This window comes from Blautia sp. NSJ-175, from assembly GCF_022867815.1.
GTDB lineage: Bacteria > Bacillota > Clostridia > Lachnospirales > Lachnospiraceae > Blautia > Blautia celeris.
On record NZ_JALIFQ010000001.1, the window covers coordinates 112,689 to 170,359 of the forward strand.

52 protein-coding genes (2 of these 52 cut by a window edge) are annotated in these 57,671 nt (G+C 45.4%); 47 read left to right on the forward strand and 5 right to left on the reverse strand.

Annotated features, from left to right (window positions below; genetic code table 11):
- Window positions 1–1,141 carry the 3' portion of an ABC transporter permease gene (locus MUB35_RS00585; protein ID WP_244805676.1) on the forward strand. It extends 71 nt beyond the left edge of the window, so the window shows 1,141 of its 1,212 coding nt (coding positions 72–1,212); its start codon lies off the left edge, out of view; it ends in the stop codon at window positions 1,139–1,141.
- A 53-nt stretch (window positions 1,142–1,194) separates the two neighbouring features.
- Here MUB35_RS00585 and MUB35_RS00590 read toward each other — a convergent pair whose 3' ends face one another.
- The 3 genes from MUB35_RS00590 to MUB35_RS00600 form a co-directional block, all read right to left on the reverse strand.
- Complete coding sequence (locus MUB35_RS00590; RefSeq protein WP_148391721.1) at window positions 1,195–2,304, reverse strand: SLC13 family permease; 1,110 nt, start codon at window positions 2,302–2,304, stop codon at window positions 1,195–1,197.
- An 8-nt stretch (window positions 2,305–2,312) separates the two neighbouring features.
- Complete coding sequence (locus tag MUB35_RS00595; protein ID WP_033142095.1) at window positions 2,313–2,564, reverse strand: TIGR03905 family TSCPD domain-containing protein; 252 nt, start codon at window positions 2,562–2,564, stop codon at window positions 2,313–2,315.
- A gap of 184 nt (window positions 2,565–2,748) precedes the next feature.
- The gene (locus MUB35_RS00600; protein WP_186970967.1) at window positions 2,749–3,849 is read right to left on the reverse strand and encodes a hybrid sensor histidine kinase/response regulator; all 1,101 of its coding nucleotides are present in this window, start codon (window positions 3,847–3,849) and stop codon (window positions 2,749–2,751) included.
- A 63-nt stretch (window positions 3,850–3,912) separates the two neighbouring features.
- On the opposite strand from MUB35_RS00600, the gene MUB35_RS00605 reads away from it, so the two are divergent.
- The 38 genes from MUB35_RS00605 to MUB35_RS00790 all read left to right on the forward strand — a co-directional run bounded on the left by MUB35_RS00605 (window position 3,913) and on the right by MUB35_RS00790 (window position 43,920).
- The gene (locus MUB35_RS00605; protein ID WP_186970966.1) at window positions 3,913–6,582 is read left to right on the forward strand and encodes an ATP-binding protein; all 2,670 of its coding nucleotides are present in this window, start codon (window positions 3,913–3,915) and stop codon (window positions 6,580–6,582) included.
- Window positions 6,551–7,597: a response regulator transcription factor gene (locus MUB35_RS00610; RefSeq protein ID WP_186970965.1), complete on the forward strand. Its 1,047-nt coding sequence runs from the start codon at window positions 6,551–6,553 to the stop codon at window positions 7,595–7,597. Before MUB35_RS00605 ends, MUB35_RS00610 begins: the two co-directional genes overlap by 32 nt.
- A 150-nt stretch (window positions 7,598–7,747) precedes the next feature.
- Window positions 7,748–9,040, forward strand: a complete 1,293-nt coding sequence (gene urtA / locus MUB35_RS00615) for an urea ABC transporter substrate-binding protein (protein ID WP_186970964.1) — start codon at window positions 7,748–7,750, stop codon at window positions 9,038–9,040.
- A 31-nt stretch (window positions 9,041–9,071) separates the two neighbouring features.
- On the forward strand, window positions 9,072–9,980 hold the full coding sequence (gene urtB / locus MUB35_RS00620; protein WP_186970963.1) for an urea ABC transporter permease subunit UrtB: 909 nt from the start codon (window positions 9,072–9,074) through the stop codon (window positions 9,978–9,980).
- Window positions 9,981–10,011: 31 nt separating this feature from the next.
- Window positions 10,012–11,136 carry an urea ABC transporter permease subunit UrtC gene (urtC, locus tag MUB35_RS00625; protein WP_054350756.1) on the forward strand — a complete coding sequence of 375 codons (1,125 nt, stop codon included), beginning with the start codon at window positions 10,012–10,014 and terminating at the stop codon, window positions 11,134–11,136.
- 18 nt (window positions 11,137–11,154) lie between these two features.
- Window positions 11,155–11,913, forward strand: coding sequence for an urea ABC transporter ATP-binding protein UrtD (gene urtD, locus MUB35_RS00630; RefSeq protein ID WP_186970962.1), 759 nt, complete (start codon window positions 11,155–11,157; stop codon window positions 11,911–11,913).
- Window position 11,914: 1 nt separating this feature from the next.
- Window positions 11,915–12,601 (forward strand): urea ABC transporter ATP-binding subunit UrtE, encoded by a 687-nt coding sequence (gene urtE, locus MUB35_RS00635; protein WP_186970961.1) that lies wholly within the window; start codon window positions 11,915–11,917, stop codon window positions 12,599–12,601.
- Window positions 12,602–12,622: 21 nt separating this feature from the next.
- The gene (locus MUB35_RS00640) at window positions 12,623–12,946 is read left to right on the forward strand and encodes a P-II family nitrogen regulator (protein ID WP_054350484.1); all 324 of its coding nucleotides are present in this window, start codon (window positions 12,623–12,625) and stop codon (window positions 12,944–12,946) included.
- Between the two features lie 22 nt (window positions 12,947–12,968).
- A complete protein-coding gene (locus MUB35_RS00645) occupies window positions 12,969–13,295 on the forward strand; it encodes a P-II family nitrogen regulator (RefSeq protein WP_186970960.1) in 327 nt (108 codons plus the stop codon).
- Window positions 13,296–13,324: 29 nt separating this feature from the next.
- Window positions 13,325–14,374 (forward strand): formamidase, encoded by a 1,050-nt coding sequence (locus MUB35_RS00650; RefSeq protein WP_054350486.1) that lies wholly within the window; start codon window positions 13,325–13,327, stop codon window positions 14,372–14,374.
- Between the two features lie 27 nt (window positions 14,375–14,401).
- Window positions 14,402–14,704, forward strand: a complete 303-nt coding sequence (ureA, locus tag MUB35_RS00655; protein ID WP_186970959.1) for an urease subunit gamma — start codon at window positions 14,402–14,404, stop codon at window positions 14,702–14,704.
- 16 nt (window positions 14,705–14,720) lie between these two features.
- Entirely contained in the window at window positions 14,721–15,095 is a 375-nt protein-coding gene (gene ureB, locus MUB35_RS00660; protein WP_186970958.1) for an urease subunit beta, read from the forward strand.
- The gene (gene ureB / locus MUB35_RS00665; protein WP_186970957.1) at window positions 15,092–16,813 is read left to right on the forward strand and encodes an urease subunit beta; all 1,722 of its coding nucleotides are present in this window, start codon (window positions 15,092–15,094) and stop codon (window positions 16,811–16,813) included. Before ureB (MUB35_RS00660) ends, ureB (MUB35_RS00665) begins: the two co-directional genes overlap by 4 nt.
- 69 nt (window positions 16,814–16,882) lie before the next feature.
- Window positions 16,883–17,365: an urease accessory protein UreE gene (locus tag MUB35_RS00670; protein ID WP_054350487.1), complete on the forward strand. Its 483-nt coding sequence runs from the start codon at window positions 16,883–16,885 to the stop codon at window positions 17,363–17,365.
- The gene (locus MUB35_RS00675; protein ID WP_054350488.1) at window positions 17,362–18,051 is read left to right on the forward strand and encodes an urease accessory protein UreF; all 690 of its coding nucleotides are present in this window, start codon (window positions 17,362–17,364) and stop codon (window positions 18,049–18,051) included. Before MUB35_RS00670 ends, MUB35_RS00675 begins: the two co-directional genes overlap by 4 nt.
- Before the next feature lie 15 nt (window positions 18,052–18,066).
- Window positions 18,067–18,672 (forward strand): urease accessory protein UreG, encoded by a 606-nt coding sequence (gene ureG, locus MUB35_RS00680; RefSeq protein ID WP_186970956.1) that lies wholly within the window; start codon window positions 18,067–18,069, stop codon window positions 18,670–18,672.
- A 2-nt stretch (window positions 18,673–18,674) separates the two neighbouring features.
- Window positions 18,675–19,502, forward strand: a complete 828-nt coding sequence (locus MUB35_RS00685; protein WP_186970955.1) for an urease accessory protein UreD — start codon at window positions 18,675–18,677, stop codon at window positions 19,500–19,502.
- 164 nt (window positions 19,503–19,666) lie between these two features.
- Window positions 19,667–20,488 carry a prepilin-type N-terminal cleavage/methylation domain-containing protein gene (locus tag MUB35_RS00690; RefSeq protein ID WP_186971035.1) on the forward strand — a complete coding sequence of 274 codons (822 nt, stop codon included), beginning with the start codon at window positions 19,667–19,669 and terminating at the stop codon, window positions 20,486–20,488.
- A gap of 169 nt (window positions 20,489–20,657) precedes the next feature.
- Window positions 20,658–21,908 carry an AfsR/SARP family transcriptional regulator gene (locus tag MUB35_RS00695; RefSeq protein WP_243184271.1) on the forward strand — a complete coding sequence of 417 codons (1,251 nt, stop codon included), beginning with the start codon at window positions 20,658–20,660 and terminating at the stop codon, window positions 21,906–21,908.
- A 36-nt stretch (window positions 21,909–21,944) separates the two neighbouring features.
- On the forward strand, window positions 21,945–22,394 hold the full coding sequence (locus MUB35_RS00700) for a hypothetical protein (protein WP_207727849.1): 450 nt from the start codon (window positions 21,945–21,947) through the stop codon (window positions 22,392–22,394).
- Window positions 22,395–22,606: 212 nt separating this feature from the next.
- On the forward strand, window positions 22,607–22,816 hold the full coding sequence (locus MUB35_RS00705) for a hypothetical protein (RefSeq protein ID WP_033142048.1): 210 nt from the start codon (window positions 22,607–22,609) through the stop codon (window positions 22,814–22,816).
- Complete coding sequence (locus MUB35_RS00710; RefSeq protein ID WP_186970953.1) at window positions 22,806–28,880, forward strand: VWA domain-containing protein; 6,075 nt, start codon at window positions 22,806–22,808, stop codon at window positions 28,878–28,880. Before MUB35_RS00705 ends, MUB35_RS00710 begins: the two co-directional genes overlap by 11 nt.
- A 112-nt stretch (window positions 28,881–28,992) precedes the next feature.
- Complete coding sequence (locus MUB35_RS00715) at window positions 28,993–30,507, forward strand: isopeptide-forming domain-containing fimbrial protein (protein ID WP_054350497.1); 1,515 nt, start codon at window positions 28,993–28,995, stop codon at window positions 30,505–30,507.
- Between the two features lie 111 nt (window positions 30,508–30,618).
- On the forward strand, window positions 30,619–31,521 hold the full coding sequence (locus tag MUB35_RS00720) for a class C sortase (RefSeq protein ID WP_054350498.1): 903 nt from the start codon (window positions 30,619–30,621) through the stop codon (window positions 31,519–31,521).
- Window positions 31,522–32,394 carry a class C sortase gene (locus tag MUB35_RS00725; protein ID WP_148393972.1) on the forward strand — a complete coding sequence of 291 codons (873 nt, stop codon included), beginning with the start codon at window positions 31,522–31,524 and terminating at the stop codon, window positions 32,392–32,394. It begins immediately after the preceding gene.
- A gap of 46 nt (window positions 32,395–32,440) precedes the next feature.
- Window positions 32,441–33,421 (forward strand): DUF5979 domain-containing protein, encoded by a 981-nt coding sequence (locus tag MUB35_RS00730; protein WP_244805808.1) that lies wholly within the window; start codon window positions 32,441–32,443, stop codon window positions 33,419–33,421.
- A gap of 14 nt (window positions 33,422–33,435) precedes the next feature.
- Entirely contained in the window at window positions 33,436–33,936 is a 501-nt protein-coding gene (locus MUB35_RS00735; protein WP_033142043.1) for a hypothetical protein, read from the forward strand.
- Window positions 33,936–34,694 (forward strand): hypothetical protein, encoded by a 759-nt coding sequence (locus tag MUB35_RS00740; protein ID WP_033142042.1) that lies wholly within the window; start codon window positions 33,936–33,938, stop codon window positions 34,692–34,694. The genes MUB35_RS00735 and MUB35_RS00740 overlap by 1 nt, the downstream gene beginning before the upstream one ends.
- Before the next feature lie 12 nt (window positions 34,695–34,706).
- The gene (locus MUB35_RS00745) at window positions 34,707–35,498 is read left to right on the forward strand and encodes a sortase B protein-sorting domain-containing protein (RefSeq protein ID WP_033142041.1); all 792 of its coding nucleotides are present in this window, start codon (window positions 34,707–34,709) and stop codon (window positions 35,496–35,498) included.
- A complete protein-coding gene (locus MUB35_RS00750) occupies window positions 35,495–36,541 on the forward strand; it encodes a MucBP domain-containing protein (RefSeq protein ID WP_054350500.1) in 1,047 nt (348 codons plus the stop codon). Before MUB35_RS00745 ends, MUB35_RS00750 begins: the two co-directional genes overlap by 4 nt.
- Before the next feature lie 50 nt (window positions 36,542–36,591).
- On the forward strand, window positions 36,592–37,080 hold the full coding sequence (locus MUB35_RS00755; protein WP_225305247.1) for a signal peptidase I: 489 nt from the start codon (window positions 36,592–36,594) through the stop codon (window positions 37,078–37,080).
- 236 nt (window positions 37,081–37,316) lie between these two features.
- Entirely contained in the window at window positions 37,317–37,490 is a 174-nt protein-coding gene (locus MUB35_RS00760; protein ID WP_181014420.1) for a hypothetical protein, read from the forward strand.
- A gap of 28 nt (window positions 37,491–37,518) precedes the next feature.
- A complete protein-coding gene (locus MUB35_RS00765; RefSeq protein WP_244805677.1) occupies window positions 37,519–37,863 on the forward strand; it encodes a hypothetical protein in 345 nt (114 codons plus the stop codon).
- A gap of 173 nt (window positions 37,864–38,036) precedes the next feature.
- Window positions 38,037–39,767, forward strand: a complete 1,731-nt coding sequence (gene ilvD / locus MUB35_RS00770) for a dihydroxy-acid dehydratase (RefSeq protein ID WP_103731540.1) — start codon at window positions 38,037–38,039, stop codon at window positions 39,765–39,767.
- 56 nt (window positions 39,768–39,823) lie between these two features.
- Entirely contained in the window at window positions 39,824–40,717 is an 894-nt protein-coding gene (locus MUB35_RS00775) for a dihydrodipicolinate synthase family protein (RefSeq protein WP_054350502.1), read from the forward strand.
- A gap of 77 nt (window positions 40,718–40,794) precedes the next feature.
- On the forward strand, window positions 40,795–41,493 hold the full coding sequence (locus MUB35_RS00780; protein WP_054350758.1) for a 5'-methylthioadenosine/adenosylhomocysteine nucleosidase: 699 nt from the start codon (window positions 40,795–40,797) through the stop codon (window positions 41,491–41,493).
- A 121-nt stretch (window positions 41,494–41,614) separates the two neighbouring features.
- The gene (locus MUB35_RS00785) at window positions 41,615–42,445 is read left to right on the forward strand and encodes a hypothetical protein (RefSeq protein ID WP_244805678.1); all 831 of its coding nucleotides are present in this window, start codon (window positions 41,615–41,617) and stop codon (window positions 42,443–42,445) included.
- A gap of 125 nt (window positions 42,446–42,570) precedes the next feature.
- Window positions 42,571–43,920: a glucose-6-phosphate isomerase gene (locus tag MUB35_RS00790; protein ID WP_244805679.1), complete on the forward strand. Its 1,350-nt coding sequence runs from the start codon at window positions 42,571–42,573 to the stop codon at window positions 43,918–43,920.
- Window positions 43,921–43,964: 44 nt separating this feature from the next.
- Here the strand turns inward: MUB35_RS00790 and MUB35_RS00795 are convergent, their stop codons facing one another.
- Window positions 43,965–44,231, reverse strand: coding sequence for a hypothetical protein (locus tag MUB35_RS00795; RefSeq protein ID WP_033142034.1), 267 nt, complete (start codon window positions 44,229–44,231; stop codon window positions 43,965–43,967).
- Window positions 44,232–44,576: 345 nt separating this feature from the next.
- On the opposite strand from MUB35_RS00795, the gene MUB35_RS00800 reads away from it, so the two are divergent.
- The 3 genes from MUB35_RS00800 to MUB35_RS00810 all read left to right on the forward strand — a co-directional run bounded on the left by MUB35_RS00800 (window position 44,577) and on the right by MUB35_RS00810 (window position 48,908).
- Window positions 44,577–45,272, forward strand: a complete 696-nt coding sequence (locus MUB35_RS00800) for a response regulator transcription factor (protein ID WP_033142033.1) — start codon at window positions 44,577–44,579, stop codon at window positions 45,270–45,272.
- Complete coding sequence (locus MUB35_RS00805; RefSeq protein WP_244805680.1) at window positions 45,259–47,598, forward strand: sensor histidine kinase; 2,340 nt, start codon at window positions 45,259–45,261, stop codon at window positions 47,596–47,598. The genes MUB35_RS00800 and MUB35_RS00805 overlap by 14 nt, the downstream gene beginning before the upstream one ends.
- Window positions 47,599–47,795: 197 nt before the next feature.
- Window positions 47,796–48,908: an ABC transporter ATP-binding protein gene (locus tag MUB35_RS00810; RefSeq protein ID WP_033142032.1), complete on the forward strand. Its 1,113-nt coding sequence runs from the start codon at window positions 47,796–47,798 to the stop codon at window positions 48,906–48,908.
- A 47-nt stretch (window positions 48,909–48,955) separates the two neighbouring features.
- Here MUB35_RS00810 and MUB35_RS30970 read toward each other — a convergent pair whose 3' ends face one another.
- Window positions 48,956–49,033 (reverse strand): DUF6783 domain-containing protein, encoded by a 78-nt coding sequence (locus MUB35_RS30970; protein ID WP_353963996.1) that lies wholly within the window; start codon window positions 49,031–49,033, stop codon window positions 48,956–48,958.
- Between the two features lie 114 nt (window positions 49,034–49,147).
- Between MUB35_RS30970 and MUB35_RS00815 the strand changes: the two genes are divergently transcribed.
- The 5 genes from MUB35_RS00815 to MUB35_RS00835 form a co-directional block, all read left to right on the forward strand.
- Window positions 49,148–50,233, forward strand: a complete 1,086-nt coding sequence (locus MUB35_RS00815) for a PucR family transcriptional regulator (protein ID WP_033142031.1) — start codon at window positions 49,148–49,150, stop codon at window positions 50,231–50,233.
- A gap of 1,004 nt (window positions 50,234–51,237) precedes the next feature.
- Window positions 51,238–53,526 carry a hydratase gene (locus tag MUB35_RS00820; RefSeq protein ID WP_186970948.1) on the forward strand — a complete coding sequence of 763 codons (2,289 nt, stop codon included), beginning with the start codon at window positions 51,238–51,240 and terminating at the stop codon, window positions 53,524–53,526.
- A gap of 1,422 nt (window positions 53,527–54,948) precedes the next feature.
- Window positions 54,949–55,623, forward strand: a complete 675-nt coding sequence (locus MUB35_RS00825; protein ID WP_244805681.1) for an RluA family pseudouridine synthase — start codon at window positions 54,949–54,951, stop codon at window positions 55,621–55,623.
- A gap of 63 nt (window positions 55,624–55,686) precedes the next feature.
- Entirely contained in the window at window positions 55,687–56,721 is a 1,035-nt protein-coding gene (locus MUB35_RS00830; RefSeq protein WP_033139170.1) for an AI-2E family transporter, read from the forward strand.
- A gap of 191 nt (window positions 56,722–56,912) precedes the next feature.
- A protein-coding gene (locus MUB35_RS00835) for an ABC transporter substrate-binding protein (RefSeq protein WP_103731857.1) crosses the window boundary here: on the forward strand, window positions 56,913–57,671 show its 5' portion. It continues 483 nt past the right edge of the window; only the first 759 of its 1,242 coding nucleotides appear in the window; its start codon is at window positions 56,913–56,915; its stop codon lies off the right edge, out of view.

Genomic DNA, 57,671 nt, shown 5'->3' on the forward strand with positions numbered 1-57,671 from the left:
ATTTATCGGCCTGTCCATTCTGCTTTCACAGTTTTCTAAGGAGAGCTTTAACAGCGGATTTGAGGAGAACCGTCCGGAATTTACCGTGATAAACAGGGACGGGGAAACCCCATACACGGAAAAAATGATGGATTTTCTGAAGGAACACGGAACCTATGTGCCCCTGGAGGATAGTATGGAGGCCCTCAAGGATGCCAGGTTCAACGACGCAGTCAGTTATATCCTCATTATACCGGAGGGATTCCAGGATGCCCTGCAGAAGGATAAACCCATAAAGCTCCTGGAAAATATGACACAGAATTCCGCGTCAGGCTATCAGATGAGTAGTTATGTCAACCAATATTGGGATTATATAAGAACATGGGAAAAAATAGGGGGGAATCCTGACAAAGAGAAGACAGCAGATAAAGTTCTGGAACTGCTGGGAACCGGCGCTAAGGTGGAAAAACGCCAGTATCTGAAAACGCAGCCCGTATCTGCCGGTTATCAGGCCCAGTATCAGGTGGCGCCGTATATCATACTTGTCATCTGTGTACTCTGCATCACATCTATTTTTCTCAGTTTCCAGCGCTCAGATATCAGGATGAGAAATATGTGCGGGCCTCTGAAACCATTCACACGGCTGTGGCAGATGGGGCTGGGATGTGCCAGCGTGGGAATCGTATTTTGGATACTGCTCACCATAGCCGGGTTTATCATATATTATGACTCGGTGAAGGAAATGGATATCAGAATAACCGCACTGATCCTTCTGAACAGCTTTGTCATGCTTCTGTTAGCCATGGCGATTTCTGTGCTGGCTGCGCTCTTTGTGAGAGATGCCAACACCCAGAACGCTGTTGCCAATATACTGGCGCTGGGCCTGTCATTTCTTGGAGGAGCCTTTGTACCTACCAGCATTATGGGGGAAAGCGTGCTGAAGTTTGCAAAATGCCTGCCTGTGTACTGGTATGAAGAATGTCTGAACGAGATCAGCGGTCTTACCGGCTTCGGTATGGAGAACCTGATGCCTGTGTGGAAATGCATGGGGATATTGATGGGATTTACCGCAGCCATCCTCTGTATCACTTTAGCTGTCAATAAGCAGAAGAGCGGCGCTGAGGAGTCCTTTGGAAGCAACAAGACGGAAATAGAATTATAGCCTCTAAGCGGGCACTTTGAAACAGCCGGAGTTCAGCGATGAAGTCCGGCTGTTTAAAGGATACAGGCAGCCGCCAGAAGAAGGAGCAGCCCGCCCGCATTCAGGGAAAGGAACAGCAGCAGGTAGGATTTTAAATCAGCCTGTTCTGTTTTCAGATAAAATTTCAGGGATATAAGGCTTGCAAGGGAGGCAATGGGAGTTCCCAGGCCTCCCAGATTTGTCCCCAGAAGGAGGGCCTTCCAGTTCTCCGTGAAAGAGGACAACAGTACAGCAGCAGGCACATTGCTGATAACCTGGCTGGAAAGTACAGCAGTCAGCATCCCGTTTTTTTCCATCAATCCGGACAAAAAGGCGCGCACTGCCTCCATCCTTCCCAGATTTCCGGAAAAGATAAAAAAGCAGATAAAAGTGGCAAGCAGAAAATAATCCACACTCCGAAACAGATCCCTGGAGAAAAGCAGCATACATGCAAGCACACACAGGGTCAGAACCTGATAAGACAGAACATGGAAGATGGTCAGCAGACACATAAGGAAAAGTACGGCAAAGACAGCCAGAAGCCGCGGCTGTTCCAGCGGTGAAGACTCCTTAAAATACACCCTTATGGGTTCCCTGCGCACAAAGCAGATGCAGAACAGAAGCAGCACCAGACTGATAGCGACAAAGGGGAGCATGGTAAGGAAAAAGCTGCCCATCCCCAGGTCATATCTGGAACAGAGGTAAAGATTCTGCGGATTACCGGGCGGAGTTGCCATACTTCCCAGATTGGCGGCAATGGTCTGCAGCACAATGACAGGTGAGGTATACCTGTCCTGTTTTATAATATGCAGCACCAGTATGGTGAACGGGACAAAGGTGAGGAGCGCCACATCGTTTGTGATCACCATGGAGCTGAAGAAGGGGAGCAGGACCAGAACCAGTGCAAGTCCCCGCATGTGGTTCTGTGCTCCCAGAAGCTTTTCCGCCATTATACGGAAAATACCGCATTTCTGAAAGCCTGCCGTCACTGCCATGAGACAGAACAGAAGGCAGAGGGTACGAAGGTCTATGTAACCTGCATAAGCTTTATCCGGCTTCACGGCAAGCATGGAGAGCAGGGCAAAAAGGAGAGAGATGCAGAATACAGTCTCTCCCCTGATGAGTTTTTGAAAATAAGATTTCATATTTCAGTTTACGCATTCTGTGCCTTGATGGATTCCAGAGCCAGTGCAAGCTGATCCGGGCAGGAAGTGCCGCGTCCGCCGCAGTCGGTTCCTTTCAGGCGTTCGATGACTTCGTTAACCTTCATTCCCTTTACAAGGCTGGCAATTCCCTTTGTATTGCCATTGCATCCTCCGTTGAATTTTACAGATGCGATGGTGTCTCCGTCCAGCTCGATCTCGATAGAACGTGAACATACGCCTCTTGTCTTATATACAGTCATGATATATTCCTCCATTCGTATTATCTGCGGATAATTATAGCAGATATGGGAGGAAAAGAAAATAGGTGATTTTGGCTTGCATTTTACAAAACACTCTGCTAATATAATATCGATAAAGCACAAAACATCGAAGGAGATGAATCTCCCTGTTTTGTGCTTTTTTTCTGCTCAGAGAAAAGCGGCGTTACGGTTCTCTGTGCGTCCGGCAGCAAAGCAGTTTCCGGGGAAAATGCAGTGTCACAGCTGCCCCGCGGTCTGGTTCGCCGCTTATGGAAACAGAGCCCTCATGTGTCCGCATGATGCGCTCCACGATGGTAAGGCCCACACCGGTTCCCTCAAATTGGGAGGTATCGTGCAGGCGTGAGAAGACCTGAAACAGCTTTCCGGCATTTGCCTGATCAAAGCCCGCGCCATTGTCCTTCACAGTCACCGTAAGTCCGGAGGCATCTTCCGTGCAGGATACTGTTATTTCAGCAGTCTCCCGGCGCCGTGTGAATTTAATGGCATTGCTGAAAATGTTCTGGGCCAGCAGTTTCATAAGCGCAGGATCTGCATTCAGAACAGGTATCTCTTTCACAGAAATGAGAAATTTACGCCCAGGTTCAAGCCCGGTGAGTTCCTCACAAGTGTTGCGGAACAGTTCTGCAAGGTCTACCGGCTGCATATGGGACTCCACTTGTCCTGTGCGGGAGAGCTCTAAAAGACGTTCCGCCATTTTTAGAAGCTGTTCGCATTTTTCATCCAGCAGGCCTGCAATGACAGCGGCCTCACTATTCTCCCGGACGGGGCAGGTATCTGTCAGCATGGCGGCAAGCTGTCTCAGTACCAGGAGCGGAGATTTTAGATCATGGGAGATATTGTGACAGAACTGGTCCAGCTCATGATAGGCATCCTTCAGCCCTTCAGACTGGCTGACGATTCGGATTTGGTTTTTCACCCTTGCCAGCAGTTCCAGAGGCCGGAAGGGCTTGGACACATAATCCTGCCCTCCGGCCAGAAAACCTTCCTGTATACTTTGCTCATCATCGCTGGCTGTGACAAAGACAACGGAAATATCCTCATATTCTTTCTTTGTGCGTATGGCCCTGCACACCTGGAAGCCGTCCATACCTTCCATAGACACGTCCAGAAGTACAATGGAGGGTCTCTGCCTTTTGATGAGGCGCAGGGCATCCCTTCCGTTCAGGGCAACGCGGATAGGATACCCCAGTTCTTTGAGGATGGTTCCGGCATTTTGCAGATGTTCAGGTACGTCATCCACAATCAGAATATTTATAGGGGTCATAAGCAGGACCTTCTTTCTTTTAAAATAATAATATTATAGATTGCAGAAGGAGATGATGCAACTGTGAAGAAAAAATTAGTAAAACAAAAAACACTCAATACGATGATCTTTTTGGTTCTGCTGCTGGTGCTGGTGTTCGTCATCATCAATACTGTTATCCTCAGGCAGTACATGCACAGGGAAGTGAAAGCGGAGAGGAACAAGTCCCGTTGTGAAATGCTGTGCCGTGAGATTCTTGACGCATCCGACAGCATGACCAATGAGATGCGCTGCTTCGTGGTTACCGGAAATGTAAAATACCTGGACAATTACTGGAAAGAGCGATACGTGACAAAATCACACGATGACGCCATAGCCAAACTGGAAAAGACAAATCTCACGGAAAAAGAGAGGGAAATGCTCATAGATATTAAAAGTAATCTGGATCTTCTCATGAATGTGGAGATACGCGCTATCCGTCTTGCAACAGACGCGGGCCATATAGACGCGGCACTTCCGCAGACTGTTAACAGTTATGTGCTGAATATAGAGGACAGCCGTATGGATGAAGAGCAGAAAGCTGATAAGGCAAAAGAAATCCTTTTTAACGGAGACTATACTTTTGAAAAAGAAACTATACGCCAGAGAATAGAAAAATTTCAGGAAGTCATTCAGACACGCCAGGAGAAAGAACTGACTGTTTCAGAACACAGGACCGACATTGTACTTGGTATTCAGGAAATACTGCTTTTTATTATTTCCGCCATCCTGATCCTTATATTTATACTGGTATACCGATACTTTACTCTGCCGGTTGTGCACTATTCCCATCAGCTGGAGACCTACCGCGGCAGCAGTGAAGAAAACCCTGTCCTGCTGAGCCCGGAGGGATCTTCAGAGCTCCGTATGTTTGCCAGAAAATTCAATGAGGTCAGCCGCGGTATGCAGGAGGCATCCAAAGCCAAAAGCGAATTTCTGGCCAGCATGAGCCATGAGATCCGGACACCCCTGAACACCCTGTCGGGTTACCGCTTCCTTCTGGGCCAGACAAAGCTGGATGCAGAGCAGCGGGAATATGTGGAGGCCATGGAGAAGGCGGATATCCTTCTGCAGCAGAATATCGGAAATGTACTGGATTATTCCAGATTATCAGCGGACATGTCCCGCCTGGAGCGGACAGAGTTTGATATCTGGGAACTGCTTGACAGTCTGGAAACCATCTTTAAGTACCGGGCGGAAGAGAAGGGTCTGTATTTGAGGATGACAAAGAGTGAGAACCTGCCCCGGTTTGTAAAAGGAGATATGGGAAAAGTCAGGCAGGTGCTGACAAATCTCATAGGAAATTCGGTTAAGTTCACAGCAAAGGGAGGCATAACGGTGCAGGCTGAAAAATCCTCCTCCGCATCCTTCCGCGCTGAGGGAGAAGCCCTCAAATATTATGATTTCCTCAATGAATCCATGAAAAAAGACGGAAGGCTGTTCTGGCTCACAATCACAGTGGCGGACACCGGAATTGGGATACCGAAAGAAGATTGGGCACGTATTTTCCGGCCTTTTGAACAAAGTGAAAGAAACACCTCCAGAAAATACGGGGGCACAGGACTTGGCCTTTCCATATGCAGAAAGCTGACACAGATCATGGGCGGACAGATTTATCTGACAGAACGCAGTGCAGGGAGCTGCTTTGTAGTGAAGATACCGCTCAGGACCGCCGATACGGACTGCATACCGGAGCACATACTTGATGACGGTACGCTGTTTCCCCAATATCCTCAAAGAAAAGTGCTTCTGGTGGAAGATAATGCCATTAATCAGAAGATGGAGAAAAAAATTCTGGAGCTTTTCGGTCTGCAGGTCCATGCAGCCTCATCAGGCAGTGAAGCCATGAAAAAATGTGCGGAGGAGGAATACGAACTGATTTTTATGGACATTCACATGGAGGATACGGATGGCTATACAGCGGCGGCCAGAATCCGCAGCTTCGGTAAAAATATGATCACACCCGTCATTGCGCTGACTGCTGACGTGGAAAAGGAGAATCTGCGCAGATGCCTCTTGGAAATGGACGGTTATGTGCTGAAACCCATACACGCCGGAAAACTGCCTGCTGTTCTGAAAGAGTTTTTGGGGGCCCCTGCTGCGTTCATCCGTTCAGAACATACTTACCCCAGCAGGGAGGAGGAGATGATGCAGGACATGAGGCGGCAGTTTTTCAAATACCATGAGGCAGATATACGGCAGCTTGTATCCCTGGCAGCAGAAGACAACCGTGAAGCCCTGAAAAAGAAAGCACATATGCTCAAAGGACTGACGGCAGCGCTGCAGATGGAACTTTTGAATAAAAGGATAGTATGTCTGGAACAAATGCTGCATGAAACAGCAGAAAAAGAAGTACTGGAGAGACAGACAGGGGCAATTGCAGAGGAATACAGAAAGGAATACCAAAATTCCGCATCCCAACAGTCTTTGTCTCATTTGGCAGTTCCCCAAAATGCGGAGGAAAATGCGGAGGAATACAGATCAGCTGCATTTGAGCTGTGCAGAATGTTGGAATACGCCGATTTCGCAGCGTTGGAGTTCTGGAAACAAAAGGAAGAGATATTCAGAGGCAATATGGAAAGAGAGACATTTGACCGCCTGCAGAGCAATATGGAGCAGATGAAATTCCAGGCAGCGTTAGGGATACTGAACAGTTGTGAAGAGAGAAAGGAAGGGATAGACAATGCAGAAATATCAGGTGCTTTTTGTGGATGATGACAGAGCTGTCGGTTATATTGTATCCAGGTTCAGAGTATGGGAAAATTCTGATTTCAGTCTGAAAAGCATTGCCAGCAGCAGCGCAGAAGCATTAAAGCTCATGGAAAAAGAATCCTATGACCTTGTCATAACAGACATACGCATGCCGGGCATGGACGGCCTGGAACTTATCCGGACCATAAAGGAGCGATACCGCAGAACCATATGCATTATTTCCAGTACCTACAGCGATTTTGAGTATGCCAGGGAGGGGATGCGTCTTGGCGCCGCAGATTACATCTCCAAGCCCCTTACGGACAAAAAAATGGAGGAGGGCCTTGCGCATGTAAAAAACATTCTTGACGAGGAACGAAGCCGGAGCACAGTGGGCGCGGATCTCTTCATGGCCATGGACCAGGGACTGGAAAACAGGCTGCTGGACTTCATATTAGACGGCAGGGAAATACCTGAAAAACTGTGGAAGAGCGCAGCGGCAGGCATTGAAGCCAGGTATCCCGGACAGCCGGAAAAGCTGGCCTGTGTATTGGAATATTTTCTTCAGCGTATAAAGGAACAGATACAGAAAAAATACCCCTGGCTCCAATATTTTATAGACAGGGAAAACAAACTGGATGCAGACAGCTGCAAAGAGGAGTTTGCTGCATCGCTTCAGGAAATATCAGATTTGGCCGGCCGTTTTCAGCTCTCCGCCCAGGACAGCACCCTGAACCGGATCTGCACTTCTCTGTCCTCCCACATCGGTGAGGCTGATGCACTGGACAAAACAGCAGAGGAGGTGGAACTCAGCAAAGATTATATCCGTGTATTGTTCAGAAATAAAACAGGCATTGGGTTCAGCAAATATATGACTATGATGCGCATGGAATACGCAAAAGAGCTCCTCAGAACCTCAAACCTGAAAATATACGAGATTGCCGAGGCCTGCGGTTATGCTGCGATTGACTACTTTGCAAAGCGCTTCAAAGAGTACACGGGAGCAGCCCCGATTCAGTATAGAAAAGAAATTTTGTAAGGTAAAATACCGGAAATGTCAGGTAGTATTTATCCGATTTTTTCCGTATAGTATGGGTGTAAGGAAAAAAAGAGAGAGAAGCAGTTGACAATGCCGTCATCCCCTGTAAAGGAGATGGCGTTTTTTGTTATTTAGAAAGGAGAAGATCATATGAAAAACAAATATTTGAAAAGTGCAGCATCAATTATGATTGCAGGCTCCATGTTGTTTGGCCTGACAGCCTGCAGCGGAGGCGCCATAGCAGAAGCAGGCAGCAGCGGTGAGACTTCCTCAGGTGAGACCGCCTCCTCCGGTGATACGGTTAAGGTGGGAATCCTTCATTCCCAGAGCGGAACCATGGCTATGGCAGAGAAGCCTATGATAGAGGCTGCACAGATGGCTATTGATGAAATAAATGAGGACGGTGGTGTCCTTGGAAAACAGATAGAATACGTTCTGGAGGACGGTGCATCCGATGCGGCGGTATTCGCAGAGAAAGCCACAAAGCTTCTGACAAAGGATAAAGTAGCCACAATCTTCGGATGCTGGACCAGCGCCAGCCGCAAGGCAGTGCTTCCCGTTGTGGAGAGCAATGACGGCCTTCTCTGGTATCCGGTGCAGTATGAAGGACTGGAATCCTCCCACAATATTATGTACACAGCACCATGCCCCAACCAGCAGGCTATCCCGGCAATGGATTATCTGATGGAGAACTGCAAAGGAGATGACGGAAAACTTAAGGTATTCCTGTTCGGTTCTGACTATGTATATCCCAGAACAACCAATACCATCATCAAAGCTATGCAGAAGGACTACGGCTATGAAGTCGTAGGTGAGGAATATATCCCCCTAGGCTATACAGACTGTTCCACTGTCATAACTAAGATTCAGGAAACAAAACCTGATGTGATCATTAATACCATCAATGGCGACTCTAATGTATCCTTCTTTAAACAGTACAAAGATGCAGGACTTACCCCGGACCAGATCCAGACCATGTCCTTTTCCTGTTATGAAGAAGATATCCGTGGTATGGGCGCTGAATACGCAGAAGGACATCTCTTTGCATGGAATTATTTCCAGTCTGTTGACACAGACGCGTCCAAAGCCTTTACAAAAAAATTCAAAGAGCTGTACGGAGACGACAAAGTCACCGGAGACCCGGTTGTCAATGCCTACGAAGGTGTGTATCTGTGGAAAGCGGCAGTGGAAAAAGCAGGTACATTTGATGTGGAACCTGTGATCGAGGCGTGCGAGAGCGGAGAAATTGAGGCCGAGACTCCGGAAGGTCTGATAACTATTGCAAAAGGAACGACCCACCACTGTCTTCAGAAGGTACTGGTAGGAAAATGTGATGCAGACGGTCAGATTCAGACCCTTTGGGAGACGGAGGACAGGGTTGAGCCAGATCCGTGGTTAAAGAACTACGACTGGGCAGAAGACCTTAATGTAGAAACAGAATAACAATGTCTGTAATCAGAGAGGAGGGAGACAAATGGATTTGTTTTTTATGCAGCTGTTCAATGCTTTGAGTGTGAGCTCAATACTTTTGCTGGCATCTCTGGGCCTTGCCATCACCTTTGGCCTGATGGGCGTCATCAATATGGCTCACGGTGAATTCATCATGATTGGCGCTTATGCAACTTATGTGGTTCAGAATATTTGGAAGCAGATTTTCCCGGAGTCCATGTTTAATTGGTATTTACCGGCGGCCATACTCGTGTCCTTCCTGTTCACGGCGCTGCTGGGAGTTCTGCTGGAGCGCGTTATCATCTGCCGGCTGTACGGCAGGGCGCTGGACAGCCTTCTGGTCACCTGGGGAATCAGCCTTGTGCTGCAGCAGTTGGTACGGTCCATCTTCGGACCGGCCAACGTGAGCGTTTCCTGCCCGTCCTTTCTGGACAGGAACATCCATATTTACGGCATGTTCTCCATGTCCTGCAAACGCCTGTTTATTTTCGGACTGGCAGTTATATGCTGCAGCCTCATTGCATTTCTTATGTACCGAACCAGGCAGGGTCGGAATGTCAGAGCAGCAATGCAGAATCGCCCCATGGCTGCCAGCCTTGGTGTAAATACAGCAGCCTGTGATATGATCACCTTTGCCGTAGGATCCGGATTTGCGGGTGTTGCAGGATGTGCCATCACGTTTCTGGGCAGCATTGGTCCTACTGTAGGCCAGTCCTATATAGTAGACAGCTTTATGACAGTTGTAGTAGGCGGCGTGGGAAGGATTGTGGGATGCATTACAGGCTCTGCTGTTATCGGTGTGGGCGGACCCGTGTTTGAATTCTTTACAAGTGCATCCCTGGGAAAAGTCCTGATCTTTATTGTAGTGATTATAATACTTCAGTTCAGGCCAAAAGGTATCTTTTCTATCAGCAGCAGGGCGCTGGATGAATAAAATGTCAGAAATATTTGGAGGTGACAAAATTATGGAGAATAACAAAACAGCGGGAAAGCCGCGGTTTAAAGTAAAAGGTGACACGGTACTGATCACTTTGATTTGTATATTTCTGGCTTCCGCTCCCTTCTATATGTCAGCGTTCCGTACAAATATGCTGGGCAAATATATGTGTTTTGCCCTCATAGCCCTTGGTATTGGCATGATTTGGGGGCAGACGGGAATCCTGAGCCTTGGGCATGGAGTATATTTTGGACTTGGGGCTTACTGTATGGCAATGCACCTGAAATTGGAGGCATCCGGCGGGGCGCTCCCGGATTTTATGGCATGGAGCGCACTGAAAAAACTGCCGGCTCTCTGGAAACCATTTGCCAGTCCGGTATTTACCATATTCTGTGTGATAGCAGTTCCTATGCTGGTGGCAGCAGTTATCGGCTCCCTTACGTTCCTGAACCGAATCCGGGGCGTGTACTTCTGCATACTGTCCCAGGCCCTTGCCTATGCTCTTGCTACATTTCTCATTGGGAGACAGGAGTATTTCGGAGGTTCCAATGGTTTGACTAACTTTACCACCATTTTCGGCATGACCATTCAGTCACCGGAAGCAAAGCTCATACTTTTTTATACGACTCTTGTGGTATTGATACTGGCTTTCCTGCTGTGCCGTTTTCTGGTCAGCAGGCGTGTGGGCAGAGTGCTTCTGGCAGTTAGGGATGCAGAGAACCGGGCGAGATTCACAGGCTATTCCCCGGCAGTGTACAAAGTTTTTGTCTACTGTCTGTCTGCAGTCCTGGCAGGAGTGGCCGGAGCACTGTATGTGCCGCAGGTGGGAATCATCTCCCCATCCGACATCGGTATCTCCCCGTCCATTGAGATGGTGATCTGGGCAGCTGTAGGAGGCAAGGCGTCTCTTGCGGGGCCTGTTCTGGGGGCCCTGGTCATTAACTTTTTGAAAAGCCTTATATCAGAACAATTTCCGGCTTTCTGGCAGTTTTTCATGGGCGGCATTTTCATTCTGGTGGTACTCTTTCTCCCTAAGGGTCTTATATCTATTAAGGATGTTCCCGGAAGAATCAGGGCCGGAGTGCAGGCCGCGAAAGAAAAAAGCGGCGGCAGTGCGGAAAAGCAGAAAAAACAAAAAGAAGTCACAGTCTGAGACAGGAGGTGCAGTAAGATGGCAAAACCAGTTCTGGAAATTCAGGATGCCAGTATTTCCTTCGGGGATTTCAAGGCGGTCAGGCATGTGTCCACAACTATCTGTGAGAATGAGATTCGTTTTCTTATAGGTCCAAACGGTGCGGGCAAGACGACGCTGCTTGATGCCATATGTGGAAAGAATAAACTTTCCGGCGGCGATATCATTTACCATGACAGAGGGCGCAGCTATGACCTGCCAAAAATCAGGGAAAATAAAATCGTAAATATTGGTGTAGGACGGAAATTTCAGGCTCCCAGTGTGTTCTCAGGAATCACTATTTACGAAAATATGGAGCTGGCGGCAGTGGAGAACCGGGGGCTTTGGGCATCCCTGAGCAGCCGCCTGCTGCCTGAGACCAGGGAGCGGATAGACGAACAGCTCCGATTTATCGGACTGTATGAGCTGAGGAACGAATACCCGTCTGTCCTGTCACACGGACAGAAGCAATGGCTGGAAATCGGAATGCTCTGTGTCTCCCGCCCCCGGCTCATGCTTCTTGATGAACCGGTTGCAGGCATGGGAAGAAGAGAGACGGAGCGGACAGCAGAACTTTTGAAAATCATACAGAAGGACTGTACCATTATCGTAGTGGAGCATGACATGAAGTTCGTGAAAGAAGTGGCTTCCTGGGTGACAGTACTCCATGACGGTGAAATCCTCTGTGAGGGAACTATGGATGAAGTGCAGAACAACCAGCAGGTCATTGATGTGTATCTGGGAAGGGGAGGTGAATAATATGCTGGCATTAGAACAAGTGACTGCCTCCTATGGCGGCAGCCGTGTACTGTTCGGCGTTGACATAAAGGCAAAAAAGGGAGAGATAACCTGCCTGGTGGGAAGAAACGGCGTGGGAAAAACCACCACTGTAAAATCCATCATGGGTCTTGTAAATACACCGTCAGGCAGCATTACCCTGGACGGGAAAAATATTTTTAAAATGCCCACTTACGCAAGGGCAAAAACAGGAATCGGCTATGTGCCCCAGGGAAGAGAGATATTTCCTCAGCTTACAGTCCGGGAGAATATTCTTCTGGGTATGGAGGCCAATAAAAAAGTCCGTGAAATACCGGAACATATTTTTGAAATATTCCCCATTCTGAAGGAATTTCTGGACAGAAAAGGAGGAGACCTTTCCGGCGGCCAGCAGCAGCAGCTTGCCATTGCAAGGGCCATTGTCTCCAACCCCAAGGTGCTGATTCTGGATGAGCCTACAGAGGGAATCCAGCCCTCCGTGATCTGGGAAATCGGCAGGACCATCACCAAACTGAAGGAGTATATGGCGGTCCTGATGGTAGAGCAATATCTGGAGTTCGTACTTGAGGTCTCTGACAAATGCTATGTTATGGAAAAAGGCCGTATCCAGATGAGCGGCAAAACAGAGGATCTGGATAAGAAAAAACTGCAGGAAATGCTTGCAATGTAGGATAGAGGGAGGTTGCGGCAAATGAAAATGATACGTGCAGTCATAAGGCCGGAAAAGACAAGAGAAGTATTGGATGCGCTGGAGGAGCAGGGTTTTGTTTCCATTACAGAGATGGATGTGTATGGAAGAGGAAAGCAAAAGGGAATCACCATAGGTTCCGTAAAATATGATGAGCTGCCTAAAACCATGCTTTTTATGATTATAGAAGATAGGGATGAAAAGCAGGTATGCACCACTATTATGGATGTGGCAAGAACCGGATACGGCAACAATGGGGACGGGCGCATATTTGTCCTGCCTGTTGAGCGTGCCTATACCATCAGCACCAGGCAGGAAGGGCTGTAGCCTGACCGGGAGGAGAGTGTATATGAAAGAGATTATTGTCATCATAAGGCCGGCCATGGCGGAGGCTACCAAAAAAGCACTGGAAGCCGTGGGACTTCCGGCATTTACCGGCAGAAAAGTCTTAGGCAGGGGAAAAGCGGCAGTTAACATAACACAGAGCGATCTTACAGTGGTGAAATCAGACAGAGTGCCAAAACGTATGTTTATCATTGCGGTAAAGGATGAAGACGCGGATAAAGTGATCCAAGCGGTTACTTTAGTCAACAGCACAGGAATGCCGGGAGACGGAAGGATTTTTGTGCTGCCAATAACAGACACTTATAGAATCAGTGCAGGGCAAAAGCTCTGACACAGAATACATTTTAAGGAGGAATCAGTATGGGAAGTATTGGAAGTATGAACAAACCAGGCAATGGATTTTTAGCGGCAGCCGTCCAGTTTCCGGCACCAATCGTCAATTCCAGAGCGGACATTGACCGGCAGGTGCAGGAAATTGTCAGAACACTTCATGCCACAAAAGCCGGCTATCCGGGCTGCGAACTGATTATTTTTCCTGAGTACAGCACCCAGGGACTGAACACATCAAAATGGCTGACTGATGAATTTTTATGCGATATTCCGGGAAAGGAGACTGAGATTTTCGGGCAGGCCTGCAGGGAAGCAGGTGTATACGGTGTCTTCTCTATTATGGAAAGGAATCCTGATCCGGATAAAAATCCTTATAATTCTGCAATCATCATTAACCCGGAAGGAGAAATCTGCCTGCATTACCGCAAACTTTTCCCCTGGAATCCTATAGAACCCTGGTATCCGGGAGATTTGGGAATGCCCGTATGTGACGGCCCGGGAGGTTCCAAACTTTCCGTGTGTATCTGTCACGATGGCATGATTCCTGAACTGGCCCGGGAGGCAGCATACAAGGGATGTAATGTATATATCCGCATTTCCGGTTACAGCACCCAGGTAAATGACCAGTGGATTCTCACAAACCGATCCAATGCATGGCAGAACCTTATGTACACAGTATCTGTCAATCTGGCCGGATATGACGGGGTGTTCTACTATTTTGGTGAGGGACAGATCACCAACTATGACGGTACGGTACTGGTACAGGGGCAGAGAAACCCCTATGAAATCGTTACGGCTGAGATTTTTCCGGAAAAGGCAGATGCAGCCAGAAGGGAATGGGGACTGGAGAATAACATTTACAATCTGGGACACAGAGGCTATGTGGCATACCCGGGCGGACAGCCGGATACCCAGCTCACTTACATCAAGGATTTGGCAGAGGGAAAATACTGCCTGCCGTGGGAGGATGAAGTGGAGATTAAAGACGGCTCTATTTATGGTTATCCCACAACGGGAGGAAGATTTGGCACAGAGCCCTATGATGACCCTCATAAGATACACAGCTATACAGGCAAATGAGAAATGCAGCAAAAGGAGGTTTCTGAAATGCGATTAACACCCAAGGAACAGGAAAAACTAATGCTCCACACAGCCGGAGAGCTTGCCGCCAGCCGGAAAGCGCGCGGTGTAAAGTTAAATTATACAGAGGCGGTTGCCTACATCAGCTCTGAGCTTATGGAATATGCCAGAGACGGCAGAAATGTTGCAGAGTTAATGTCCCTGGGCAGAAACCTCCTCACCAGGGATGACGTTATGGACGGTGTAGAAGATATGATACATGAAGTACAGGTTGAAGCCACATTTCCGGACGGAACAAAACTGGTTACAGTACACAGCCCAATCCGGTAAAGAGGAGGAAAAAAACGTGAAGATAGGAGAAATCATGCCGAAACACAGGGATATTATACTGAACAAAGATAAAACTGTCCTGGAGATATCTGTGACGAATACAGGGGACCGGCCCATCCAGGTGGGTTCACACTATCATTTCTTTGAGGTAAACAGATACCTGGTATTTGACCGTGTAAAGACATACGGATTTCACCTGGACATTCCCTCCGGCACGTCCGTGAGATTTGAACCGGGTGAGACAAAGAGCGTTTTCCTCACCTCCATGGGTGGTTCCGGGCGCGTCTTCGGTCTGAATGATCTTACTTGTGCCCAGGTTACAGAAATCAGTAAAATAGCAGCTATGGATAATGCTGCAAAAAAAGGTTTTCTGAAGGAGGCAGAAAAATGAGCACTATCATATCTGGAAGAAATTACGCAATGATGTACGGTCCCACAACCGGTGACAGAGTCAGACTTGCAGACACCAGCCTGGTCATTGAAGTAGAAAAAGACTATACCCATTACGGGGATGAGATAAAGTTCGGCGGCGGCAAAACGATCCGCGACGGTATGGGGCAGTCCGTGAAGGCAGCCAGAGAAGATGGCTGTCTGGATCTTGTCATTACCAATGCCCTGATCGTGGACTATACAGGAATCGTGAAAGCAGATATCGGTATCCGTGATGGTAAAATAGCAGGAATCGGCAAGGCGGGAAATCCGGATATCATGGACGGCGTTACGCCGGGGATGACTGTGGGGGCGTCCACAGAAGCCCTGGCAGGTGAGGGGATGATTGTTACAGCCGGAGGTATTGACAGCCATATACATTTTATATGTCCCCAGCAGATTTTATGTGCCCTGTATTCCGGTGTGACAACTATGATCGGAGGCGGCACAGGCCCTGCAGATGGAACCAATGCAACCACCTGTACCCCGGGTCCCTGGAATCTGGAAATGATGCTTAAGGCAGCGGAAGAATACCCCATGAATCTGGGATTTTTGGGAAAAGGAAACTGTTCCGATGAAAGGCCTTTGGCAGAGCAGATAAAAGCCGGTGCAATGGGGCTGAAGATCCATGAAGACTGGGGTGCGTCTCCGGCAGTCATAGACCACTGCCTGAACATTGCTGACCTCTATGATGTGCAGACAGCCATTCACACAGACACCCTGAATGAGGGCGGATGCGTGGAAGACACCATACGTGCCATTGCCGGCCGTACCATACATACTTACCATACAGAAGGCGCAGGGGGCGGTCACGCACCTGATATCATTAAGGCGGCTTCCATGCCAAACATTCTGCCGTCCTCCACCAATCCCACAATGCCTTTTACTGTGAACACACTGGATGAACACCTGGATATGCTGATGGTATGCCATCATCTGGATAAGAAAATACCTGAAGATGTGGCATTTGCGGATTCCCGCATCAGACCGGAAACCATTGCGGCAGAAGACGTTCTGCATGACCTGGGAGTATTCAGTATGATGAGTTCTGATTCCCAGGCCATGGGACGCATCGGTGAGGTAATAACCAGAACCTGGCAGACTGCAGGAAAGATGAAGGATGAGCGCGGCCCTCTCCCGGAAGATATGGGAAATGAAAACGACAATTTTCGGGTAAAACGCTACATAGCCAAATACACCATCAATCCGGCTGTAACACATGGTATATCCCAATATACAGGCTCTGTGGAAAAAGGAAAGATGGCAGATCTGGTCATCTGGAATCCTGCTTTTTTCGGAGTAAAACCTGACATGATCATCAAAGGCGGAATGATCATCGCATCAAAAATGGGCGATGCCAATGCATCCATACCGACAACAGAGCCTGTCATGTATCAGCCTATGTTTGCCGCTCACGGAAAAGCCAGATTTTCCTGCTGTGCTACGTTTGTCTCCAAGGCGGCTGTAAAAGAAGGGATAAAGGAAAAATACGGACTGGAGAAACAGATTCTCCCTGTCTCCGGCTGCCGCAGCATCAGCAAAAAAGATATGGTTTTTAATGACAAGACCCCTGTCATAACAGTAGATCCTGAGACATATGAAGTCACTGCAGATAAAGTCCCCCTTACTTCCAAACCTGCAGAAGTGCTTCCCCTGGCTCAAATGTACCATTTATTTTAATCCAAGCAGCAAAGCGGATTCCGAATATCGGCTTTGACTGCCACGAAGTAAAAAGGAGGATGCGAGAAAATGATGTTATGCCAGCAAATTTTAGGAAATATCGGGGATTCCGGTTTCAAGGGCAGGAAAATCGACTATGTGGACATTGAGTGGTACGAAGCCTTCAAAAGAATCCACCGCAAGACAACAAGGGATGGTACGGAGATAGGGATTCGTTTGGATGACAGGATTCTCACAAGAGGCATCCGCCAGGGAGATGTTCTGTGGGAGGAAGGAGAAAATGTAATTGCAGTGAACATTCCGGACTGCGATGTCATTGAAATATGGATAATGCGAAACCATCCGGGAATGACAGCGAAAGTATGTTATGAAATAGGAAACCGCCATGCATCCCTGTTTTACGGCAGGGACAGGAACAGCTTTATCACACCCTACAGTGAATCCATGCTCCGCATGCTGAACCAAATGCATGGCATAAGTGTCACGGTCAGACGGGCGAAACTTGACTTTGACAGAAGAATTTCCGCCGGAGTCAGCGCCCATGTCCATTGAGTGGGGATAAGGATTTCCTGCTGCTTCAGATCAATGATGCTTTATTTCCCATCGGAGGCTACTCTCATTCCTATGGTCTGGAGACATATATTCAAAAGGGGATTGTTTGTGATATGGCTTCAGCTGACGCCTATATCCGGCAGAATATCAGAACAAACCTTTTGTATCATGAACTGCTGCTCATAAGGCTGGCCTGGGAATATGCAGACATGGATGATCTGGAGGCCCTTTTGGGACTGGAGGAAATTGCAGAGGCCAGCCGCAGTCCAAGGGAAATCCGGGAGGCCAGCCGCAAATTAGGATCCCGCTTTTTGAAAACCACTGCAGGACTGGACATTTCCTATAGAAGCAGCATTTTCCAAAGATACACAGAGGCGGCAGAGGAGCGTGTCAGTCATCCCTGTGCATATGGTGTTTTCTGTTCGGCAGCAGGGATAGAAAAAGAGCCTGCCATATATCACTTCCTTTATGCGCAGATATCAGCCATGGTCACAAACTGTGTAAAAACAATACCCTTAAGCCAGAGCGCAGGGCAGCAGCTGCTGAACAGCATGACTGACATATTTACAGAGATTACCGGCAGAGTGGGAGAACTTACAGAGTCTGATCTATGTATATCCGCGCCGGGATTTGCTGTCCGGAGTATGCAGCATGAGTGTCTGTATTCAAGAATTTACATGTCATAGATAGGAGAAAGATATATGTCATACGTGAAAATAGGTGTAGCAGGGCCGGTAGGTTCAGGTAAAACGGCATTGATTGAAGCCTTGACAAGAAAACTTGCATCGGATTACAGTGTTGGGGTGATTACAAATGATATTTATACCAAGGAGGACGCGGAATTTCTCAGCAGAAATTCGGTCCTCTCCCGGGAACGGATTATTGGAGTGGAGACCGGAGGATGTCCTCATACTGCTATTCGGGAGGATGCTTCCATGAATCTGGAAGCAGTGGATGAGATGATGGAGAGGTTTCCGGATATTAACCTGCTGTTCATTGAAAGCGGCGGCGACAATCTCTCTGCAACCTTCAGCCCGGAACTGGCGGATGCCACCATATTTGTCATCGATGTTTCAGAAGGAGATAAAATCCCGAGAAAAGGCGGGCCTGGAATTACACGGTCAGATCTGCTTGTCATCAACAAGACAGATTTGGCCCCCTATGTAGGGGCAAGCCTGGAAGTCATGGAGCGTGACTCTGAAAAAATGCGGGGAGGACGGCCTTTTCTCTTCACAAACATCCGCTCAGGTGAACATGTGGATCAAGTGGCTGCCTGGATCAGAAAAAATGTACTTCTGGAGGAATAAATATGGCAGCAGCATCACTTACAGCAACCGGATTTTATGAGAACAGAAGCGGAGGAAGCTTTGGGCGCAGGTCAGAGTTGTACCTATCCTCCTGCATGCGCGGGGAGAAGGCGGTTCTGGACGAAGTGCATTTTACGGCGCCATTTAAAGTGATGGAGCCATTTGACGGTGAAAAGGGTGAGCTGAAGGTTATGATATTAAGCGCGTCTCCGGGAATTATGGAAGGGGATGTACAGGCACAGCATTTTCATGTGGGCAGGGGAACAAAGCTGGAGGTCTCCTCTCAGGCCTTTGAGAAAATCCATAAGATGAAAGATGGATGTGCCAGACGCCATATTCGTATCTGTCAGGAAGCAGATTCCTTCTTATATTATATGCCCCAGCCGGCAATCCCTTTCAAAAATTCTGCATTTGATAATATTGTTGAGGTGAAGCTGCAGAATAAAACTTCTCAGTTTATTTTTCAGGATATACTCTCCTGTGGGCGGACCGCTTACGGGGAAAGGTTTGATTATCAATATTATCATTCCCTGGTTCAGGTATGGCGGGAAGACAGACTGATCTACAGAGACAACACAAGATATGCGCCTGATATATTATGCATGGAAGAAACAGGCATGTACGAAGGATATACACATCTGGCCAGTTTGCTTCTGTGCGGCCTGCAAAAAGACAATGAGTGGGCAGATAAGGTCAGAACTATATTGGAAACCACAAAAGATGTGGAAGGCGGTGTATCTTTCCTGGCATCAGGTGATGCCACAGTACGTATCCTGGGCAGACAGGCACAGCAGCTTCAGGAATTATGTAAACTTATAGTTGGGGCTTAATAAAATATTAAGAATATGAGAAATGGGCATTTTAGATATAAAGTGCCCATTTTTTACGTTATAGTCATACAGAAATCATTGACAGAGACAAACCTTTAGTAATATGATGGGAATATAAAAAATATTGGCAAATTATGCCCGTAAAAGGAAAGGCTGAAAATAAAATGCTGCAAAAGAAAAAGAAGAATCAGGGATTTACCCTGGTGGAATTAATTGTAGTAATTGTAATTATTTTGATACTTGCCGCAGTGGCAGTGCCTTCCATTACACGTTACGTGCAGAAGTCCAAGATCGCCAAATGTGCGAATCAGAGACATGAACTGGCGACGCAGTTTCAGATTATGGGGACGGATGTACCGGAGCTGGCAGTGTGTACCTTAGAAAAAGACGCAGAGATGATTTTAGGAAAAGATGTTTTAGATTATATGGTTGAGAAAGGATACTGTTCGCAAGACATAACAGTTTGTCCTGTGTATAATGAAAAATATGAGCTTGATATATCTGTAGAGAATGGCCAGCAGCATGTAGAGTTTATATGTCAATGTGTTGATAGCGTTAAGGGATATGTTTCTACGTGCTCTAAGTATTATAATGAACTTACCCATAACGGAAAAGACTACATTATTAGAGATAAACTAATTGAAAAAGTCATGGAAGAAAAAGGGGGATTTATGAAGGTGTCAGGTGTTATTAAGAACAAAACATCTTTTGCCTCCAATAAAGAAGAATTGTATTGGAAACCCTATTTCTTGTCAAAAGATAAAATGATATTGTTTGCCACTGCGGATAATACTGCATCAAACTCACAATGGAAAGCCAATCTGCTTTATATAGATGGAGAGGTATATCAGAGCACAGCAATAGATAAAGGCAAAGCAGCGCCGACAGTAATTGCGGATATATATAATGTAAATAAAAAAGATGAACCACAGTATGCTAGTATGGAAGCTTATCTTAAAGCAAAAGGGTTTGAAAAGGTATCGTAATTGAAATGACAGATTCATATGGAAAATCAACACCATATTTGGGTGATTGAACGGCACTTTTGTCGACGCATAAACCATTGACAAAAGATAGTACAAACTTTAGAATTAAAAATAATGATATGATAGGGCAATAAAACGAGCGGAGGCGTGCAGACAAATGGGAGAGAGTATGAAAGAAGAAAAATTACCGGTGTTAAAAGTGCACATGTTGGGAGGCTTCTCCATGGAATATGGCGGCAAGCCCATATCCTTCCGCAGGAATACAGCAACCAAGTCCATGAAGCTGCTTCAGATACTGCTCCACTGCGGTGATGAAGGAATAGCGAGAAGCAAACTGCTGGAAAACTTATATGGAAGAGAAGAACTGGCTGATGTAGCCAACAATTTAAGAGTGACTTCCCACCGCCTCAAGAAAATGCTGGTGGATGCAGGCCTTCCCGAATATGATTATATCCAGATAAAGTCAGGCATATACCGCTGGTCAGGCCCAATGGAAGTTGAAGTGGATGCCCTGGTATTTTCCAACCTTGTGGATTTAAGTGAAAAGGAAAACAACGAAGATAAAAAAATTCAGCTTTTAAAAGATGCGTGTGAAGTATACCACGGAGAATTCCTTCCGGGCCTGTCCGGTGAGGATTGGGTACTTCTTGAAAGCGTTCAGTATAAAAAGAAATACACACAGGCTTTGGGACAAATATGCGATACCCTCATGAAACAGCGTGAATATGAAACGGTACTGGATTTATGTGAAAAGGCAAGTGAGCTGTATCCTTTCGATGAATGGCAGTCTGTTCAGGTAGACTGTCTCATGGCTCTGAACAGATATAAAGAAGCAATTCAGCTCTATGAAGATACTGCGAAACTGTTTTTTGAAGAGCTGGGAATCAGTCCTTCAGAAAAAATGATGAACCAGTTTAAAGAAATGAGCGCCAAGATGAGCCACAAACCACAGGCACTCAATGAGATCAAGGGCGGCCTGAAAGAAGAAGAGGAAGAGGAAGGGGCATTTTACTGCAACCTGCCGAGTTTCCGGGATGGCTATCGTCTGGTAAGGCGAATCATTGAGCGGAGCGGCCAGTCAGTGTACCTTATGCTGTGCACAGTAACAGACGGAAAAGGACATCCAATGGAAAATAAAGAGAAATTGGCTGCTATGACCGATGAACTGTATGACGCGATCAAACATTGTCTGCGCAGGGGAGATTCCTTTACAAAATATAGTCCCACACAGTTTTTGATTCTGCTGGTAGGCACGAATCAGGAAAACTGTTCTATGATTTTTGACCGCATTTCCCGCTATTTTGCCAGAGAACATAAATCATGGGAACAATATCTGGAATACTATGTATCATCTATAGCTGATGTGGAGAATGATAATTCCAGAATAAGTTTCCGAAGCAACGGGTTCCACTGGGATTAACAGAAAAGACCCGGAAATGACTGGAGAGTGTGGACTATGAACAAAGAAGAGGGTTTAAATATAAATATATCGGCGCCTAACCTGATTAGTGTCTGTGTTGATACCAGTGACCGGGGAGAGTTTTCCGGGCGTCTATACCAGTGCTACAGCGAAGAGCCACGGTGCTTTGAAAATGTGGTGCAGCTGCTGCATCTCATGGATAAGCTCTATGACTGCATCAGCTACCCCCAGGCTTCCACAGAGAGCCGCAGTTTTATAAAAAGGGATAAAGAACCAATACTCAAATTACAGAAGAAAATACCTCAGGAAACCATTCTAAAGCAAAAAGGCAGTGTCGCAACCTTTGCCATATATGTCCAATACAGGCAGAATGCTACGTGGCAGGGTGATGTACTCTGGATGGAAAGAGGGATAAAACAGCATTTTTACAGTGCATTAGAGCTGATCAAACTCATAGACAGTGCACTTGGAGAATATGAAATCTGACACAATTGTGCCGCCGGTAATCCGGCGGTATTTTTTTGCCCTTTTTTCATAAACTTCACAAAATCTTCATAGAACCATTACACAAGAAGAAACATTGAAAAATATTTTGAAAAAAGTAATGGATGTAATGCTTTGCGTAATGCTCCTTTCAGTACAATAAGAACAAAGTTAAGCAAGAGTCGAAAAAATAACCCAAAGGAGGCGAGAATGTTGTGAGTGGCAAAACCATTAAGAAAGATAAAGGAACTTTTATAGTAAAGGTTCATGAATGTCAGAATGCCACATGGCAGGGCAGTGTCCTGTGGGTAGAAGAACAGCAGGAGCAATATTTTCGCAGTGCATTGGAGTTATTGAAACTGATAGACGGAGCAATATCCGGAATAGAAGAAAAAATAGTAGAAGGAGGAAGCCATGAAAAGTAATATAAAGAAAAGAGTATTAGCAGTTGTACTTTGCATGGTCCTGATGCTGAGTACTGGCATATCTACTATGGCAGATGGTGAGGTAGCAGCAGGAACTCCCGCACCGGAGAGCGGAGCCAGTCAGGAGCCTGCAACAGCAAGTGTTGAGGGAGAAGCAGTTGAAGGAGAAACAGTTGAAGGAGAACAGACACCTGCAGAACAATCTACGGAAACACAGGAAGAGACACCCACTGAACCCAGCGCAGCAGAAAGCAAAGACGAACCGGCTGCAGACATAAACAGCGTATCTGGTGTAACAGAGCTGGTCGGCAGTAATGGAATTCAGAATGAAGCATCTGAACAGGAAACAGAAACAGATTTGACAGAACAGGAACCTGAAGTTGAAATCGTATCAGAGGCAACAGAATTAAAACAAGAGTTCACAGATGAAGCAGGAAATGTTACACAGCGTGTAATTGCAAATATACCGGAAGGTGCATTTCAGGCAAACGCTTCTGAAATAACCATGGAAGTTAATTATCTGGACGAAGCTGCAGAAAATCACGTAAAAGAACTGATGACAGCAGCACTTCCGGAGAACGAAATCCTTGGTGATTACATACTTTATGATATTAAGTTTAAAGTAAACGGAGAAGTAACAGAACCTCAGAAAGCAATTGCTATTACATTTGAAGGCAGCGGACTTCATATCGAAGACACAAAGAAAGCAAATGTTTTCTACCTCGATCCGGCTGACCCGGAAGTGCAGGATGATAAGGATGAAATCGTAGAGATCACTCAGAAGAGTGAAATGATTGAAAACCTTCAGAATGCAGGACAGAGCATTGAGAATATTGATGAGTATGATCTGTCTGAGATTTCTGTAAAGGAAGATGGGACAGCAGATCAGATTCTGATGGAGGGAAGGATTTCTACAGTTTATGGTTGTTATGTAGAGAAGACCCCGGTTCAGGTTTTAGAGTATTCAGATGATGATGTAACCATTAATGTAAATGCTTATACAGAAGATGCGATACCGGCTGGTGCTTCTTTAAAAGTTGTTCCGCTTCGTTCCGATAATGAAGAGACTGAGGAAAAGTATAAAGAAGTTGAAGAACAACTTAATAAAAAAGCAGAGAATGAAGAATACGACATCGCAGGATTCTTAGCTTATGATATAAGCTTTATTAATGAGATTGGAGAAGAAGTTGAGCCGAATGGAGATGTAAAGGTTACTATAAATTATAATCAAGAGGCTATTCCTGAAGGGATGGAGGAGGATTCTAATCTTGATGTTACGGTAATGCATCTCGAAGAAAATAATACAGGTGACGTTAAAGCAGTAGTTGATATGGCTGTAGATACAAGTAATGTAGTTACGGTAGAAACTACAGATGATGCAAAAGTGAAGAAAGCAGAATTTGTAACGGACAGTTTCTCAGCATATACCATTACATGGAAAAGAAGCTATTATAAAGCAAAAGTGACAGCACATTATGGCTATATGGACGGTTCTGCTTTTCGAGAGTTTCCTGATAGCTTTATAACAGGGATTAGCTCTGCTTTTGATGATATAAGTAGTACAACTGTAGTTGATTTGAGAGATGAAAGACACTTAGGAAACGTTGAAGGATATAGCTTTAAAGAGATTAGATTAGATAATGCAAACGATGGAACTTTAGCAAATTATTTGAAGAGAGGAGATAATACCTATCAGCTATATTTCTCTAAGGATAATAAGGGATATACGTTTTGGACTAATCTTGAGTATTCAGGTAATGAAAAAGATATCTACTATATTTTTACAGAGAATTCTGACGACGCAGGTGATATTGCAGAGCCAGTACCGTCAGTAGCTAAGAGAGCAAATCAGGTAGATGAGAAGAACAATAATTATAATTTAGAATTAGATGTGTCAAGCTCAATTGGTAGCATAACTGATAAAGCAAAACTCGATGTATTACTTATTATTGATAGGTCAGGTAGTATGGATAATGATGATAAAATGAGTGATGCTAAAGTAGCTGCGGAAAAATTGTTGAGTACTTTGCATGATAACAATAGTTTGAATCTTCAGTATTCGCTAGTCTCTTTTTCCGGAAAAAGTAATGATGGAAGAGAAAGTAATGCTTCAATTGACCAACCCTGGACACAATCTGTTTCAGATATGTATACTGCAATTAGAGCCCTAAAGGCTAATGATGGAACCAATTATCAAGCTGCATTTAGAAAAGCTAAATCACTATTAACGGATAGTAAAGTACGAAAAAGTGCAAGCCAAGTAGTGATTTTCCTGACAGACGGTTTACCAACATCTTATATTGGTGATAGTAGCAGTACTGGAACGGCTACAAACTACTACGATGTTGAGAATGCACGGTCGGAGCTTCAGACATTATCTGGCGTTGAGTATTTTTATGGTATTGGTTTTGGTTCGGCATTTGAGGAGTTGAGCGGAACTGGATATAACGTGTTAAAAGCATTGACAGAAGGCGGAACGGTTAAAATTGGAAAAAATGATATAAGCTGTTCGGGAGCCCCAGCATCTATTGAAAGAAAGATGTTTAGTGCAGGCAAATTAGAGGATTTAAATGATGTGTTTTCATCTATTGCTTCTACAGTTACAAAAATAGCTTGTAAAAATGTAACTGTTACAGATACGTTAAGCCAGTATGTGGAATCCTCCGATACTACAACATATCGGCTGAGGATTACGAGAAAGGCTGATAAAACCGTAGTAGTCGAAACGAATGAAGAGTTGTGGAGTCAATCCACAACTACGCCGGTAATTACTGGAACAGCGGGATACAATAAGACGCAAGATGAATCTAAAGAGAATAATCATATCCCATTGAATTTAGCCGGTTTGACTGGAACAAAACTTGCTACTAATGGAAAGACGATAACTTGTATATTACCATCGGATTACGAATTGAGTCCAGATTATACATATACACTTATCATTAATGACGTTGATGTTTCAGAACAGGCATTCAAAGATTATAAAGACAACAATGGATACAATGCAGTAGGGCAGACAGATACAGGGACTTTTTCTAGACAGGAGGGATTCTTCTCAAACGATAACGATAAAGCAAAAATGACATACACGGTAAATGATGTGCCAAAAGAAGTTATGTTCCCACATCCAGTTGTTCAAATTGTAGGAAATGCCTCACTTGTTTTTGAAAAAGTTGATCAGGATGGAAATCCTCTCGCAGGAGCAACATTCGCATTGTACAATAAACCGGAACAAGAGGGTGAAGAGCTTGGTGAACCAATCAAAAGTGAAATCATATCTGGTGCGGATGGCAAAATTGTAATTGAAGATCTAGAAGATGGCACGTATATTTTAAAAGAAACTGCACCGCCTGATGGTTACCTGGTAACAACAGATACATGGACGGTTCAAGTTAAAAAAGGTGTAGCAATATTATTAAACAAAAGTGGCGATGAAATAACTAAAATCACAAACTGGAGTTATAGCCAAGGACTGAATAAAGATAAGAAAGTACAGCTTAATAATTGGGATGAACGGACTTATGATATTACACTTAGTGCATCTTCTCTCATTACCAGTGTTACTGAAGAAAGCCAACAGCCTATAGATGTAGTTATGGTATTAGATACGTCTGGCAGTATGCGCTGGGATTGTGAGTATGATCAGCTCTATGCTTCCCAGAAGATAAAAGACTTAGATGCAGGAACGTATTATTTGCATGAGAATGGGATATGGTATCAGATATGGAAAAGTGGACAGTACTGGAAAATAAAATACCATAATTATTCTGGTAATGCAGGTACGATACGAAATAATCAAGATGCTGCTGATACGTATTCATACGGGATTACAACTGAAAAGAGATATACAATATATAAAGAAATTGCAAGTCCTACAACCAGAATCGATGCACTCAAGACAGCAGCTTCAGGATTTATTGATCAGTTAGCGGCGAAATCACCGGGTAGCCAAGTTGCAATTGTTCCATTTGCCAGTGGAGTTGGTACTGTAACAGACTTATCAAATGTTGGGTTAAACCAAAGCGAATTAACAGCGGCTATCAACGAATTGGTGGCAGATGGCGCAACACAAACAAGTGATGCGGTGGAAGAAGCGTATAATATCATTAAGAAGGCACAAAACCCCACGTTAGCTACTTCATCAAATCCTAAGTATGTAATTGTTTTGACAGATGGCGCCGCGAACGAGGGATATAAAGATGATGCTGTAGTATATGCAGATAAATTAAAGAATACCCAAGATGGAAACGCAGGAGTGTTCACAATTGGATTTGGTTTAGATTCAGAGACTTCTGAATGGCTTTCCCAATTAGCAAGTAAGGCTGGTTGGAATTATACAGCAAATAATGCCAATGAATTAATTAATGCTTTTGATTTCATTATAGATGCGACAACTACTGGAATAACAATACCAAACGCTGTAATCAGAGACTATATAGATCCTAGATTTGAAGTAGTGGAGAGTAGTCTTCCGGATGGGGCCACGTTAGGAGTAGATGACAATGGAAATCAATACGTGGAATGGAAAACAAGTATTTTACCAAGTTCCGAAGATTCAGACGGTAACAGTGTCCCAGGTTGGAGAGCAACATTTACTGTAAAAGCAAAAGATGATTACATTGGTGGAAATGCAGTTAAAACCAACATGGAGGGTTCTGGAATTATAATTGGAGATAAGACGATTCCATTTATCAATCCTACAGTTAATGTTAAAGCTACACTTGATACTAGTCCATACGAAGTTACCATATATAAAGGTGATACTATACCTGTTTATACAACGCAGACAGGCGATGAAACCATTCAAAGTAAGATGGCTAGTATTGACAAATGGTTTGTAAATGAATATGAAGGTGTATCAGCAGATAAGTTTACATTCAAATGGTATTCGGATAAAGAGTGTACCCAGGAAGTGAACATATCAGAATTAGCGTCACCGGAGAACAGTGTTGTATATTATTTAAAGGTAACTTACAATGCGGGCGATCATACAGAAGAAAGCGATGCCAACACTATAGAACCAGGTGATACTGTATCACATCATGCAGGTGAAATTACAACAGGTGATGCGATAGATGACAACATTGTAGAAGCAACAGATACCTATACTGTAAATGTAATATCCGGTAAGCTTCAGCTTATTAAGAAATTGGAGCAAGATGCAACTAACGACCAAATATTTAGTTTCATTGTTGAGAAAAAGAATGATGATGAAACTTATACTGAAATGGCTACAGTAGAAATCAATGTACCAGAAGGTACAAAAGCAGGTATGGAAGTTAGCCCATCAGAAAATGAACTGAAGAAATTAGAAGGACTTTCACGTGGAGAGTATAGGATTAGAGAGAGTGATACAGATGGATACACGTTGTTGTATGCCTCTATAGGAACTGATACAAACACAGAATGCAGTTTATCTTCAGATGTAAAGGCAGCAACCTTCAAACTAGGATACATTATTAATAAAACAGATGAAAACGTCATTAAGAATAATTATACTTATGATGCAAAAGATGGCGGTGTCCTGGGAGTTGCAATATTTACAAATGGAAAAGTTGATAATTGGCAGATAGTTAAGAAGAGTTCATCAGAAGGTGAAACATCTCTATGGCTGCCTGATGCAGAGTTTACACTTACGGCATCTAATTTAAAAAGTGCAGATGATAAACCACTTGTCTATAATGGAAAATCTAATGTAAATGGTATTATAGAATGGAAGTTAGGCGATAAGCCAGTAGCTTCGGCAGATTTTGAACCAGATACTTATATATTAGAAGAAACGAAGGCCCCAACTGGATATATGGTAAGTGGTGATAAATGGACAATCACAATTAATTATAAAGGCGGAAAGCCGATAATTAAATGTGGTGATGCTGTAATAAGTAGTGATTCAACAATAGCAGCAGGAATTTATACTTATGTATATGAGAATACCCCTATATATCAATTGCCAAGTACAGGGGGAAAAGGAATTTATTGGTATTCGATTGGTGGTATGTTGCTCATGATGGCAGCTGCACTAATCTTATATAAAAACAAAAGCAGGGGGGTGCTGAAGAGTTAAGACATGAAGAAGCTTTTCAGCGGTCCCGGTACCGCGAAAAATATAACGTATAGGAATTAGTATACGAAAAGCAAAATTGGGCAAAGGCCAAAAAAGAAAAGGGGACAGAATTATGAAAAAAATTAGAAAGATTTTTGCAGTGTTATTATCACTGGCAATGGTGCTCGGAATGAGCATGACGACGTTTGCAGCTGATCCAGAAAAACCTACGGAGAGTGACAGCGCTTTAGTCACAATTAATGATGTTGAAGCGGGAGCTACTTTTACAGCTTATCAGATTATTGATGCGAAGTATGATACTAATGGTTTTAATAGTTATGTATGGGCAGAGGGCATTAATGTAAATGATACAATAAAAGAAAACGAGAAAGTGATAGATGCCAAAACACAGATAACAGATTCTATGATTACCGATTTGGCTAAAGATCCAACTGGATTATATAAAATGGACAATTTTAATCCGACAGTTGATAAATTAACAGTTGGTACATGGATGATTTTAGTAACACCTCCAACAGAGAATCCAGATAAAGTATATAATCCAATGATTGTCAGTGTTTATTATTCAGTGTCTGGTTCTGATAATACAATGGAAAATATTCCAGTAAGTGCAAAGGACAATTGGAAATTAAATACCACAGATGCATATGCAAAATCAACGAAAATTACAATTGAAAAAACAATAACAGATCCCACAGAAGAGAAACAGGAAGTTGGTAAGAAAGTTGGCTTTACTGTTAAAGGTACAATTCCTTCCTATAGCAGTGAATATAAATCAGCTAGATATGATATTACTGATACAATAATAAATGGATTGGAATATACTGCAGATGCACCTATTGTAAAAGTAAATGGCGTACCGCTTACAAATGGAACAGAGTATGAGTATAGGCCTGGAAATGGAACGTTTACCATTTCATTTAAAAGTGATTATATTTTAGGTTTAGCAGCAGCAACAGAAGCAGAACGGGCAGTAGAGATTACATATTCAGCTAAAGTGACTGAAGATGCAATTACCGTAGTTGGTGAAAATGAGGTTACTGTAAATTATACAACTAAGCCTGGTGATGATTCTGGCGCAAAGAAAGATACTGAATATACCTTTACTTTTGCATTGGATGGATTACTTAAGAAAGTTGGTGAAGGTGATGAAGTAAATGGCCTTGCTGGTGCTGAATTTACACTTTATAGAAGTTATGAAAATGAGGTGTTAAGTGATGTGTTTGATAGTATGACAACTACTAAGGATGGGAAATTTGATATTGAATTCAAAGGTTTAGATGGTGATTTATCATATTACTTAAAAGAAACAAAGGCACCAACTGGATATACAATAAATGATACAGTATATAAAATTACATTTGGTGAAATTATTAAAGATAAAGATGGTAAGGTTATATCTTATGATGTGACAATACTTGATACTGTAACAAATCAGGAAGTGACCTCCACAATCAGTTATGGTAAGCCAGCAGAGACACCGGCTGTTACAGTTTTAAATACAGGTATTGGTTCCCTCCCATCCACAGGTGGAATCGGTACAACAATCTTCACAATCGGCGGATGCCTCATCATGATCGTAGCAGCAGGCCTGTTCTTCGCAAGCCGCAGAAAATCTGCAAAATAATTAATGATAATCAATTATAATTATCATCAACAATTCTAAGCAACAACTAAATGCCGGGGCGGTCGGCCCGCCCCGGCATTTTAGAAAAATACAACAATAAGGAGAGTCCGGATGAAAAAAAGATCGCACATAATCATTGTTTCCCTTCTGTTTTTAGCCGGTTTGTCCTTGCTGCTGTATCCCCTCGTATCCAATCAATGGAATAACTACAGACAGAGTAAACTGATCAGCAGTTATGAAGAAGTGGTAAATGAAAAAAGCGCAGCAGGTGAAATCGACTACAAAGCCGAGGCAGACCGCGCGACAGCTTATAACAACGCCCTTCTTCCCAGTATCCTCCCAGACTCCTTTGCCGTAGCAGAAGCATCCGAGGAGGAAGATGACGAATATATGTCTTGTCTTAACCTCTCCGGTAATGGTATGATGGGATATGTAGAAATTCCTAAAATCAACGTGAAAATACCTGTATTTCACACCACGGATGATGAGGTGCTTCAGAAAGCAGCTGGCCATCTGGAAGGAAGTTCACTTCCCATTGGAGGTAAGAGTACACATTCTGTAATCTCTGCCCACAGAGGACTGCCAAGTGCAACATTGTTTACCGACCTGGACAAAATGAAAGAGGGGGATCACTTCCTTCTGTATATACTGGATGATATCCTCTGCTATGAAGTGGATAAGGTATCAGTGGTAGAACCCGAGGAGACCGATGGTCTGGCAGTGGAGGAAGGAGAAGATTTAGTTACCCTTCTTACCTGTACCCCTTACGGAGTGAACAGCCAGAGACTTCTTGTACGCGGACACCGTGTTCCTTATGAGGAGACAGAGATGGAAGAGACACCAACTTCCCTTCTGACCGGAGTAAGCATGCACACAAGCTATTTATTCTGGGTGATCGTAGGTCTGGCAGTGACAGCAGCCTTTGTTATATTCCTCTACCTCCGCGAGAAGAAATTAAGGAAAAAGCTTAATTCTGATGAAAAACAGGAGAATGAGGAGCTGACGGACAAATAAATGAAGAGAAAAATTTCAACCATTCTGTTCGGATTATTATTTCTGGCAGGGTTTGGCATCCTGGTTTATCCAACCGTTTCCAACCAATGGAACACATACCGCCAGAGCAAGCTTATAAGCAGCTATGAAGAAGTGATTGGCGATATGACGCCCGAAGATTTTACAAAAGAATGGGACGCCGCAAGAGCCTTTGATGAAAGTCTGACAGAGAATAACCTGTACGGTGATGTATTCGGCGAAGACAAAGAAGAACTGCAGAACACAGAATACTGGAAAGTTCTTAACGTTAACAAGGACGGCGTGATGGGATACCTTTCCATCCCCAAGATCAACATAAAGGTAGCCATCTACCATGGCACCGGAGATGACGTTCTCCAGACAGGAGTAGGGCATCTCAACGGAACCAAATTACCGATCGGAGGCGAGAGTACACACAGTGTACTGGCAGCCCACAGAGGTCTTCCGAGCGCCAGGCTTTTTACAGATATTGACCAGTTAAAACGCGGAGATTTATTTTACATCCACGTGCTGGATGATACATTAGCTTATGAGGTCGACCAGATCCTCACCATGATAGACAAGGACGACAGGGAAACCCTGGACGGCGCAATGGCCATTGAAGAGGGCCAGGACTATGTAACATTGTTTACTTGCACTCCATACGGCGTCAACTCCCACAGACTTTTAGTCCGCGGGCATCGGGTACCGTATACCGGAGAGGAAGAGATAGAGAGCACACCGGTTCAGTCCATGCTGAAAGCAGTACAGAATTATTACATGTTATATCTGATACTTGGATTGTCGGTGACATTACTGGTGATACTTTTAATGAAATTCCTGTTCAAGCCACGGAAAAAAAATAAGAAGTCATAAAGTGGTCAATAGGGAATGAGTTTTCAGAGGAGGGTAAAATGTGAAGATGAAAAAGACAATAAAAAAAGGAAGTGCATTGGCTCTGGCTCTGGCATTGATGCTTTCCGCAACGATTCTGCCTAAGGTTTATGCAGCCTTTGGTATTGATACAGAGAAAAGCTGTTCCCTGACCTTTGAACTGGACGGACAGTATGAAGAGCTGAACAGTCTGACCATTCCCATTCATTTATACAGAGTGGCAGATGTAGAGGAAAACGGTGAATACAAAGTATTGGCCGGATATGAAGATTTGGATCTTGCATCCATAAGCAATAAGACAACAGCCGAAGACTGGGAGAAGCTTGCAGGAAAAGCATCCGAACTGGTAGAAAAGCTTGCAGCCGCCCCGACTGCTGAGGTACAGATGCAGAAACCTGAGGGCAGCGATAAATCCAAAGGCGTTGCCGGAGACCTCTCCACAGGTATGTATCTGGTTGTTGCGGAATCTGTACAGTCACCGGAGTATACATATGATTTTACCCCGTATCTGATCTCCCTGCCGAACAACTATTACAGCGAGACAGAGGATGACACCTGGGTATATGATGTGACCACCGGATTAAAACCGGCACAGACAGAGCGCTATGGGGATTTAGTCATTGAAAAGACCCTTACTGCATATAACGCCACTTTAGGCGGAGCAGATTTCATTTTCCGGGTAGAAGCAGAGAGGGATTATGAAGTGGTATACAGCAACGTGGTATCCGTCTCCTTTGACGCACCGGGAACAAAAAGTGTAAAGATAGAACATATTCCGGCAGGTGCTTCTGTTACGGTAACAGAGGTATACAGCGGAGCAAGTTATGAACTGACTTCCGACGGGACACAGCAGACAGTGATCACTGCAGATGAATCGGTTGGTGTTTCATTTGAAAATACCTATGACCATCGAAACAACGGCGGCAGCAGTGTAGTCAACCGGTTTACTTACAATGAAGGTGACTGGGATTGGGAACAGCAGAAAGATAGTACAGGTGAGCAGGAGTAAAGGAGGATGGAGCGATGAAGAAGAAATTCAATAAGAAAAGCCTTTGTCTGGCAGCAGCAGCTCTTGCCCTCACCGCAGGTATATCCGTGAACAGCGCCATGGCGTACTTCACCACCTATACAACGGCAGCAGGTGATGTGACCATCAGTCTTGGTTCCACCGTGACGATTCCGGAGGAGAAGGTCAGCGACTGGACAAAGCATATTGTGATCAAAAATACAGGAGATTATGAGTGCTATGTCCGTGTGAAAGTATTTGCAGGAGAAAAATATCAGGACGGACTTGTATATCAGGGCAGCCAGAAGTGGTCTCCCGGAGAAGAAGATTACTACTATTACAGTGATATTGTTCCGGCAGGCGGTGAAACGGAGGAACTCCAGGTTAAGATTGATTCCAAAGACAGTGAGGAGGAATTTAATATTATCGTGGCCCAGGAGTGTACCCCGGTATTATATGACGATGAAGGCAAACCCTATGCAGACTGGAATGCAAAACAAGAGGAGGTTGGTGAATAATGAAAAAGAAGAAAAAATCCTTTTCTGTGAAACCAGTTATCCTTCTCTCAGCAGCAGCCCTGTTATTGCTGGGCAGTACAGTCGGAAGTGCACGTGCGGCACTTACCTATTACAGTGAAAACTATTCTGTGCAGATGAGCACATCAAACATTGGTGTAAGCCTCATAGAAAATGGTGACAAAATCAGCTACAGGGACTATAATGAAAACGATGAGTGGAATGAGAGCACAGGAACTCTTTTATCCGATTTGAAGAAAGAGAAGCTGGTACTGGGCAAGACATATGATGAGAAGCTCAGCGTTACGAACAGCGGCTCCATAGACAGCTATGTGAGGGTTATCCTCTATAAGAGCTGGTCAAAAGGCGAAGGAGAAAATGCAGTCAAAGACACAACGCTTTCCCCCGCACTGATTGACCTGAACCTGACTGGCAACGGCTGGACCGAAGACAAAAATGCATCCACAAAAGAACGTACGGTTCTGTACTATAACAGCATTCTTCCGGCAGGAGAAACCACTCCCGAGTTCGCAGACACACTGCGGATTGACCCGGCGCTTGGCAAGAAGGTCACAGAACATGAGACAATTGATGAAAATGGTTACAAGACCATCACCACGGTTTACGATTATGACGGTTACAGTTTCCAGGTGGAAGCCGAAGTGGATGCTGTTCAGACACATAATGCACAGGATGCCATCAAGAGTGCCTGGGGTGTAGACGTAGATGTTGCAGCAAACGGAGATATCAGCTTACGATAGGAGGTACAGAATATGAAAAAGAAAATTTTGTGCCTTATCATGGCAGCAGTCATGACCGTAGGCACCGCGGCAACCGCATATGCAGAAGATTTTAAAAGTGATAAAGACTGGCAGGTTGATTTTGACGGAGACAAGATGAATAGTAATTTCAGTTCTAAGGAAATGGCTGAGGAGATTTATGGAATCCTCCCCGGCGATACCATGGAACTGCAGGTTAAGATAAAGAATTCCGGAGAGGAACAGACCGACTGGTATATGTCCAATGAAGTTCTGAAAAGTCTGGAAGAGGGAAGCAAAGCAGAAGGCGGAGCTTACACATATGTTTTGACCTATTATGATCCATCCGGTGCGGAGGCAGTCCTCTATGACAGCGAAACCGTAGGCGGCGAGGGCACGTCCTATGTTGGCAAAGGTCTGGAACAAGCCACGGATTCCCTGGATGATTTCTTCTATCTGGATAGGCTGGATGCAGGAAAAGCCGGTTCTGTTCACCTGAAGGTTATCTTAGACGGTGAGACACAGGGCAATGGCTATCAGGATACACTGGCTCGTCTGCAGATGAATTTCGCAGTAGAGAAAGTGGCTCCTTCCACGGTAACCGTAAAAGGTAAAGACACTGTGGTAAGAAAGACCGTTACAGGCGAATCCAATACAGTGAAGAAGACGATCACCCGTCCTAAGACAGGAGATACCACCAATATCCTCCTTTTCAGTACAGCGGCATTAGTCAGCGGATTGGTACTGCTGCTTCTGGGAATCGCAGCCATGAAAAAACGCCATGAGAAAGGGGAGCTGAAGTCATGAAGAAGTTGAAAATGATTCTGACATCTTTGCTTACTGTCTGCATGCTCTTTGGCTCATCTGTGATCAGCGTTTTTGCGGCAGATGGAGAATACACCTATACAGCAACCTTCTATGCAGGCAATCAGGGTACATTTTCCGGGATTGACGGATTATCTGTAGTAAGTACAGGGACACCGGTGATTGATGCACAGGGTGACAGGGTTGTGGTAAGCGGCCTGAAATTAGGTGATAAAGTATCCTTTGATGTACAGAACGGTGATGTTGCACTGGGAGATTCCAGTAAATATTATGTAAAAGGTGTCCGGATAAGCGGACGTGACAATAATTCCCTTGAGACCTCCGGATTTTATGTAAATGGTGACAGAGATTTTGTTGTCGCTTACGGAATTCAGGGCGACATGGTTGGTTATACTGTTAATTATCATGATGAAGAAGGAAACGAACTGGCACCGAGCCGTACCTATTACGGCAATGTGGGAGACAAACCGGTAGTGGCTTACCTGTATGTGGAAGGTTATACACCGCAGGCTCTGGCACTGACCAAGACACTCTCCTCCAATGAAGCACAGAACGTATTTACTTTCGTATATACACCTGTTACAACAGAGACAGTAACCGTACCCGGCGAGACAACAACCGTCACAACCGTTATACCCGGAACCACCACAACAGAGACAACTGTTGTAGAGACTCCGGCAGCAGGTACTCCGGCAGGCACAACAGGAACCACCGGAACGGAGGGAACAGCCGGTACAGAAGGCACCGCAGGTGAAGCCGGAACAGCCGGTACTGAGGGAACCGAAGGTACGGCAGGAGCCGGAACAGACGAGGGAACTCAGGTTATAGAGCCGAATGAAGTGCCGCAGGGCAACCAGGAAGTTGTCGATTTAGATGAGGATGAAACACCTCTGGCTGACAATCCGGAAGAGACCAAAGAGAAAGTAAAGAAGGGCCTTCCCCTTGCAGCCGGCATCGCGATCGGAGTCGGAGCAGTTGCAGCTCTTTCCGCATTAGCAGTATTTCTGATTAGACGACGCAGATGAAAGGATAACTTGATTTGAGCAGAAAGAAGAAAAAGGATAGGAAAAGCCCAGTGTCTGCAATTTGCAGTGCACTGGGCACTGTTTTATTAGTAAGTCTGGTGCTTGTCTGTCTTCCCATTACAGCAACCAGGCTTTTTGGCTATGATGCATATTCCGTGGTAAGCGGAAGCATGGAGCCGGCAATCCCCACAGGAAGCCTGGTGTATGTACAGGAGACAGCACCGGAGGACATGAAGGAAGATGATGTGATCGCGTTCTATGGAGCAAAGGATTCCAATGCCATTATCACCCACAGGGTAGTGGAGAACAAAGTGGTCATGGGTGAATTTATCACCAAAGGAGATGCCAACAAGACGGAGGATATGAACGCAGTCCCCTACAGCAACTTTATAGGGAAAGTGGTATATACCATCCCTGTTTTGGGAAGGGTCGCTCAAGCCCTGACAAGTACAATGGGAAAGATCATTGCAGGCGGTGTGATTGCGGCAGCACTGGTTTTGGAAATCATAGCATCTGTTATCCGCAGACGCGAATCATAACGGTTTCCGTGGTGTTTTTTGTCCTGTCTGTTATTTTATACCATTACAAAAAACTCCTTTATGAAAATATGATTCAAATAAAGTAATGCGTGTAATGCTTTTGGTAATGCCGCTTAAAGTATAATACGAATAACAGAAGCAGAGACCTGAATGGTTATCGATATTAACACGGTGATCCATTTATACAGCTTGTAACAATACCCAACGGACGAGATAAAACTATAGTGAGGGCTAAAATGGCAAAAGAAGCAGAAACCTTTGTAATTAAAATAGACGGCAGCAGAGATGCCACATGGCAGGGTGAAGTTACATGGGCAGAAGAAAAGAGTGAAAAGCACTTTCGCAGTGCACTTGAATTAATAAAATATATAGACGGAGCCTTAATACAGGCAGCGTCAGATAAGAAATAGTCATAGTGGCAGGGGAAAGGGGTGCATTATGGGACATAAAAGATTAGAAAAGAAAATCTTGCCTCTCATATTATGCATAGCGATTGCCCTTGGAAATATTACTATTGCTCATGCAGGACAGGACGCGCTCTCGGCTGATTCTGTAAATCGGCAGACGGAAGAGGCAGCCCCTTTGAAAGACCGGGAGCAGACCGGTCAGGCAGAAGAAGACAGCACCCGAACAGTCATCATCAATGGGGAAGAGGTTCCATTGAGTGAAGGGGAGAATATAACGAAAAATGACAATACAGGCCTGATTTATGTAGGCCTTTTTGCAGGCATCCTGGTCCTTGCTGGTGCCGGGGAATATGTAGTCAGAAAACGTATCAAGTAATTTTGTTAAAATACCTCCTTTATAAAACAAGTACAAAAGCCGCAGGATGAAGAAAATTCTTTGTCCCGCGGCTTTTGTGCCGCTGTCACCCAATTAACAGTAGTCAAACCCTTCAAAAAGTTGTAATATGAAAGCATCAAATAATCTATTAAAGAAGGGATACATAACACACCATGAACCACAAACAAAAAAGCGCCCCCCAGCGCCTTCTCTGGTCCCAGTTCGACGCCCTGCAGATGGGCTCCGGATGGGATGAGGAGGACATTAAGAAACCTCAGATCCTTCTGGAGGATGTCTTCGGTGACAGCCATCCCGGCAGTACCCATCTGTCGGGCCTCATGGAGCAGGCAAAGTACGGAGTCTTCGAGAAAGGCGGCTATCCGGCCCAGTATCACACCACAGATATCTGTGACGGATGTGCCCAGGGCCATGACGGGATGAACTACATCCTGGCATCCCGCGAAGCGATCTGTGATATGATAGAAGTACACGGTTCCGTGTACCCATGGGACGGCATGATCCTCTCCGCCTCCTGTGACAAATCCATTCCCGCCCAGTTAAAGGCAGCAGCCCGCTTGGACATGCCCACCATCTTTATTCCCGGCGGCAGCATGCGCCCGGGACCGGATATGACCACATCGCTGGTTGCGGGGGATATTTCTCTGCGCCAAAAGCGTGAGGGCGCAGTGACAGAGCAGGAGATCAGGGACTATAAGCTCACAGGCTGTCCGTCCTGCGGCGCCTGTACTTTCCTGGGGACTGCCAGTACCATGCAGTGTATGGCAGAAGCCCTGGGCATGTCACTTCCGGGAACTGCTGTTATGCCGGCCACCATGCGGGATATTTTTGCTTATTCCAGAAAAGCGGGCCGTATGATCATGGAACTGGTTGAGCGTGAGATCACAGCGGGCAGTATCATGACAAGGGAAGCATTTGAAAATGCCATCATCATTCACAGCGCCATAGGCGGCTCTACCAATGCGACCATCCATCTTCCCTCCATTGCAAGGGAGCTGGGAATCATATTGGAACCGGAACTTTTTGATGACCTGAACCACAAAGTACCGCATATCGGCAACATCAATCCAAGCGGACAGCACCTGACAGAATCCTTCTGGTTTGCCGGAGGAATCCCCATGGTTCAGCTTTATTTAAAGGACATGCTGCATCTGGATGTCATGACCGTTACCGGCAGAACCCTGGGTGAAAATCTGGAGGAGCTGGAGAAGGACAATTTCTTTGCCCGCAACCTGGGCTATCTGCATAATTACGGCCTGGAACGTGACCAGGTCATCTTCCCTGTGGAGAAAGCGGAGGAAAAGGGTTCCATAGCTATTTTAAAAGGCAATCTGGCACCGGAAGGCGCAGTTATCAAATACTCCGCCTGTGTGGAATCCATGCGGGAGCACAAAGGCCCTGCGAAGGTCTACAACCGTGAGGAGGACGCTTACCAGGCCGTCGTAGATGGTGAGGTAGACCCGGGCGATATCCTTGTTATCCGCTATGAAGGTCCGAGAGGGACCGGCATGCCGGAAATGCTCATGACCACAGAGGCCATTGTCTGTGATGAGCGTCTGAACGGCACGGTTGCCCTGGTGACAGACGGACGTTTTTCAGGGGCAACGAGAGGTGCCGCCATCGGCCACGTCTCCCCGGAAGCGGCAGCAGGAGGCCCGCTGGCCTTTATTGAGACGGGGGATATTCTGGAGTACAGTGTACAGAACAGAAGTCTCGACGTAGTCGGAATTCAGGGACAGGAACTCTCCGGGGAAGAGATCGAGGCTGTTCTGAAAAAACGTTCCGAATCCGGCATTCTGCCCCGTCCGAAGAGAAAGGGTTTGTTTGGCCGTTATACAAGCCACGCTATGTCTGCCATGAAGGGTGCAGGATACGAAGAGATATAATAATGCGGCAGACCGCAACAGGATTAATCAGATAAAAGAGAGGACATAATTAATTTATGAATGCAAAATGGATCACGCCGGCAGTGACGGCATTGGATGAAAACGGACATATTGACATAGAAGCCAACAAAAGAATCTATGAACATCTGATACAGGGAGGAATTGACGGAATTCTCATCTTCGGCAGCATCGGTGAGTTTTTTGCCCTGCCCATGGAGGAAAAGCGGAATATGGTGCGTGAGGCTGTGGCGTACATTGCACACAGGGTAACCGTCTATATAGGAACCTGCAGTATGGAATTTGAGGAATGCGTGGAGTTTTCTAATTTTGCTCTGGAAGCAGGGGCAGACGGGGTTATGGTGATCTCTCCGTATTACTTTAATCTGCCGGACAGTGCAGTGGAAAACTTCTATGACAGCCTTGCCGACCGTGTGAACGGACCTGTTCTTCTGTATAATTTTCCGGACAGGACAGGATATGATCTGAAGCCCCAGGTGGTACTGAACCTGGTACGCAGACATAAAAACATCGTTGGGATCAAAGATACCGTGGGAACCATGGGACACACCCGTGCGCTCATACAGACAGTGAAGAAGGAATTTCCTGAGTTTTTAATATATTCCGGATTTGATGAATTTTTTGCCCATAACGTACTGAGCGGTGGTGACGGGTGTATTGCAGGCCTGTCAAACTTTGCCCCTGCTGTTGCTTCCGGCTTCGCAAAAGCAGCAAGGGAGAATGATCTGGAGGCACTTCAGGTTTATCAGCAGAAAATAGATGGACTGATGGCCATCTATGATGTGGCAGAACAGTTCATACCCATTATAAAAAAGGCAATGGTACTCTGCGGCGTGGATATGAATCCCGGCTGCACAGCGCCTCTGCTGGCCGCTGATGCGTCTGAAACAGAACGGATAGAGGAAATCCTGAGGAACGCCTCAATCCTTTGAAAATGGGGCATATAGAGGCTTACAGAGGGACCGGGTGTACTCCGGCATATATAATATCGACAGAAAGGAACTTAGCAATGAGACATATAGGAATCATAGGAGCCATGGAGGAGGAAGTGGCAATCCTGAAAGAGAAGATGACAGATGTAACAGTGGAGAAAAAAGCTTCCATGGAGTTTTACAGCGGCAGATTAAACGGTAAGGAGGCAGTGATCGTACGCTCCGGAATTGGCAAGGTAAACGCGGGAATCTGTACCCAGATCCTGGCGGATGACTTCCATGTGGATGCCGTCATCAACACCGGCGTGGCAGGCTCCCTGCGGGCGGAGATCAACATCGGTGATATTGTCCTCTCCACAGACACCCTGCAGCATGATATGGACGCCAGGGAGTTCGGCTATCCCATCGGCCAGGTGCCCAGAATGGATACGCTGGCATTCCCGGCAGATGAGACTCTGCGCAGCCTGGCAGCGGAGGTATGCCGTCAGGTCAATCCCGATATCCAGGTATTTGAGGGCCGTGTAGTGAGCGGTGACCAGTTCGTAGCCAAAAAAGAGGTGAAAGACCAGATCATAGAGAACACAGACGGATACTGCACAGAGATGGAAGGCGCGGCCATCGGACAGGCGGCATATCTCAATCAAATCCCCTATCTGGTGATAAGAGCCATCTCCGACAAGGCTGACGACAGCGCCCATATGGACTATCCCGCCTTTGAAAGAGAGGCGATCCGCCACACGGTAAATCTGGTGGAGAGCATGGTTAAGAGGCTGTAGAAAGGCGCCTTTTGTCACCATTTGACGCACGATTTTTGTTTTCAAAACGCCCGGGTTGCTATATAATGAATGCCATAAAGAGCGTGCTTTCTGCGCGCCGAAATAGTGAGGAGGATTTACTGTGCACTTATTTTATTATGGCACCTGGCTGATGGGGTTACTGAGCCTTTTCAGCGTACTGGCAATCTACGGGAGCAACAGAAGAGTAATCCGGGACCTGAAAAATGTTCCGGCGGTAAAAGACAAATGGCTGCAGCAGTTTCTGCTGGAATATCAGAGAAACGTAAAAGACGATTCAGCGATACATAACCCCGCTGTGTATCTCACAAGGCGGATGAGAGGACGAAAGATAGGACCGATAACCCTTCGGCAGATGAAAGGGGTATCCTGGTGTACTTTTGTCCTCTCTTTTTTAGCCGCGGGAGCAGGGGCGCTGTGGATCAGAAGGACAGGCCTTGAGCGGATCTCTTTTCCGGTCATCACCAGAGACTTTCCGGCTATGGGGCTTCTGGCGGGCAGCGCGGTGGTTATGGGTATCGCACTTCTTCTGCTGCGTATGGTGATATCCATGGGGTTCCAGGAGGAGGTCATTGAGACAAACCTGTTGGATTATATGGAAAACCAGAGAGGCGACAGCCAGAAGGTAGTTCAGATAGAACCCGTCCGTCAGAATACCGGATCTAAGGCAGCCAAGGCGGCTAAGGCAGGTAAGATGGGCAGAAGGGCAAGGGTAAAGGCAAAGGAACAGGAACAGCTTCAGCAGGAACAGCGGCTGAGAGCCCAGAAGGAACGGGCCATGTCAGACCGCAGGGGTCAGGACAAAGATCCGAGGGCCGAGAAGGTGGAAGAGCGCATCCGGGAAGCGGCAGCCACGGATGAACGGTACAGCCATCTCCTGAACAAAGAGGAGGAGGCTATCGTCAAAGATGTGATAAAGGAATTTCTAACTTGATAAACCTCCCATCATTTGCTAAACTATATTTGTTGAGTGACAACGTTCAAGTTGAGTTGGACATGCTGTCCTGATAAGTGTCAGGTCAGCTTCAGGCAAACGACAGGAAAAAGGAGAAGAGAGCAATGGGAAACAAAGTTACATTTGATTATTCAAAAGCCGCTGACGTTATCCGCGAAGAAGAAGTAACAGCAATGCAAAAAATGGTGGAAGCGGCCAAAGAGACCCTGGTATCCAGAAACGGCCTTGGAAATGACTTCCTGGGATGGATCGACCTTCCGGTAGATTATGACAAAGAAGAGTTCGGCCGCATCAAGAAAGCAGCGGAGAAGATTAAAAATGATTCCGATGTTCTGCTTGTGATCGGTATCGGCGGTTCCTACCTGGGAGCGAGAGCTGCCATCGATTTCCTGAACCATCCATTTTATAACAATCTTACAAAAGAAGCCCGTAAAGCTCCGGAGATCTACTATGTAGGCAACAACATCAGCGGCGCATATGTAAAAGGCCTTGCTGAGGTGATCGGAGACAGAGACTTCTCCATTAATGTCATTTCAAAATCCGGTACAACAACAGAGCCGGCAATCGCTTTCCGTGTGTTCAAAGAGATGGCAGAGAACAAATACGGAAAAGAAGAGGCAGCAAAAAGGATCTATGCTACAACAGATAAAGCCAAGGGCGCATTAAAGACCCTGGCAGCAGAGGAAGGATATGAGACCTTCGTAGTTCCGGATGACGTGGGAGGACGTTTCTCCGTGCTGACAGCCGTTGGACTTCTGCCTATCGCAGTGAGCGGCGTTTCCATTGATAAGCTCATGGAAGGTGCAGCATCCGGAAGAGAACTGGCACTGAATACTCCGTATGCGGAAAATGACGCGCTGCAGTATGCGGCAGTCCGCAACATTCTTCATAGAAAAGGCAAATCCGTTGAGATTCTGGCTGACTATGAGCCTACCCTGCACTATGTTGCAGAGTGGTGGAAACAGTTATATGGTGAGAGCGAAGGTAAGGATCAGAAGGGCATCTACCCGGCATCCGTGGACTTTACCACAGACCTGCACTCCCTGGGACAGTTTATCCAGGATGGCTCCAGAATCATGTTCGAGACTGTTCTTGCCATCGAAGAGCCCAAAGTAGACCTTGCCATCAAAGAGGCAGAGAATGACTTAGACGGCCTGAACTATCTGGCCGGAAAAGGCATGGACTTCGTAAACAAGAGCGCCATGAACGGAACAATCCTTGCCCATACAGACGGTAATACCCCGAACCTGATGGTTAAAATCCCGAGACAGGACGAGTTTTACCTTGGACAGTTGTTCTATTTCTTTGAATTTGCCTGCGGTATCAGCGGTTACCTGTCAGGTGTGAACCCCTTCAATCAGCCGGGTGTTGAGAGCTACAAGAAGAACATGTTCGCACTCCTTGGAAAACCGGGATACGAGGACAGAAGAGAAGAGTTACTGAAAAGACTGTAAGGAAAGAAAGGCCCGCCCGGGAACTTCCGGGCGGGCTGTTTTTCTCATCCCTCTTCAATGACCTGTATTTCCAGATAATCAAAATCCAGCACTTCGATAAAATTATCCTGGTTGAAGCGCGCCTTTGCATGCTTCTGGAAATCCTTGATATTCACATCCAGCCACAGGGGCTTTTCCAAATCGAACTCATAACAGATGGCGTCCAGACAGTGAAATACTTTCTTGGTGCGGTTCATGTCTGTCTCATCACATATGACGGTGCTCTTGACCACATGTGTGTCTTTATAAATGGTTCCCATCAATCGAAACATAGTAAAATTCCTTTCCCTTGCATTTGTCTAATTCGTATTATTATAAAAAAGAATGGAGGATATGTAAAGCGATCTTGAAAGAATTACTGTTATTTTAGAAAATACCAGAAGTTTCCATTTTGTTAATGCTGTATGGCTGTGAAACGTTCATTATCTGTATATTTGAAAGGAAATCTTTAAGTTTTTCTTAATTTTCCGGAATTTGCGTTCGTTTTTTACGGTAAATGTCGAAACAATGGTATAATAAATCTACAGCAGTGACGCCACGTCCTGAGATGATTCAGGGCACAGGTATCCCGGAAGGATGCCGGTGCTGGATGCAAAATAATGACAAGAGGTGTTAACATGTTCAGGATACTTGTTTGTGATGATGACAGAGAGATTGTGCATGCCATAGAGCTTTATCTTTCGGAGGAGGGGTATGAGGTACTGTGTGCCTATGATGGAATGGAGGCTGCGGAAGTGGTGCGCAGGGAGAATGTACACCTGCTGATCGTGGATATCATGATGCCGAAAATGGACGGCATACAGGCAATCACACAGATTCGCAGATTTTCAACGATTCCCATCATCTGCCTGACAGCCAAAACAGAGGATGAGGATAAGATAGCCGGGCTCAACGCCGGAGCGGATGATTATATGGAGAAGCCATTCAATCCCCTGGAGCTGATCGCACGGGTAAAGTCCCAGCTCAGACGCTATACAGAACTGGGAAATATGCCGAAAGGGCAGGACAAACACATTTATTTTTCCGGGGGACTGGTGGTGGATGACGACACCAAAGAGGTGACCCTGGATGGTAAGGGAGTGCGGTTTACTCCCATTGAATATAATATTCTTCTGTTTCTTTTAAAAAATAAGGGGAAAGTATTTTCTATTGAGCAGATCTATCGTAATATATGGAATGAGGAAGCTATCGGTGCTGACAACACGGTGGCAGTACATATCCGCCATATCCGGGAGAAGATCGAACTGAATCCGAAGAACCCGAGGTATCTGAAAGTAGTCTGGGGAGTGGGATACAAAATTGAAAATATTTAGAGGCAGAAAAGAGAAAAAACCCGGCAGGAATAGGCGTCCGTTCTGTTATCCAGGGACCCTGATCCTGCATTTTTTATTTGCAGTGATCGTGATGATCTACATTATCATTGCCGACTATTATCAGGTATGGCAGGATCCGGGCTGGCTTGCGGGGGAGACACCTCCTTACTACAAGACCAGGGATTATGCCCAGAATGTAAAGAATGAGATGTCAGAGCTTATTGACTATATACGCCTCAGAATGAATTTTGAGACAGACGGGAAGTATGACCCTGACAAGCAGGTAGACATTCTGGAATATGCCGAGCAGGGAATCATAAGCGGCAGCAACACTAACGGTTTGGCGTACACCCTGCAGCAGCTCTATGACTGGAGTGAGCAGAAGGAGAGCTACAAGTGGTGGAAATCCTATATCCGGGAAAATGAGAAGAATCTGTACAGTGTAAGTGAGCTGAAGGAGATCAAGGGAACCCTGGATGAACTGTATACGCCTCAGGGCTATGACAGCATTCTGGAGTTTGTCATGTCGGAGCAGAACCTGAGGCGTGCAAGCGAAGTACACTGCGCCTCCGAACTGGCTGTGTGCCTGTTAAAAATTGACGCTGAGATGCCTCAGTATGTAAAGGACAAGGAGAGATTCAAAGCGGAGAACACCAATATTAAGTACAGGTTTGAGAATGTGGAGACCGGCCTGGTGTACACTAACTGCACCTTGGAAGAAGAGAAGCAGAATTCCGCCAGACTTCTGTTCCAGGGAGATACTTTTTTCCTGGATACAGATGTACCTCTGTCCTATGAGATGAAATATGACATCATAAAAAAGCTCAACGAGGATATTTCGGATACGGAAAATATCACCCTTTCCGTCTGGATTGACAGGACATTTGCAGCAAAGGATTATCTGTGGGGCGGCAGCCAGTTTTATCACAAATGGTCCTGGTTCATCCGTACCTTTCCGAAAGGCCTGATCTTTTCCGCTGCCGTTTTCTTCATTTCCCTTCTGGCACTCTGTGTGATGACAGTGAAAAGGGCAGGGCAGGAAAGGCGGCTGAGCAGGTATTTTGACAGGATCTCCATAGAATTTCTGCTGGTACCCATGGGTCTGCTTCTGTGTCTGGCAGCAGTGATCGTAAAACGCAGCATGGAGGAGATCCTTCCGCCTCCCCGGGCAACAGGCAATGTGGTGATGCTCTTATTTATTTATGTGTTTCTTTTGGTGGGAGTCCTGAGTATTGTGCGCAGGGGGAAAATGGGGACTCTCGGCAGGGGCAGCATAGTATCCCAGATTATCGGCAATTACAGGGCCGGCATCCGGGGCGGTAAGAAGGCGGCCTTTGCGCTTGCGGGATTTGTCCTCTATGTGGTGCTGAGCTTTCTCTTGTGCCGCGGAGGGACAGTGGGAGCTGTAATACTTGTCTTTATGAACCTCTACGCAGGAGGTCATATTCTGAGGGAGATAAGCGCAAGGGTGCAGATGCTGGACGGTGTGCGGAAGATTTCCGATGAGGATTTTACCTATAAAATACCAACAGAGAATTTAAACCGGATAAACGCGGAGATAGCGGACAACATCAACCGGATCGGCGACAATCTGGAAAAAGCCGTCCAGGAGAGTGTGCGCAATGAGCGCAGAAAGACGGATCTGATCGCCAATGTCTCCCACGACTTAAAGACACCCCTCACATCCATCATCAGTTACATCGGCCTTCTGAAGCGGGAGGAGATACAAAATCCCAAGATCGAGGAGTATGTGGATGTGCTGGACAAGAAGACAGAGCGTCTGAAGATTCTAATGGAGGACCTGGTTGAAGTCTCCAAGATCAACTCCGGCAATTTCCATATCCAGCCCGAGCAGATAGACTTCCGGGAATTCCAGCAGCAGGTACAGGGGGAATTCTTTGAGCAGCTCCGAAGCCGCGGGCTGCAGACCGTGAACAGCATGCCTGAGGAGCATGTGTATATCTGCGCCGACGGCAGGGCTTTGTGGCGAGTCATGGATAACCTGTACGGCAATATTGTCAAATACGCCTTTCCGGGAAGCCGGGTATATGCGGACATGAAGGCAGATGAAAAGAAAGTCACCTTTTCCCTGAAGAACATATCCAGCCAGCCCCTGAACATCGATGCGGATGAGCTGACCGAACGGTTCATCCAGGGGGATGAGTCCAGGAGCACAGAGGGCAGCGGCCTGGGACTTTCCATTGCCAAGAACCTGGTAGAGCTTATGAACGGGAGGTTCGAGATTTATCTGGACGGAGACCTGTTCAAGACAACCATCATATTTCCCGTGAAACCCGCCAACTGCAGGCAAAATATGGAGAAATGATATCCATTGTGCAAGTTGTATATTGAAGAAAAGAAAATTCGGTAAATTGCCAATAGGGTGTATTTTCTTAGAGATGATAACAAAGACTTTATTTAATCTTTGTTTAATTGAACCATGGTAAAAAACCGGGTGTCAGTGTTATACTTGTAACAGTTAATCAAAGCAAAGAGACGCGTAACAATTAGGAGGAAATGAAAATGGCAAGCTTATCATTACAGCATATTAACAAAACATATCCAAACGGATTCGAAGCAGTAAAAGATTTTAACCTTGAAATCGCAGATAAAGAATTCATCATCTTCGTAGGTCCTTCAGGTTGTGGTAAATCTACTACACTTCGTATGATCGCAGGTCTGGAAGAAATTTCAGGCGGTACATTAAAAATCGGTGACAAGGTTGTAAATGATGTAGAACCTAAAGACAGAGATATTGCAATGGTATTCCAGAACTACGCTCTGTATCCGCATATGACCGTATATGATAACATGGCATTCGGTCTGAAACTGAGAAAAGTTCCGAAAGACCAGATTGATAAAATGGTTAAAGAAGCAGCTAAGATCCTTGACTTGGAGAAACTGTTAGACCGTAAACCGAAAGCTCTTTCCGGTGGTCAGAGACAGCGTGTTGCTATGGGACGTGCTATCGTGCGTGAACCTAAAGTATTCCTGATGGACGAACCTCTGTCAAACCTGGATGCTAAACTTCGTGTACAGATGCGTACTGAGATCTCCAAACTGCATGAGAGATTAGGTGCAACCATTATCTACGTAACACATGACCAGACAGAGGCTATGACACTTGGTACAAGAATCGTTGTTATGAAAGACGGTATCGTACAGCAGGTTGATACACCTCAGAACTTATACAACGCTCCGAAGAACCTGTTCGTAGCAGGATTCATCGGTTCTCCTCAGATGAACATGATGGATGCAGTATGCCACGTAAAAGGCAATGAAGTTGAACTGGAAATCGGCGGAACTACAATCGCTTTACCTGCTTCCAAGAGAAAACCGCTCATCGACGGCGGCTATGACGGAAAGACAGTTGTTATGGGTATTCGTCCTGAGCACGTATACGATGATGAAGCTCGTATTCAGGCATTCCCGGGCAGCGTAATCGAAGGTAAGATCACTGTTTACGAATTACTTGGTGCTGAGGTTTACTTATACTTTGACACAGAAGGATTCCCGATGACAGCAAGAGTTAATCCGCGTACAACAGCCAGAACAGGCGATGTTGTTAAATTCTCACTGGATCTGGAAAAGATTCACGTATTCGACAAAGAAACAGAACAGGTTATCACAAACTAATTGTTATGAAAAGATACAGACTGCCGCGGATTTATCTGCGGCAGTTTTTATATAGGAAAAGCTGCCAGCCTAGAGCGTGTTTGAAAATTGCTTTCGCCAAGCTGTACGTCACAGATTGTCGGAATGAATTTTCAAACAGGCTCTAGTGTACGAAAATAAAAAATTGAAATTTTGTCGAAAATACGTTATAGTAATTGATATATTAGTATTTTTGATAAGTGTGCAGAAGGAGAATAACTATGATTTCAAGCCAGGTGATACAGAAGACATTAGAAGAATTGAGAACCATAACGAGGATAGATCTCTGTGTTATGGATGTGGATGGAAAGGTAAACTCTACTACATTTCCGGTTGAGAATGAAGATTTCGGTGATGTGTCCGGCTTTGTGGAATCAATGGCGGACAGCCAGGTAATGAAAGGCTACCATTTCTTCAAGATTTATGACGGGCAGTCTGTGGAGTTTATTCTGATCGCAAAAGGCGGCAATGAGGATGCCTATATGATTGGCCGCGTGGCTGTTGCGGAGATTCAGAATCTGATCGTGGCTTACAAAGAGCGTTTTGATAAGTCAAATTTTATCCAGAATCTGATCCTCGACAATCTGCTTCTGGTAGATGTATACAACCGTGCAAAAAAACTGCATATCCCGGTGGAAGCCAGGAGAGTAGTGCTTCTGGTCGAGACCAAAAATGAGAAGGATCAGGATGCCATTGAGATTCTGAAAAACCTGTTTGTGTCCAGAACAAACGATTTCATCACAGCGATTGATGAGAAAAATATCATCATTGTTCGGAATCTGGAAGAGACTGACAATTACGAATCCATTGAGAGCATTGCCAAGATGATCGTGGATATGCTCAATGCTGAGGCTATGTCCCAGGTGCGCGTGTCCTACGGCAATATCATCAATGAGATCAAGGATGTATCACGTTCTTATAAAGAAGCGAAGATGGCTCTTGACGTAGGTAAAATATTCTATGTGGAGAAGACCATTGTGGGATACAACAATCTGGGAATCGGCCGTCTGATCTACCAGCTTCCCATGCCTCTGTGTGAAATGTTCATGAAAGAGGTATTCGGAGGCAAGCTGCCGGAATCCCTGGATGATGAGACTCTGAACACCATCAACAAATTCTTTGACAATAATCTGAACATTTCAGAGACATCCCGCCAGCTCTTCCTGCACAGGAATACACTGGTGTACAGACTGGAGAAGATTCAGAAGAGCACAGGACTTGATATCAGGGTGTTTGACGACGCACTGACATTCAAGATCGCGCTGATGGTTTCCAGCTATATGGAGTTTATGAAAAAACAGGATTAACGATTCAGCCGGGCCCCGCACTTACTGCCCGGACCTGATATAAGAGAGCTGCCGCGTGCCGCGCAAGTACGTTCTCTGCCGCAGTCATTTTGTCTATACAGGCCCATGACTGCAGCAGGGAGCAGATTTTGTGGCATCCGGCAGCTTTTTTGCTGTTGTGAAGGAAAGTACAGGTAAATTGGAAGAAACCTTTGGTTTTAGTATGTATATTAAGTAAGTGAGCCGTGGTTTTGGCTACACTTTACAGATAAAATGCAGGGAATTTTTGGTGTTAGTATGTAAATTAAGTAAGCGCGCCATGGTTTTGGTCACACTTTACAGATAAAATGCAGGGAATCTTTGGTGTTAGTATGTAAACTAAGCAAGTGAGCCTTGGTTTTGGTCACACTTTACAAATAAAAAGCAGGGAACCTTTGGTTTTAATACGTAAACTAAGCAAGTGAGCCATGGTTTTTGTCACACTTTACAGATAAAAAGCAGGGAAACTTTGGCTTTAATACGTAAATTAAGCAAGTGAGCCGTGGTTTTTGTCACACTTTACAGATAAAAAGCAGGGAAACTTTGGCTTTAATACGTAAACTAAGCAAGTGAGCCTTGGTTTTGGTCACACTTTACAGATAAAATGCAGGGAATCTTTGGCTTTAATACGTAAACTAAGCAAGTGAGCCTTGGTTTTGGTCACACTTTACAGATAAAATGCAAAGAGCCTTTAGATTTTATACATAACTTATGGATTTTAACGGCCCATTTATCTGTTCTATATACGATAAGAAAAACTTTTGCGTCCATACGTACATCAGGAAATCTTGCCGGCAGCCTTTTATCTTTACAGATCATCAAATATTCCGATGTTTTCCTGAGAATGTGCGAACGACAAAGGCACTGGAATTAAATAAAGTGATAGAGAGATAAAATACTTGCATTTTAGCGTGATAATGCGTATAATAGAAAAGAACTGTATAAGTGTATACAATGATACAAAACGGTGACAAGGAGGATCAATCATGGTAAAACTTTACGATGGCGGTGTCTGGTTGGTGAATGGAACTGAGCTTGTGGAAGACGGTCCTGAAGCGGCAGCAGCAGTTGCACAGATGACAGGTGCAGCGTCTCTTGACAAAGAAGAGGCATCCAGACAGACAATGGCTTACTCTATCTTGGAAAAGCATAATACATCCGGAAATATGGATGATTTAAAAATTAAATTCGATAAACTGACATCCCACGATATTACATTTGTTGGGATCATTCAGACTGCAAGGGCTTCAGGGCTGGAAAAATTTCCAATCCCCTATGTACTGACAAACTGCCACAACTCTCTCTGTGCAGTGGGCGGAACCATCAATGAGGATGACCACATGTTTGGTCTGACCTGCGCAAAACGCTACGGCGGAATGTATGTGCCGCCCCATCAGGCAGTTATCCATCAGTTTGCCAGGGAGATGCTGGCAGGCGGCGGAAAAATGATTCTGGGATCGGACAGCCATACCCGATACGGTGCTCTGGGAACCATGGCTATGGGTGAGGGCGGTCCGGAGCTGGTGAAGCAGCTTCTGGGCAAGACTTATGATATACACAGACCGGAGGTTGTGGGCGTTTATCTGACCGGAAAGCCGATGCCGGGCGTAGGTCCCCAGGACGTTGCGCTGGCTATCATAGGTGCAGTGTTTGCCAACGGTTATGTTAAGAATAAAGTCATGGAGTTTGTAGGCCCGGGCGTTGCCGAACTCAGCGCTGATTTCCGTATCGGAATTGATGTTATGACCACAGAAACGACCTGCCTCTCTTCCATCTGGACAACAGACGATACCATTAAGGACTTCTATGAGGTTCACGGAAGAGCCGGGGAGTATAAAGAGCTGTCTCCCGGTGCAGTGACTTACTATGACGGAATGGTCTATGTGGACTTAAGCCGGGTGAAACCCATGATCGCCATGCCGTTCCACCCAAGCAACACCTATACAATAGAAGAACTGAATGCGAACCTGATGGATATTCTGGATGACGTGGAGAAAAAGGCACAGGTGAGCCTGGACGGCAAGATTCCGTTTACCCTGAAGGATAAAGTACATAACGGCAGACTGTATGTGGAACAGGGAATCATCGCCGGATGTGCGGGCGGCGGGTTTGAAAATATCTGCGATGCCGCTGATATATTAAGAGGTTCCAGCATCGGTGCGGATGCCTTTACTTTAAGTGTATATCCGGCCAGTACACCGATTTACATGGAGATCGCCAAGAATGGTGTCCTGGCAGATTTGATGCAGACAGGTGCTGTGGTCAAGACTGCTTTCTGCGGACCGTGCTTCGGCGCCGGGGATACACCTGCCAACAATGCCCTCAGTATCCGCCACTCTACCAGAAATTTCCCGAACCGTGAGGGTTCCAAGATCCAGAACGGACAGATTTCTTCCGTTGCACTGATGGATGCCCGTTCCATAGCAGCTACAGCAGCAAACAGGGGCTATCTGACCTCAGCAGCGGACTTTGATGTTAAATATACAAAACCCCGCTATTTCTTTGACAAAACGATTTACGAGAACCGCGTCTTTGACAGCAAAGGCAAAGCCGACCCGGACACAGAGATACAGTTCGGACCGAATATCAAGGACTGGCCTGAAATGCCGGCTCTCACAGAGAACCTGGTACTGAAGGTGGTTTCTGAGATTCATGATCCGGTTACCACAACAGATGAGCTGATCCCATCAGGTGAAACATCATCCTTCCGCTCCAATCCTCTGGGACTTGCCGAATTTACCCTCTCCAGAAAAGACCCTGAGTATGTACCGCTTGCCAAGGAAATCCAGGCTGCGGAGAAGGCCAGAGAAGCCGGAAACTGTCCGCTGGAAGCTGTACCCGAGCTGAAGTCCGTATGGGAGAAGCTGAAAACGGTATGCCCTGACATGGACAGCTCCAATACAGGTATCGGAAGCACTATCTATGCCGTAAAACCAGGCGACGGTTCGGCCAGGGAACAGGCTGCGTCCTGCCAGAAGGTACTGGGCGGATGGGCCAATATCGCCAATGAATATGCCACCAAGCGTTACCGTTCCAACCTGATCAATTGGGGTATGCTCCCCCTTCTGGTCCCGGCTGGCAGCCTGCCGTTTAAAAAAGGCGATTATCTGCTTCTTCCGGGAATCAGAAAAGCTGTTGAGGAGAAGGCTGAAGAAATCAAGGTTTACGTGGCAGGAGATTCCTGCAGGGAATTCACAGTGAAAATCGGTGATCTGACAGATGATGAACGAGAGATCATTCTGAAAGGCTGTCTGATCAACTACTACAGAGGTTAACATAAATACCGTGCGGCACAGGATTTATCCGACAAAACCAGATATTTCTGGATTGGAGGATAAAATAATATGTCGCACGGTGTTTTATTTTGGCAATTTTCAATGTTCAGAATTATTATGCTTTTCGTAAATTGTGTAGTAAATTCATATAAAAACATATAATTTACAGCTTAATAATGTTAAAAATATAACTTATAAAAAAACAAAACTTTTTTCAAAAAATATATTGACAAATAAAACAACCCATGGTAATATATAACCATCAAAAGAAAACACCAACACATTACTACATAACCAATTCTTAAACATAGAGAAGATAAATCTTTTTTAGGAAGTTGGCTACAAGGTACAAAAGATAAAACATTATATCTCCTTAAAGTGTATGGAGAATACATAATAGGAATCAGAGTAATGTTAAAACGTACTACATATGAGAGATCCATAAAGTACAAAAGAATAACAGTACCAAGGATAAAAAGTAATGTAAAAGGTGTTATTTGAAATATTGATAAGGAGGTATATTCCATTGGAAATAGCGAATATCAATTATCAATATGAGAGTGGTAAGGCATAGTTCCCTAGAGAAAGACCTAACTACATAAAGACCGAAAAAGAATCCTATTAAGAGGATAAAAAAGCGGTTAGGTGATATATCAAAAAGTGCCCTCATATTGAACAATTACCACAAAAGTAATAAAAAGGTTTCAAAATATATGTAAAGAAATATATTTTGAAAGAACAAAGTATTTATACATCATTCAAAGATATAAAAAATGCAGAAGATATAATAAGTTGTATTCGTTGAGATTAGCCTGTTGTATTTAAAAGTTCTTGAAAAAGAAGTAAATTATTTTATATCCCGAAGAAATGTATAAAGAAATGTTTTGAAAACAAAATAGCCCGAACTATTTGTTTAGAAGCTTTTTATTATCCATAATAGATTTGATATGAACTTTCAATAAATCTTATCAAACACCGGAATTTAAATATCCAAGAAGAGTGAAGACCATTTCAGAGAAGGCTTTATCAGAGTCCATAAAGGGATTTGGGTAGAACATTCAGATAAGAAATGAAAGGAAGCTCAAAGAGATTACGAATTCAGAGTGAAAGATTTATAAATAGGGAATGAGAAGATTAAAAGGAAGTATAGAAGAATAAGGAAAGAACAAAATAACAGTATTCATTCCGGATTTTTTATCAATACTAAGAAAAAGAAAGGAATAAAAAAATTGAATAACGCAGATCATTAGAACAACCGTTGTATCCGATAATAGAAGATATAACGGTTGTTCATTTTTGCCCATCCATGCTATAATACACCCAGGCAAGTTATCCCTCCCCACCCACGCTCCGGCCCCGCTGCCCTGCATTCCCCGTCCCTTCAGCCAACAAAATAAATTAAGATAAAGGAATTTAACAACCATGAAAACACCCCCCATCCCCCAAATCATCCTACACGAAGACCCCCACATCCTAATCTGCCACAAACCCCCCGGCCTTCCTGTCCAATCCAAAAAAATCAACGCCCCGGACCTGGAATCCTCCCTCCTCACCTACCTCATCTCAAAAGGCGAGCCTCCTTATTTGGCTGTTATCCACCGCCTCGACCAGCCCGTAGAGGGTATCCTGGTCTTTGCAAAAAACAAAGCCGCAGCCAAAGACCTAAACGCCCAGGTCCAGAACGGAAGTATGGAAAAATACTACCTTGCCGCTGTCAGCGGCATACCGACGAAAAAAGAATCCCGTCTTGAGAACGAACTTATAAAAGATGCTAAAACCAACACCTCCAGGGTGACAAAACAAAAAACACCCCAAAGTAAAAAAGCCATTCTGGAATACCGCGTATTAAAAGAAGCAGAGGATTGTTCTCTTCTCGAGATCCATCTTCTGACAGGCCGTCATCACCAGATCCGTGTCCAGATGGCATACGCCGGCCATCCTCTGCTGGGGGATACCAAGTACAATCCTCAGGCAGGAAAAGAAAAGGAATGGCAGTACATCGCGCTGTGCGCATACAAATTAAGTTTTACCCATCCAAAGACAAAGAAAAAAATGGAATTCCAGGTAAAGCCCTCTGGAAATTTTCCTATAGTATAGGTAAGAAAAGTTCACACATACTGTTAGAGGAGAACGAAAAAGATAAGGTATGGTGAGCAGAAGATGAGATGGAAGAAAGCGGGTATAACAGTGGGAGTCATTGCAGGTGTATTTCTGGTCATGAAATACGCGGTACCTGTGATGCTCCCATTTCTTTTAGGCTGGCTTCTGGCACTCGCCATACTTCCGGCAGCCAGGTGGCTGGCACGGCAGAAACTCTGCAGAAAACTGCATTTTACAGAAGGCGGTGTGGGCGCAGTGCTGATTCTGCTTCTCTCCGTGGGAGGCATTCTTGGGGTTATGTGGCTTCTCCAGGCTCTGTCTGCACAGATCAGCAGGCTGATAGCGTTCTATCCGGTAATAAAGAGAGAATTCTGCCAGATCATAGGCCAATGCTGCAGACAGGTGGAATACACGGTGGGAATTCCGGCCCGGGAGAGCAGCCAGTATATTTATATGCAGCTCAGTAATATCAGCAGTTCCTTTTTAGATGGCAGTCAGTCCATGGAGGCTGCGGTCGGCTCCATGAAAAAGTGCGTGGTCCTGGTGGGCGGCCTGATTCTGTGCGTAGTATCCGCGGTTTTGATTCTGCAGGAGCACGGGGAGTGGAAAGAACGGTTTTCCGCCTGGCCTGTTTTTGTTAAGGCGAAAGCCCTATTCAAGGACTTAAAGAGCGGAATTGCGGAATATTTCAAAGCACAGATCAAAATTATGGGAATCATTATCCTCCTCTGTATTGCCGGATTGTTCTTATTGGGAACGCCTCATTTTATCACTGCAGGGCTGGCGCTGGGACTTCTGGACGCACTGCCCGTTCTGGGAACAGGTACATTTCTTGTCCCCGCGGCGCTTGTCCTTGCCTTAAGAGGAGACGCGGCCGGTGCAGTCGGCTGTATTGCCCTTTATCTTGTCACAAGCTGCGTCAGGCAGTTTCTGGAGCCCCGTCTGATAGGAAAGAAGGTGGGGGTATCGCCTCTCCTTGTCCTGTTATCGGTATATCTGGGGCTGTTTTTGTACGGAGGAGCCGGTTTTTTGCTGGGACCGCTCTCTGCTCTGGTAATATACGGGATTTTACGTGAATGGAATCTTCTTGATTAGAGCGTGTTTGGAAACTTTATAGATAATATGAATAGAAAAGTTCCTGAAATTTTTACGAAATTATTACAAAAAGCATATGGACTAATAAGTAGTTTCGTGTATAATGGAAACGTAGTTAATAGGAAGAGAAATGCATGTAAAAATCTGGTAAAGCCGTACACAGGTATGGCGTGAACCTTGGAGGAGAGGGCATGAAACGTACAATGGTTGCTTTATTATGCATCGCGCTGGCAGCGGGTTCCCTGGCAGGATGCGGTGGTAATAAGGATAAAAAAGAAGTACCCGTAAACACAGAGGCAAAGGCGGAAGACAAGCCGGAAGTGGGCAGCAAGGGGGACCCTCAGAAAGAAGAAGATACAGAAGAGGAACAGAAGGAAGAGGAAAAAGATAATACAGAAGTTTCCGGTGAGAATGAGAACAGCCAGGACGCAGAGGAAGAGAACGAGGCAGACATGTCTGAGGACCTGACTATGACCACTCTGAAAAGCAGTGCCGGAACCATTGATTATACATCCCTGGAAGGTCTGGAGCTGGAGGCCGGCGGTCATATAGCAGTGGTGGTTAAGAGCACAAAGACAGGCTACTGGGTCACTGTAAAAAAAGGCATGGAAGCAGCCGTCAAAGATTTAAATAAAAAACTGGAATATAAAGGTGACGATAAGATAAAACTATCCTTTGAAGGGCCGTCCGATGAGACTGATGTGGAGAGCCAGATCAATATTATCGACGCGGTTCTGGCTGAGAATCCAAATGTTCTCTGTCTGGCAGCCATAGATATGGAATCCTGCCAGGCCCAGCTTGAAACAGCAGAGGAAAACGGAATCCCCGTGGTTGTGCTGGATTCCGGTGTGGTGACCGGCACCGTAGATTCCGTGTGCTCCACAGACAACAAGGCAGCAGGTGCTGACGCAGCGAAAAAACTTGCAGAAGCTGTGGGCAGCAGCGGAGAG

Excerpts from the sequence above, each read along its gene's own strand:
- MUB35_RS00590 (WP_148391721.1), bottom strand. The coding sequence starts at position 2,304 with ATGAAATCTTATTTTCAAAAACTCATCAGGGGAGAGACTGTATTCTGC.
- MUB35_RS00595 (WP_033142095.1), bottom strand. The coding sequence starts at position 2,564 with ATGACTGTATATAAGACAAGAGGCGTATGTTCACGTTCTATCGAGATC.
- MUB35_RS00600 (WP_186970967.1), bottom strand. The coding sequence starts at position 3,849 with ATGACCCCTATAAATATTCTGATTGTGGATGACGTACCTGAACATCTG.
- MUB35_RS00610 (WP_186970965.1), top strand. The coding sequence starts at position 6,551 with ATGCAGAAATATCAGGTGCTTTTTGTGGATGATGACAGAGCTGTCGGT.
- urtA (WP_186970964.1), top strand. The coding sequence starts at position 7,748 with ATGAAAAACAAATATTTGAAAAGTGCAGCATCAATTATGATTGCAGGC.
- urtB (WP_186970963.1), top strand. The coding sequence starts at position 9,072 with ATGGATTTGTTTTTTATGCAGCTGTTCAATGCTTTGAGTGTGAGCTCA.
- urtC (WP_054350756.1), top strand. The coding sequence starts at position 10,012 with ATGGAGAATAACAAAACAGCGGGAAAGCCGCGGTTTAAAGTAAAAGGT.
- urtD (WP_186970962.1), top strand. The coding sequence starts at position 11,155 with ATGGCAAAACCAGTTCTGGAAATTCAGGATGCCAGTATTTCCTTCGGG.
- urtE (WP_186970961.1), top strand. The coding sequence starts at position 11,915 with ATGCTGGCATTAGAACAAGTGACTGCCTCCTATGGCGGCAGCCGTGTA.
- MUB35_RS00640 (WP_054350484.1), top strand. The coding sequence starts at position 12,623 with ATGAAAATGATACGTGCAGTCATAAGGCCGGAAAAGACAAGAGAAGTA.
- MUB35_RS00645 (WP_186970960.1), top strand. The coding sequence starts at position 12,969 with ATGAAAGAGATTATTGTCATCATAAGGCCGGCCATGGCGGAGGCTACC.
- MUB35_RS00650 (WP_054350486.1), top strand. The coding sequence starts at position 13,325 with ATGGGAAGTATTGGAAGTATGAACAAACCAGGCAATGGATTTTTAGCG.
- ureA (WP_186970959.1), top strand. The coding sequence starts at position 14,402 with ATGCGATTAACACCCAAGGAACAGGAAAAACTAATGCTCCACACAGCC.
- ureB (WP_186970957.1), top strand. The coding sequence starts at position 15,092 with ATGAGCACTATCATATCTGGAAGAAATTACGCAATGATGTACGGTCCC.
- MUB35_RS00670 (WP_054350487.1), top strand. The coding sequence starts at position 16,883 with ATGATGTTATGCCAGCAAATTTTAGGAAATATCGGGGATTCCGGTTTC.
- ureG (WP_186970956.1), top strand. The coding sequence starts at position 18,067 with ATGTCATACGTGAAAATAGGTGTAGCAGGGCCGGTAGGTTCAGGTAAA.
- MUB35_RS00685 (WP_186970955.1), top strand. The coding sequence starts at position 18,675 with ATGGCAGCAGCATCACTTACAGCAACCGGATTTTATGAGAACAGAAGC.
- MUB35_RS00690 (WP_186971035.1), top strand. The coding sequence starts at position 19,667 with ATGCTGCAAAAGAAAAAGAAGAATCAGGGATTTACCCTGGTGGAATTA.
- MUB35_RS00695 (WP_243184271.1), top strand. The coding sequence starts at position 20,658 with ATGAAAGAAGAAAAATTACCGGTGTTAAAAGTGCACATGTTGGGAGGC.
- MUB35_RS00700 (WP_207727849.1), top strand. The coding sequence starts at position 21,945 with ATGAACAAAGAAGAGGGTTTAAATATAAATATATCGGCGCCTAACCTG.
- MUB35_RS00710 (WP_186970953.1), top strand. The coding sequence starts at position 22,806 with ATGAAAAGTAATATAAAGAAAAGAGTATTAGCAGTTGTACTTTGCATG.
- MUB35_RS00715 (WP_054350497.1), top strand. The coding sequence starts at position 28,993 with ATGAAAAAAATTAGAAAGATTTTTGCAGTGTTATTATCACTGGCAATG.
- MUB35_RS00720 (WP_054350498.1), top strand. The coding sequence starts at position 30,619 with ATGAAAAAAAGATCGCACATAATCATTGTTTCCCTTCTGTTTTTAGCC.
- MUB35_RS00725 (WP_148393972.1), top strand. The coding sequence starts at position 31,522 with ATGAAGAGAAAAATTTCAACCATTCTGTTCGGATTATTATTTCTGGCA.
- MUB35_RS00730 (WP_244805808.1), top strand. The coding sequence starts at position 32,441 with ATGAAAAAGACAATAAAAAAAGGAAGTGCATTGGCTCTGGCTCTGGCA.
- MUB35_RS00735 (WP_033142043.1), top strand. The coding sequence starts at position 33,436 with ATGAAGAAGAAATTCAATAAGAAAAGCCTTTGTCTGGCAGCAGCAGCT.
- MUB35_RS00740 (WP_033142042.1), top strand. The coding sequence starts at position 33,936 with ATGAAAAAGAAGAAAAAATCCTTTTCTGTGAAACCAGTTATCCTTCTC.
- MUB35_RS00745 (WP_033142041.1), top strand. The coding sequence starts at position 34,707 with ATGAAAAAGAAAATTTTGTGCCTTATCATGGCAGCAGTCATGACCGTA.
- MUB35_RS00750 (WP_054350500.1), top strand. The coding sequence starts at position 35,495 with ATGAAGAAGTTGAAAATGATTCTGACATCTTTGCTTACTGTCTGCATG.
- MUB35_RS00760 (WP_181014420.1), top strand. The coding sequence starts at position 37,317 with ATGGCAAAAGAAGCAGAAACCTTTGTAATTAAAATAGACGGCAGCAGA.
- MUB35_RS00765 (WP_244805677.1), top strand. The coding sequence starts at position 37,519 with ATGGGACATAAAAGATTAGAAAAGAAAATCTTGCCTCTCATATTATGC.
- ilvD (WP_103731540.1), top strand. The coding sequence starts at position 38,037 with ATGAACCACAAACAAAAAAGCGCCCCCCAGCGCCTTCTCTGGTCCCAG.
- MUB35_RS00775 (WP_054350502.1), top strand. The coding sequence starts at position 39,824 with ATGAATGCAAAATGGATCACGCCGGCAGTGACGGCATTGGATGAAAAC.
- MUB35_RS00780 (WP_054350758.1), top strand. The coding sequence starts at position 40,795 with ATGAGACATATAGGAATCATAGGAGCCATGGAGGAGGAAGTGGCAATC.
- MUB35_RS00790 (WP_244805679.1), top strand. The coding sequence starts at position 42,571 with ATGGGAAACAAAGTTACATTTGATTATTCAAAAGCCGCTGACGTTATC.
- MUB35_RS00795 (WP_033142034.1), bottom strand. The coding sequence starts at position 44,231 with ATGTTTCGATTGATGGGAACCATTTATAAAGACACACATGTGGTCAAG.
- MUB35_RS00800 (WP_033142033.1), top strand. The coding sequence starts at position 44,577 with ATGTTCAGGATACTTGTTTGTGATGATGACAGAGAGATTGTGCATGCC.
- MUB35_RS00810 (WP_033142032.1), top strand. The coding sequence starts at position 47,796 with ATGGCAAGCTTATCATTACAGCATATTAACAAAACATATCCAAACGGA.
- MUB35_RS00815 (WP_033142031.1), top strand. The coding sequence starts at position 49,148 with ATGATTTCAAGCCAGGTGATACAGAAGACATTAGAAGAATTGAGAACC.
- MUB35_RS00820 (WP_186970948.1), top strand. The coding sequence starts at position 51,238 with ATGGTAAAACTTTACGATGGCGGTGTCTGGTTGGTGAATGGAACTGAG.
- MUB35_RS00825 (WP_244805681.1), top strand. The coding sequence starts at position 54,949 with ATGAAAACACCCCCCATCCCCCAAATCATCCTACACGAAGACCCCCAC.
- MUB35_RS00830 (WP_033139170.1), top strand. The coding sequence starts at position 55,687 with ATGAGATGGAAGAAAGCGGGTATAACAGTGGGAGTCATTGCAGGTGTA.